This is a genomic window from Micavibrio aeruginosavorus (assembly GCF_051245535.1).
Classification (GTDB): Bacteria; Pseudomonadota; Alphaproteobacteria; order Micavibrionales; family Micavibrionaceae; genus Micavibrio; species Micavibrio aeruginosavorus_D.
On record NZ_CP195303.1, the window covers coordinates 568,587 to 626,257 of the forward strand.

Genomic DNA, 57,671 nt, shown 5'->3' on the forward strand with positions numbered 1-57,671 from the left:
GGACAACCTTTGCTATTAAAGTAAGGGGCTACAGTAGGGAAAAGCTGATGAAAGTACTTGTAACTGGAGCGAATGGCCTTTTAGGGCGTCGTTTGGCGCAAAGATTGAGTGATCGAAACTCTGTTCATGCCGTCGTTCGAGCTATGCCGGAAAACCCTTTGAGTAACGTTGAGTATCATAAAATAGATTTGGGTGGCGAGTGGAGTGATGCTTCTTTGCCTCGTGATATTGATGTGATTTTCCATCTGGCTCAATCGGAGAATTTTAGGAACTTTCCGGACAAGGCCATGGATATTTTCCGTGTTAATGTCGACTCTACTGCGCGCCTTCTTGATTTTGCAAAAAGAGTAAGCGCAAAGCATTTTGTTTATGCGTCGTCTGGCGGTGTGTATGGCACAGGAAACCAAGCGTTTCATGAGAACTCACCGATAACATCTCATGGCAAGCTAGGTTATTATCTGGGTAGTAAGCTATGCAGTGAGATTTTGGTAGAAAATTACGCTCAGTGTATGATCGTAAACATTGTCAGATTTTTCTTTATTTACGGTCCAGAACAAAAACGATCAATGTTGATACCACGTTTGGTTGATAGCGTGCGTGATGGGCGTGCAATTCAGTTGCAAGGTGAACGCGGGATCTCAATAAATCCAATACATGTTTCTGATGCTGTCGTCGCGTTAGAAAAAATAATGGATATAAAAGAAAGCGCCACTTTCAACATGGCTGGAGCAGAATCTTTCTCTTTGCGCGATATCGCAATGATGGCGGGGGCCGTAATTGGAAAAGATCCCGTCTTTGAGAAGGTTGGCGATGAAGGGCAAAATATAATTGCTAATATTGATTTGATGAAAAAAATCCTTGTTGAACCGTCTATCTCATTAAGAGACGGGCTTAAGCAGCTTGTTTAAAGCGCAGGGGCGTAAAGTGAAGGTTGTCCATTGCCCGACAATGGTTGGAGGTAACCCCCAGGGCCTTTCTAGAGCTGAGCGAGAGTTGGGTCTTGATAGTAAGTCAATATGCCTATCTTCAACTTATCTTGATTATCCAGCCGATGAAATTGTTTATAAAGTTAGCGCGCCTCTAATTGAAAACGAAGTGAGGCGGTGGATTTGTATTGTGCGAATCTTAATGAGTTACGATGTTATTCATTATAATTTTGGTGAGACGTTGGCGCCTACAATTTTAATGAACAAAACGGGAAAGTATGCGGGTTGGAAGGTCTGGCTATACAACAATGCATACGCACGTTGGGTTGACATGATCGATCTAAAAATCGCGCGTTTTATTGGGAAGGTTGTCACCGTTACTTATCAAGGCGATGATGCCCGTCAGGGTGATTTTTGCCGACGTGAATATCCAATCCATTTTTGCCATTATGTTGATAAAAATTATTACACAGACGCTAGTGATAGGTATAAGCGCAGAAAAATAGCTACTTTTGATCGGTATGCACATTTTATTTATGCAGTTAATCCTGATCTCCTAAAAGTATTGCCGCCGAGATCAAAGTTTATTCCTTATGCAAGCGTTGATCCGCGAGACTGGATGCTGCCCAATAGAACTTGGATTGACCGGGCGAAACCTCTTCATATTGTGCATGCGCCCAGCAATAGGAAAGTTAAGGGGTCTGATTTTGTTATTGATGCGCTCAATCGTTTGGAGGCGGAAGGAATACCATTTCATTTCACTTTGGTTGAGGGTGTATCAAATAAAGAGGCTCGAGAGATATATGAATCTGCCGATATTCTTGTCGATCAGCTTTTAGCAGGGTTTTATGGTGGGTTAGCTGTCGAATTGATGGCCTTGGGATGTCCGGTTATAAGTTATCTGAGGGAGGATGATTTGCGACTGTTGCCGGATCCTATGCGCCGTGAAATTCCAATAATAAATGCAACGCCAGATACAATTTATGACGTACTTAAATCTTTTCTGACTGTCCGTAGAGGCGATCTTTCTGTGATTGGTGCGCGAGGACGAAACTATGTTGAGAAGTGGCATGATCCGCGCCTAATTGCTCAAGGAATGTACGATGACGCCCTGTCGGTTTTGAGTGCAGAGGGATAATAAAAATGTGTGGGGTTTTTGGTTTTATTGCTGCAGAAAAAATATCAAGCAATGTTGTGTATGGGGCAACAAAGATAATCCAACATCGGGGGCCTGATGACGAAGGATATGTCTTTTTTAATCGAAATGAGCCACCCCATGTCCTGTTTGGTACTGATACGCCGATAGTGCATGGTAATCCTGTTCCTGAATGGTTCCCGTCACGATCCATTAATACGGATATTATAGATTCTGCCGTGGGGTTGGGGCATCGTCGGTTGTCAATTCTTGATTTGTCTCCATTTGGACATCAGCCTATGTGTTATGATGGGGCGAGATATTGGATAACTTATAATGGTGAGATTTATAATTACCTTGAACTTCGGAAAGATCTTGAATCTCTAGGGCATAAATTCATTACTGAAACGGACACAGAAGTCATTCTTGCTGCTTATAGTGAATGGGGTTCGGACTGTCTCAATCGCTTTAATGGAATGTGGGCTTTTGCGATCTATGATCGAATTGAGAATAGAGTTTTCTTGGCCCGAGATCGCTTTGGAGTGAAGCCGCTTTACTATTGGTTTTCTTCGAAGGGGGATTTTTATTTTGCATCTGAAATAAAGCAATTTACGACCATCCCTGGTTGGGAAGCCGTTTTAAATTATCAGAAGGCCTATGACTTTTTAGTATGGGGAGTTACTGATCATACCGACGAGACATTATTTGATCGAGTTTTTCACATCTCTCCTGGGCATTATGCTGAAATTGATGTTTCTTTTGGTGTGAGAAATGACTTTGGCCGTATTGATCTGAGGCGATGGTACAAGATTGAGAAAAAATGTAGTTCAGGTTATTCATTTGATGAATTGTCTTCAAAATTTAGAGATATTTTGAAGGAATCTGTTCGCTTGCGTTTGCGATCGGATGTGCCTGTGGGGTCATGCTTATCAGGGGGGCTTGATTCTTCGTCGATTGTATGTCTCATGAGAGACATTTTGCTTGAGAGTGGTTCCAACAATATACAAAAGACGTTCTCGGCTCTTTCGCAAGTTCAAGAATTTAGTGAAGAAAAGTGGATCAAAAAGGTCGTTGATAAAACAAGTGCTGAGCCGCATGTTGTATGTCCTAATCTTGATGATCTTTTTGATGTTTCAACGACTTTAACTTGGCATCAAGATGAGCCTTTTGGTTCAACTAGTTTATTTGCACAGTGGAGTGTTTTTGAACTGGCCGCCAAAAATAATGTACGCGTTATGCTGGACGGACAGGGTGCTGATGAACAATTATTTGGTTATCACGGTGCGCTTGGTATTCGTTTGGGTAGCTTGTTTAGAGCGGGTCGTTGGAAACAAATGGTTCGCGAAATGATTTTAGTCCATAAAAATCTTGGCTATTCATATGGATTTTTATTGGAGAAATGGGCGTCTGCAATTGTTCCATATTTTCTTCAAAATGTTTTACGCTCATTTTCTAGGCGTACAGTTCCCGCCCCAGGATGGGTTAACTGGAGTTTGTTGCAAGTGAATCAAACTTCTCCGTTTAGAGGAAAAGAAGGGTCAGTTTATGATTATTGCAATGCTCAAATGACCTCCACAAATTTGCAGATGCTTCTTCATTGGGAGGATCGAGATTCAATGGCGCATTCGATTGAGTCCCGTGTTCCATTTTTAGATTATAGGTTGGTAGAATTTTCTATGAGCTTGCCAGATGACTACAAAATTTTTGATGGTGTAACGAAGCTTATTCTGCGTGCTTCTATGAGCGGAACTATTCCTGATGATATTCGTGATCGTGTGGATAAAGTTGGCTTTGCTACGCCTGAAGAGGTGTGGATACGAGAAGCGAATCCAGACCTGTTTAGAAGAAAACTGGAAGAATCAATTAAAAACTCTAAGGGTGTTTTGAATGAGGAATGTCTAGGGATTCTGGAAGATATAATCGCCGGGCGCCGTCCATTTAATTTTTGCATTTGGCGAATGATTTGTTTTGGTGAGTGGATGAAGCTTTTTTCTGTACGCGTATAAACAATCATTATTGTTAAAGAAAAACGCCCGCCTATCTGACGGGCGTTTTTCTTTTTTCTAATGCCATCAGGCGTTTGCCAACGCCTGATTCAAATCCTCAATAATATCCTCAACGCTCTCAATCCCAATCGACAGGCGGACCACTTCCGGTCCAACGCCGGCGCCTTTTTGTTGGTCGGGGGTCATTTGGGCGTGGGTGGTGGAGGCGGGGTGGATGATCAGGCTGCGGGTGTCGCCGATGTTGGCGAGGTGGCTGAACAATTTTGTGGATTGGACGGCTTTGCCAGCATCTACGCCGTCTTTCACAGCGAAGGTGAAAACGGAACCACCCCAACCATTGCGCAGATATTTTTTCGCGAGTGTATTGTATGGGCTGGAGGGCAGGGCGGAGTGGTTGACCTTGGCCACCTTGGCGTGGTTTGCCAAAAATTCGGCGACCTTGATCGCATTCGTGCAATGGCGTTCCATGCGCAAAGCGAGGGTTTCGATGCCGTTCATGGTGATCCATGCGTTCATCGGTTGTTGGTTCATCCCTAAATCACGCAGGCCCACGGCGTGGTTGTGAATGGCCACGGGCATGGTCGGGAATTCTTTGGCGAAGACAATGCCGTTATAGCCTTTGTCCGGTTGGGTGAGGGCCGGGAATTTATCGGCATGTTTCATCCAGTCAAATTTGCCACCATCAACCACGCATCCGCCCATGGCGTTGCCCTGGCCGTTCAGGAATTTGGTGGTGGAATGCACGATGATCGATGCGCCATATTCAAACGGGCGGCACAAATATGGTGTGGCAATGGTGTTATCGACGATCAGGGGAATGCCCGCGTGGTCGGCGATTTTGGCAATGGCTTCCAGATCGACAATGACGCCTTCCGGGTTTGACAATGTTTCAACGAAAATCGCGCGCGTGCGCTCGGTGATGGCGGCGCGGAAATTGTCCGGGTTGGTTGGGTCAACGAAATTGGTTTTCCATCCGAATGATCGGCTGAAGCTCAACCCCAATTGGTTGGCGGTGCCGCCGTATAATTTTTTGGAGGCAACGATTTCATCGCCCGCATTCATCAACGTGAACAGGATGAGCAGGTGACCGGACAGGCCAGAGGCCGTGCAGGTGGCACCCGTGCCACCTTCCAACGCGGCGATTCGTTCTTCCAGTGCCGCAACGGTCGGGTTGGTCAGGCGAGAATAGGAATAGCCCATTTCGCGCAGTTGAAAGATATCGGCGGCCTGTTTCGCGTCTTTAAAGACGAAGGCGGCGGATTGGTGAATCGGCAGAGTCCGGGCGCCCGTGGTCGGATCCGGGGCGGCCCCGGCATGGACGGAGAGGGTCTCAAAGCCCTGTTGGGCGGCGGTTTGGTCTTTCATTGTCGTGCTTCCCATTGTTTTTCCCCTTATTTCAATCGTTTTTGCGAGGGTATTATAATACCCTTTTTGTAAGGGGTTGTTTTTAAACGTGTTTTTCAAAACCTTTGTCACTTATTTGTGTTGACTTGAGTTCTGGAATGTTTCATAACCGCACAGCTTTAAAGGCAACACGGCCAATGGCGGGCATTGTCCCCCGCCATGGACTAGAAAACAAGGTTGAAAGTGATGAAGACATATTCTGCAAAACCCAGTGATATCCAGAAGAAATGGGTCATTGTTGACGCCGAGGGCGTTGTTCTGGGCCGTCTGGCCTGCGTTATTGCCGACCATTTGCGCGGCAAGCACAAAACCACCTTTACCCCGCACATGGACGATGGCGACAACGTGATCGTTATCAACGCGGAAAAAGTGAAAATTACCGGTAAGAAAAAAGAACAAGACATTTTCTACTGGCACACTGGCTATCCGGGCGGGATCAAAGGCCGCACGAAGGGCGAAATCCTGGAAGGCAAATATCCGGGCCGTGTTATCGAGAAGGCTGTTGAGCGCATGATGCCGGAAGGCCCGCTGACCAACCATCTGATGACCAACCTGCGTATTTTCGCCGGGACTGAACACCCGCATGCTGCACAAAATCCGGAAATTCTGGATGTTGCTGCCATGAACCCGAAAAACAAACGCAAATAATCGTCACAGGTAAGGAATTTACAAAATGGCTACGAAAACTGAAACCGTGAACGATCTGAAAGACCTGAAACAAGCTGTTGGCATTGATGTTGCCGCACCGGTTGTGCGTGAACGCAAAGTCGATGCTCAGGGCCGTTCCTATGGCACGGGCCGTCGTAAGGACGCCGTTGCTCGCGTATGGGTAAAGCCGGGCAAAGGCACCGTGACCGTCAATGGTCGTGACCAGTCCGTTTACTTCGCACGTCAAACACAACGCCTGATCCTGAACCAACCGTTCCTGATCTGCGACCGCGTCGGTGAATTCGACGTGATCTGCACGGTCACTGGCGGTGGTTTGTCCGGTCAGGCTGGTGCTGTGCGCCACGGTATCTCCCGTGCTCTGCAATGCTTCGACCCGGCCCTGCGCCCGGTTCTGAAGAAAGCCGGCATGCTGACCCGTGACAGCCGCGTTGTTGAACGTAAAAAGATCGGTCTGCACAAAGCCCGTCGTTCCAAACAGTGGGCAAAGCGTTAATCATTTCGCTTTCCGTACAAAATTTCAAAAACGCCCGGTTCGTCCGGGCGTTTTTTCTATGGCGCTTTTGTGATAGGGTTTCGTCATGTTTACACGCGCATTCAAAGGAAAATTACCGCAGATCGATGCTTCGGCTTTCATCGCCGAAACGGCGGCCATTATTGGTGATGTCGTGGTGGGGGCAGGGGCCAGTATTTGGTATGGCTGCGTTTTGCGGGGTGATGTGAACAATATCATCATCGGCGCGCGCACGAATATTCAGGATGGCACGATCGTGCATGTCTCGTCCTCGACCCAAGGCACCTATGTCGGCGACGATGTGACGGTGGGGCATGGCGCGATCTTGCACGCCTGTACCATTGGTGACCGTGCCTTTATCGGCATGCAGGCCTGCGTCATGGATGATGCAACGGTCGAGTCCGATGCCATGGTTGCGGCCGGGGCGCTGGTCACGCCGGGGAAAATTGTGCCATCGGGGCAATTATGGGGTGGCCGTCCGGCGCGTTATATGCGGGATTTGACGGCGGATGAAAAAAACTTCCTTCTCTTTTCCGCTGAACGTTACGCCACATTGGCGCAGACCTATCGAGCGGAACACGGTGCTGCGGAATGACACATGAAATTCTGCCATCTGGTATTCTGGTCGCAACGGATGGAATGCATGAACCGGTGAAGGCCCTGGGGCAGCAGAATTACATCCATTTGACGGGTGGAATTTATTTGCCCGTTCCCATGCATGAATTGAGCTTGCCCCAGTTGCAGGATGTCAACCGCCTGCGCGACGATGGTTTTAAATCCGGGCTTGAGCAGAAGAATGACACCCTGAAAATCATGGTGGCCAATGCGGTGCAGGATTTTTCCGAAGATCGTGCGTTGACGATCGTTGATGTCGGCAGCGGCCAAACCACCATTGCGCCATATTTTTCGAAAATATCCCGTTATGTGTCGATTGATATCGATCCGCATGTTGTTGCCACATTGAATGCGCAAGGTGTTGAATCTCATGCTGCGGAAAATATCCGGGAAATCGGCCTGAACAATGACGGTATCAACGTCCTGATTGCGCTTTATATGTTGCAGTTCCGAATTGATGAAAATTTATTTGCAGATCTGGCATCCATCATGCGGGGCCATGATGTGATGTTTGCCAATCTTTACCGCATTGATAATGATCGTAAGGAATGGCTGCGGGAGCGTATTGTTGCCGCAGGTTTAACCATCGGGCCGGAAATTGCGGATACGAAAATATCGCCGGGACGGCAAGTGTTTTGGACGGTGGCGAAAGATCAAGGCGCAGCCGATCGGTTGGCGGCGATGTTTGGGGCGAAGCTGAACTAGCGCCCTCTCCCTTCGGGAGAGGGCTGGGGTGAGGGGCTTCCTTTGTGCGTGGGCTTCATCCCCTCACCCTAACCCTCTCCCGGAGGGAGAGGGGACAAGAAGGGAGCGCTGTTTTCAGAAATTACTCCGCTCTCGCCTTCACGTAACTGCCGGGGGCATTTTCAATCGGTTTGAGCGTGCCGCCGCCGGGTTTACGGGCGGGAACTTTGGCACCGGATTTGCCTTCAATCCACTTGATCCAATCATCCCACCACGATCCTTCGTAATGTTTGGCATCGGCCAGCCATTTGTCGGGGGATGATTTCAGGTCGTTGTTCTTCCAATATCCGTATTTCCCCGATGTCGGCGGGTTCACCACGCCTGCAACGTGGCCAGACATGGCCAACGTGAATTGAACATCACCACCCAAAATGCGCGCGCCGGAGAAGGTCGCCATCCATGGCGCAATATGGTCTTCCTTGGCCGACAGGAAATAGGCGGGGGTGTCGATCTTGTGCGCATCAATGGGGATATCGTCAATCTTGATCGCGCCGGGCCGCACCAGCCTGTTTTCAATGTACATGTTGCGCAGGTAATAGCTGTGCATCGCTGCGGGCATATTGGTTGAATCGTCGTTCCAGTACAGCAAATCAAACGGGAACGGTTCGCGGCCCAGCAGGTAGTTATTGACGACGAAACCCCAGATCAAGTCATTGGCGCGGAGCAGGCTGAACGTATCTTTCAATCGTTGCGCGGCCAGGAAACCGCGTTCCGACATTTCATTTTCCATCGCGTGGAGCTGTTCCTCGTCGATGAACACCTTGATATCGCCCGCATCTTCAAAATCGATCAGCGTGGTCAGGAAGGTGGCAGAGGCAATACGGGTTTCTTCACCCTTGCCGCGCCCCTTCATCCACGCCAATGCAGTGGTCAGCAACGTGCCGCCCAGACAGTAACCAATGACGTTGCAATCTTTCTCGCCCGTTGCGGCTTCAACCGCGTCCAACGCGCTTAAAATTCCATCCTTCATATAATCAATGAAGGTTTTCATGGCCAGCCGCTTGTCCGGGTTGGCCCATGAGATGATAAAGACGGTCTGTCCCTTGTCCAGAAGGTAGCGGATAAACGAATTGTCCGGGCGCAGATCAAGGATATAAAATTTATTGATCCATGGCGGAATGATGAGAAGGGGGCGTTTATAAACATCCTTCGTCGTCGGTTCGTACTGGATCAACTGGATCAGGTCGTTTTGATAGACAACTTTGCCCGGTGTTGTGGCAATGTTTTCACCGATTTTAAAGGCGTCGTAATCGGTGGTGCTGATCTGCAACTTCCCGCGACCGCGTTCCAGATCTTCCAGCAGGTTCTGAAACCCTTTGACCAGGTTTTCGCCGTTGCTTTCAATCGTGGCCTGCAAAACATCCGGGTTGGTCAGGACGAAATTGCTGGGCGCCATCGCATCAACGATCTGGCGCGTGTAAAATTCAACCTTGCGGCGCGTATCGGGGTCCAACCCTTCGGTTTTGCGCACGACGTCGTTCATCCATCGGCTGGACATTAAATAAGATTGCTTGATGAAATCGAACAGGGCGCTGTCCTGCCATGCGGCGTTTTTGAAACGGCGGTCGCCCTTGTCCGGGGCGAAGTGGGGGGCGACATCTTCACCGGCCATACGGCGGGCGCTGTCCTGCCACAACGTCATCCAGTTGCGCCAATATTCGGCCTGCATCTCGGTCAGCTTTTGCGGGTCTGAATAAAGATGCTGCATAAAATCGACCCATGCGCGCGTGGCATTCATGGGGTCCAAGGCCATGCCACCGGGATGGTGCATGGTGATGTCCTGTTGCTTCTGCAACCAGCTTTGCATGATCGGTTGAATTTGACCGTAGGCCTGCGTCAGGCTCTTGCTCAACGCCATGGGATCGAACGGCAGGTCTTGCTGAACCTGTTTCGTTTCATCCATCGGTGTTTCGGTGGGCGTTTTCTTTTTGGTCATAAGATGCCTCCGGGCCATGCGGCATCATCGTGCCCGAAAACGGCATAAATTTAAACCGGAAAGGCGATAACAGCGATATTCATCCCAATAGTATCGTCACCCCGGAAAAGGCGTCAGCCTTTGTCCGGGGTTCTGGCCGTGATGTGTCGGCATCTTCACGGCATAAATCCCGGCTCGCCCTGCGGGCGTCCGGGATGACAGGGAATTGGGGGGCTTAATTCAACCGCGGCGGCGGGGCATCGTCGTCGAATGAAATCTGGTTCAGGATGGTTTCGTCAATAACCACCTGATTCCGGCCATTTTGCTTGGCGCGGTATAACGCATGGTCGGCGCGGACCAGCATGGTGTTGATCGATTCATTCGGGTCGTTGGGGTTCAGCGATGCGACCCCGATGCTGACCGTCATTTTGGTGATAATGCCATCACCGGAATCGATGACTTTTTCTTCGATCAGTCGGCGCAGGCGTTCGGCCACCTTGTATGCACCCGTGGTATCCGTTTCGGGCAGCAGAACGGCAAATTCCTCACCACCCAAACGGCCAATCATCGGCGCGGCTTCGTCTTCCATATCCGACTGCAATGTGTTGCGGGCCAGGCGGTTGAGATTCATGTCATCAACCCGGGTCACGATATCGGTATTACGCAAAAATTCCGCACTGCTGGTGGCCAGCAATTTGATGGCGATATCCCCAACATGGTGGCCAAACGTGTCGTTGATCTTCTTGAAATTGTCGATGTCCAGCAACAGGATGGACAGTGGACGTTTATAGCGGATTGCGCGGATAACTTCGACCGATTCACGCATGAAATGGCGGCGGTTGCTGATTCCGGTCAGCTCATCCGTCGTGGCCATGCGTTCAAGGTTGAGTTCGAGGGCATAGGCCTTCCGGCGTGTCAGAATAACGATATAGGTAATGGCGGTGCCCAGTGATGCATACATCATCACGAAATAATTGGCGTTGACCATTTGCACCGGGGTGTAACCCTTGAGCGTCATCATACCGTTGATGATGACGAATGAAAAACTGCTCATCAGCAAGGCTGAGCGCACCGAGGGCATCAACGGAACCAGCAGGAAGGGAACCAGCGCACCCGCCAACCCAATGGTGAACCCGTCGGGGATCAGCAACAAAATGTGCGACACGTTAAACACCATGGCGACCAACGCCGCCACGGCCACGGATTCACAAATCTGTCCGGCAATGGGCAAGAACATCAGGAACAGCAGGAAGAGATAGAGCGGAACCAGATACAAACGCACAGGAATAAGGTGCGGCAGTAATTCGCCCCCGGCCAGAATGAAGTCCCAGTAAATGAAAAGAGGGTAGAGCAGTGTCGCGACGATCAAGCATGTCCGCACGAACGGAACAAACCGTTCGCGCTGCGCATCCAGATATTTCTCCTCAACTTCGTCAGAGAAGGAGACGGGCTTTGGGAGGCTGAACAATTGCGTCCAACGCGGGAACGTCGACACGGCGGGCCAATCCTTTTCTATGTCCCTGAAAAATCAGGGGAATTTTTACACAAGATAGACGGGGGTGAACCCCAAGCTCATCCTAGGGGAAGAGGGTTACTTTATTGTTAAATAACGCAGAATTCTGCGGATTTAATCGCTGGTTTGAACGGAATATGCGGGAACATACGGGAAAACTTGGCCCCCATGCCCCGGAACCCCTTGAAAAGCCGGGATTCGCGGGCCACCATAGGGCCCGATTTTGAATCACACTTTACCGCCCCTTCCGCGGAGGATATCCCTTTGAAACCGTTTAAACTTCTGACTTTGTCCTGCGTGTCCGTTCTGGCCTTGTCCATGGCGGCGTGCGGCCAGTTCGCCCGTGATCTTGATACGGCGTTCAATGGCGGTTTCAACGATCCGGCCTATACGGTCAGCCAGCCTGACATCACCATGCCAACGCCCCCGGCGCGCGTGGATTACAACAGCCTGGCCGCCCAATATTCCAACAGCTCGGTTCAACTCTACACGCTGGATGATGCGCCGGTTCCGGTGCGCCAGTCGGTGCAGATGTCAGGGGATATGCGTTACACCGCAAGCGGTTTGCAATCCAGCACGGACCCGTCGGTTACGGTGTTCCCGTTTGCCGATGGTGGCTACGTTCCGGGTGCGCGCCCGACGCAGGCCCAGCATCGCGGTGGCCCGTTATTGCCGATGCCAACGGACATTGGTGGCATTCCAACCTATGCCGGAAATCCGGCCCGCATTTACTTTGAACACGGCTCCGCCGCGCTCAGCGTAACAACGCGTCAGGTTCTGGGCAGCGTGGCCCAGCGTTATCTGGAACAAACACCTGGTTACATGGTTGAAGTGGGCGGTCACGCCAGCACGCGCACCGATGTCGCCGATCCGGTGAAAAGCCGCATTATCAACTTCGACATGTCGATGAAACGGGCCATGGCGGTCACCAAACAACTGATCCGTGACGGTGTTCCGGTGGACGTGGTCAAGGCCACGGCCTATGGCGACACGCATCCGGCCGTTGTTGAAAACAGCGCCGCAGACGAAGCCCACAACCGCCGCGTTGAAATCATCACCCGCCCGCGCTAACCACTTTTGACGTCATTCCCGCGAAAGCGGGGATCCAGAGAGACAGGATAAAGCTGTCCAAATGGCTCTGGATCCCGGGTCAAGCCCGGGATGACAAAATTCAGAGATCCCGATAAAGGAGATAGCTATGTCCGCTGAAACGTTCCGGATTGGTCTGGCTGGTCTGGGGACCGTCGGCGTGGGTGTTGTTAAAATCCTGCAAACCCATGCGGACATGATCGCCGCGCGGGCCGGGCGCAAGATCGAAGTTCTGGCGGTCAGTGCGCGTGATCCAAACCGCGATCGCGGTGTTGATCTTTCCGCTTATGAATGGACCGATGACCCCGCGCGCATGGCGGGCGACCCGCGTCTGGATGCGGTGGTTGAAGTCATGGGCGGGTCCGATGGCCCGGCGCTGAACCTGGTCGAAACCGCATTGAAGGCCCGCAAGCCGGTTGTCACGGCGAACAAGGCTCTGATCGCGACGCATGGCGTGCGTTTGGCGGGCCTGTCCGACCAAACCGGAACCCCGTTGAAGTTTGAAGCGGCTGTCGCTGGCGGTATTCCTGTGATCAAGGCCCTGCGTGAAAGCTTCGCGGGCAACCGCCTGAACGCCGTCTATGGCATTTTGAATGGCACCTGCAACTACATCCTGACCGAAATGCGCCGTACGGGCCGCAATTTCCTCGATGTGTTGGAGGAGGCGCAGGCCAAAGGCTATGCCGAATCTGACCCGACCTTTGACATTGATGGTATTGATGCCGCGCATAAACTCTCGATCCTGACGGCTTTGGGTTTCGGGGTGAAACCCGATTTTCCGGCTATGAAGATCGCCGGTATTCGCCATGTAACGGCGGGTGATATCGATCATGCGGCGGAACTGGGCTATCGCATCAAATTGCTGGGTGTGGCCCGGCGGTTGGATGATGGCAAGATCGTGCAATCGGTCGAGCCCTGTCTGGTTCCCGAGGGGCACCCGCTGGCTGCTGTGGACGATGTGTTTAACGCTGTGTTCGTTGATGGCGATTTCATGGGCAAGGAAATGTTGGTCGGGCGCGGTGCGGGCGAGGGGCCGACGGCGTCCGCCGTTGTGGCCGACCTGATCGATCTGGTGCGCGGTGATCGTGGCCCGTCTTTTGGTGTTCCGGTGGATGATCTGGTCACGGCCACATGGGCGGGACCGGCGGATATTATCAGCGGGTTCTACCTGCATTTGACCGTATTGGACAAACCCGGCGTTCTGGCCGCCGTGTCGGCGATCCTGCGTGATTATAATGTTTCGGTGGAAACCATGATCCAACGGGGCCGCAACCCGGACCAGCCGGTGTCCATCGTTCTGACCACCCATGAATCACGCCAATCCGACATTGATGGCGCGTGTGCGGACATCGCCAAATTACCGCTGGTCACCGGGGCACCCTGTGTGATGAAGCTGGTTGAGGTCTAAATAAAAAACAGGCCGCAAAATCTGCGGCCTGTTTTCTTTACGCGATAAACGCAGAACTGATTATCGTGCCAGTTTCGGCAGGAATTTGTAACGGGACGAGCCATCGCTGTTGATGGCGGTCATTGCAAAGCGGTTCTGGTCAACGGTTTCGAACATCGCTGTCCAGTGACCGGTGGCGCGCAGGCCTTTCAAAACGGCCATGCTTTGGTCTTCGTTGCTGAAGGCAATGTAGCCCGGCTTTTCCGCGGTCGGTGCCTTGGTGACGTAGTGCAGTTTCGCATCAACACCGGCCAGAATGGCTTCAACCGGGCCCAGAGCTTTTTGCGTCGCTGCGGACAGGCCGTTGAACATGTCTTTGCTGGTCAGCGGAATGGCAAAGCGCATGCCGTCTTTTGCCAGTTTAACGAAATCGTCGTTCATGGTGTTGAACAAGGCGGTGAATTTTTGTGCTTCTTTTTGCATTGTCTTGGTCCTCTGTTACCGTGGTTGTCAATGTTGGGTGTGTTCAGGTTTTTCAGGCTTTTCCCTGTTATTGTTGCAGGCGCGGGCGTTTTGCCCGCATGTTCAGTGTGGCCCCGCTTTCGTGAACCATGCGCAGGGACGTCATCGCCCCGTTCGCATCAATTTCGTACAACGAACTCGTGGTCATTTTATGGCGCATTGCGGATTGGAAGGCTTGCGCCAGATCGAGATGCTGAAAACGAACATACCCGGCACGGTCATCTTGACCGGGGGTCAGCATGCTGTATTTCACGGGACCTTGACCGGCGCGATTGATCATCGTGCAGGCGGCCTTGATGGTTGGGTCTTCGGTGTGACGCAGAACATCATTTGCGGCGTCATAATCGGCATCGGTGGGGAGGGCGACGATATACGGCTCTTTGCGTCCGAATGTATCGGCCAGAAACGGAGCCAATGTGTTGAACAGGGCCAGAGCCTTATCCACGTTAAACGGGTTTTTGGACATCTATTGTGTCACCTCAAACGGCGTTAAATCTGTGCGCTTTGTAATCCTTTCGCTGTGGTTATGTCAAGAAAATGTGATAAGGCCAAGAGGAGAGGTGGATAGCGCGGAAATCCGCCATTTTTGCGCATTGATCCGGGGGCGTTCGGGCCCTAAACTGGGCCAATAATCCTAAAAACAGGGGACCAAAGGAATGAGCGCCACCGCCATGAAACCATCGACACCGCTTGCCAACGACGCTTTCGCAATGGACCGCAATCTGGCGCTGGAGGCGATCCGCGTGACCGAGGCCGCCGCGCTGGCCGCCTCCCGCCTTGTCGGGCGCGGGGATGAGAAGGCGGCGGATGCCGCCGCCGTGGATGCCATGCGCGAGGCATTGAACAGCTTGTCCATGCGCGGCACCGTGGTGATTGGCGAGGGCGAGCGGGACGAAGCCCCCATGCTCTATATCGGCGAACAGGTGGGCGCGGGCATCGGCCCGGAAATCGATATCGCCCTCGACCCGTTGGAGGGCACGACGATTACCGCCAAGGGCGGATCGAACGCACTGGCCGTCATGGCACTGGCGGACAAGGGTGGGTTCCTGAACGCGCCGGATACCTACATGGAAAAAATGGCCATCGGTCCCGGCCTGCCGACCGACATCCTTGATCTGGATGCCCCGCCGCAGGAAATCCTGCGCAAACTGGCCGAAGCCAAGGGCGCGCAGATTTCGGATTTGCAGGTCTGTATCCTCGATCGTGCCCGCCATGCCGATATGATCGCCGCCGTGCGCTCCACCGGCGCGCGGATCAGCTTTATTCAAGATGGTGACGTCAGCGGCGTCATCGCCACCACCGATGCCGATACCGGCATTGATATTTATATGGGCACCGGGGGCGCCCCGGAAGGGGTTCTGGCCGCCGCCGCCCTGCAATGCACGGGCGGGCAAATGCTGGGCCGTCTGGTGTTCCGCAATGACGGCGAAATTTCCCGCGCGGAAAAATGCGGCATTCGCGATTTGAAAAAAATCTATACATTGAACGAACTGGCCAAACCGCAAAACGTCATGTTCGCCGCAACGGGTGTGACCAACGGCGCGATGCTGAAGGGCGTGCGCCGTTTCGCGGGCGGCGCGGTGACGCATTCCATCATCATGCGCTCCAAATCCGGCACGATCCGCAAGATTGAATCGACGCATAATTTTAATCGGAAAGAAGATGCGTATTAACCCTTTTTTATCGTCATACCGGCGAAGGCCGGTATCCATAGGATAGATTGTATGGACCCCGGCCTGCGCCGGGGTGACGATAGATAGAGAAAGAACAAAAACAAATGCCTCAAACCATCCTCAACGTCGACCGGTCCATCATGCAATCGCGGTGGGTGTATTCCCCCGCCAATGGCGATGATGTCGCGCGCATGGTGCAGGGGCATGGCTTGCCCGAAATCGTCGCGCGCCTTCTGGCCGCGCGGTCGGTGGTGCCGGATGATGTTGAAAAATTCCTGACCCCCAAACTCGCCCGCGATTTTCCGGACCCATTCCGGCTCAAGGGTATGGATGCGCTGGCCAACGATCTGGCCGATGCGGTTATCAACGGGCGAAAAATCGCCGTATTCGGCGATTTCGACGTGGACGGGGCGACCTCCACCGCCATTCTGGTGCGGTTTTTCCGCCATTGCGGGCTGGATACGCCACTCTACATCCCCGACCGGATGAAGGAAGGCTACGGCCCCAATATCAACGCGCTGAACACCCTGAAACAAAACGGCGCCGATCTGGTCATCATGGCCGACTGTGGCACCACCGCGTTTGACGTGGTGGAGCAGGGGCGCAATCTCGGCCTCGACATCGTGATCCTCGACCACCACGAAGCGGAAGACAAACTGCCCGTCGCCAACCACATCATCAACCCGAAACGCCGTGATGATGACAGCGGTTACGACATGCTGGCCGCCTGCGGCGTGGCGTTCATGACCTGCGTTGCGATGAACAAGGTTTTGCGCGAACGTGGATTCTTCGGTGCGCGCGGCGATGCGCCGTTGAAAGACTGGATCGACATTCTCGCCCTCGGCACCGTCTGCGATATGGTGCCGTTGAATGGCCCGAACCGCTTGTTCGTCAAATACGGCCTTGAAAAAATGGCCACCACCAACAATCCCGGCCTGGCCGCGTTGTTACAGGTAGCGGGGGTGAAGAACGCACCCGATGCCTATACCTGCGGCTTTATGCTCGGCCCCCGTATCAATGCGGGCGGACGGATTCACAAGGCCGATCTGGGCGCAAAACTGCTCTCCACCGATGATGCGGAAGAGGCCAAAAACATTGCGTGGACGTTGAATGATTGCAACGACAAGCGCAAAGACATGCAGGCCGAAATGATGGATCAGGCCTTGAAAATGGTCGCCGATCTGGGTCTCGACCAACACCCCGCCATTCTGGTCGGTGACGAAAGCTGGCACCCCGGCCTGAACGGTCTGGTCGCCGGACGGTTGGTTGAAAAATACAAAAAACCCGCCGCCGTGATCGCCTACGCCCCCGGCCATGATGTTGCGCTCGAGGGGCGCGGCTCTGGCCGCTCCGTCCCCGGCATCAACATCGCCGCCGCATTCATCGACGCACGCCACGAAAACCTGATTGTAAAGGGCGGCGGCCACGCCATGGCCGCGGGCTTTACCATTCTGCCCGACCAAATTCCGGCATTTCGTGATTTCTTCTACAAACACATCGCCGCCCAAGCCGCAGGCCGCGTGGTGGTGAATGAAACAATGGTCGATGGCGTTCTCAGTGTACGTGGTGCCAACCTGCCACTGATGAAAACCATGGCCCAAGTCGGCCCCTTCGGCCAAGCCAACCCCGAACCCGTGTTCGTGTTGCCCGATGTGAAAATTTTCAGCGCCGATCTGGTCGGCGCCGACCACGTCCGCACCCTGATCGTCGATTCCGACGGCGGCGGCACCCGCATGAAGGCCATGGCCTTCCGCGCCGCCAACACGCCGGTTGGGCAAACACTTCTCTCCGGTGCTGGCCGCACTGTCCACCTTCTTGGTCGTTTAAAGATCAACGAATGGCAGGGCAAGGAGAGCGTGGAGTTTCATATTGAGGATGTGGCTGGGGCTTAATTATAACCTAAAGTTGACATTCTGGAAAATGTGTGATAGGCCTGCAGAGTTAAAAAATTCAGGAGGATTACATGGGGTCAAACTTTGACAAGGAGCAGCGCATAGAGCAGGCGCGCGCATCTCAGCGTTCCTTTGAATCAAATATGCATTCTATCAACAAGTCTTCGCTTGAAGTAGATCGCCGCCTCAAGGAGGAGGAGCGTTTCCGTCGTGAAATGAATAAAAATACGCCCCCCGTGCCTCCGCCAGAAAAGGAAGGACTGGGTTTTTTTCAAGCGCTGGCTTTGGGTACCATTTTAACAATTGTTTTTGCTGGTGTCATAAAGGATGAGTCAAGCGCCCCTAATAAGGCTTCGCCGCGGACGCAGGGAAGCGCGGGGCCAACATCGGTAATCGTGGGGCCTTTTAATTGTAATGCGACGGCGAATGGATTGACGCTGACATACATCAAGCCCGGCAAGGGGGCGTATGGTGGTTTGAAGCGGGACTATGTCGTGCACAAACAAACGGGTGTGCGATACGATCTCAACGAAATTGCGCAGCAGTCCAAAACATGTGATCAGGCATTCTCTAAGATGGGTCGGCTTGGAATCTTATCGCCTAGATAATCAGTCCTTTGCAAAAACATGTATAATAAAAAGCCCCTGAAACAGGGGCTTTTTATTATGATTCCATCGTGTGATGACTTATTTCACACTTGTTTTCTTCGGGGCGTTGTCTTGCTTTGGATAAGGCAGCTTTGATGGATTTTGTTTAATTTCATCAATCGCCTTTTGCCATGCGACAACACGTTCCGTTCCTGCTGGGTGTGTATCAAGAAAAGCAGCCTGGCTCGGGGATTTTTCTCCTGCGAATTGTGCCAGAACAACCATGACGTTTTGTGCGCTCTTCAAATTATATCCAGCTCTGGATAGCAAGTAGGTGGCCAGAAGATCTGCCTCACGCTCTTGTTCTTTGGAATAACTTATTACTCCTAAATAGGAGCCAACATTCATCATATCTTCGATTGTTTGTTGATCCTGCTGTTGTTGGTACGCGTTGTAATTTGGATTATTTGCGTTTGCGGCACCCAATAAAACAGCGGTTAATATGCCAGATACCGCGGCACCCGCGGCAGCATTTTGCATTGTTTCTTCGTTGTGTTGCGCTAAATGATGCCCCATCTCATGCGCGACAACGGCGGCCATTTCATCATTGTTTTTCAGGTATTGTAACAATCCTTTATGGATTGTGATTTTGTAACCCTCGCTCGCATATGCGTTGACTGTATCGTCAGGGCTGTACGTAACCTTAAAACGGCACTCCTTGTAGCCGGAGTCCTCGCACAATGGCTTGGCGCTTTTGGACAGCTTGCTTGAGATTGTGGCGAGGGTGTTTTTGTATTGTTTATCGCTGCGCTTGTAGGTTTTTAGCGGTTTGTTTTCCTGTGCGAGCTTTTCTTCCATCGCACGGACTTCAGCATTTGAAACTTGAGGAAGCTGATAGGCTGAACCAGCGCACCCCGTTACAAGAAAACCGCAAATTATCAGCAAGGAATAAAATCGAAACATCATGCCCCCGTTCAGTTTTTTATAAATTGATTTGCAACTGGTGGTATTAGGTACAGGAACATGAATATTGTGCGCAATAAAAAAGCCCCCGAACCGGGGGCTTTTTTTATGAATTGGCCCCTACGGGATCAGAATTGATTTTGTAGTCATTTGATTCGTAAAGTATAAATTCTATCAAGTATTATACAGTGCCCCCAATCATGCCCCCAGTCTCGGTTATAGGAAAACGGGATTCTAAGCGCTGTCGCTTTTTTTAAAAACGCGAGGGCTGTAATCAGGATATCGGAAGCATGGGTGTGCGCAAGGGGTTCCAATCTTGCTGTGTGTTTATGGCAATATGCTCGCAGCCCTTGGTTTTACTCACATTTCCGGCAAAACATTGACTCATCACCATGTTGTTTATACTGTCCTCTGGTCTGTAACAGGACTGGGCTTAAGAACCCATTTATAGGAGCGGCTGGCATCAGCCGTTACTGGTGCTTTTCCTTTAAAGAAAGCATCGGATTTGCCACTCGGTCTCATGACTGGGTGGCGATGGCGTATGTCCAAGGCTTCGGCCTAAAGGCTATCGCGCCGTTACTTCTATAGCGGTTCTTAACACCCAGTCGCCAGAGGTCATCTCTGGCGACTTTGTTTTTACCGCTGGAGAGGCCGTTATCCATGAAAAAGAATTTTAGATTTACGTATGCATTTGTCGTTGTCCTGCTCACCTGTTCCATCATCCCCCAAAGTACTTTTGCTGCCACAGCCGAACTCGGCATAACCGCCCGAGTCATAAGCTGTGCGACGCCCGAGGAGAGCAGGGCAATGTGCTAATCTGAAGCTCTGTGCTGTGACCGTGTTGGTGAAATTATTCAAATGAACGCGGCTGAGATTCAGGAAAAGATTTTGGCTGAATATGCCGAAAGTAAAAAATGGTGCGGGGAAAAGCCTGCTTTGCCGAAAAAGGGGCGGATCGTGATCTTTTGGGGGCGTGACAAGAATGGGCGTTGCGTTGTTCCTCACTACGTTGAGGGGCGTTAGGGTGGTGGGTTGATTTGAACCCAGGTTCAAACTTTGGCGGCTATGTCTCTTGCCTCTCTTATCGGGTGTACGTCGGATAAGGTCTAAGATTACGACGTTACTACGAAAGATTTCATGGCTGCAATTGGGGTCATCAGTGCTGATGAATGGGCGTCAATTCAAGGTTATGAGAAAGATGGTGAGGCTACGATAAACAATCCTCTGTGGATTAATTTAGCTCTCCGTATTGAACAATCGATGGTTGAGGTGGCAATGTAGGCACGGCTTGGCGACGTGTGCGCCGAGTGCCACATTTTCGGTTTGTAAAAATTATAACCATCATAGCAGGGTCTGTTTAATGAAGCGTTTTTTGGCTGCTTTTGTAGTTTCTTTGTTCTTCTTTATTGCAGCTCCTGCTTATGCGCTTACAAGTGGCACAACTACATCGGGGTCCATATCGACTCCGGGGGGAGATTCAAATCAAAGTTTCTCCGGGACTGCCGGGCAAGGCGTATTGCTTTTCGCCGAGGCTGCTTATGGTGTCCACATAGCTGTTAATAAACCTGATGGAAGTTATCTTACAGGCGGAAATGGCCGCGTATTCATAAATTCGCTGCCAAACACAGGGACATATAGTGTCGTTATTACTTCTACTAGCCCTTCTGCCACTGGGGCATATAGCTTAGCCTATGTAAGAGGGTCCGATAGTGTTTCAAACGGAAGCTTATCCAGTGGAGAAAGTTACAGTGGTAGCCTTGCCCAGAATGGGCTTGAGAGTTTTCAGTTTTATGGGGAGTCCGGTCAGGGCGTTATGCTCTATGGGGCTGCTTCGTATAGTCCCATCATCCGCGTCTACAAGCCGGATGGAAGTTATTTAGGTGGGGCAAGTCATAGGGTTGCAGAAAATTCTCTTCCCGTTACAGGAACGTATACAGTTGTTCTTTATGGCAACACGACATCGAACAGCGGGGCATATCGCCTAGATTATATCCGCGGATCGGACGCTGTTTCAAATGGAATCATAGTGAGTGGCCGTAGCTACAATGGAACATTAGATGAAAATGGTCTTGAAAGTTTTCAGATAACAGGAAAATCTGGAGAGGGAATTCAGTTAGCTGCTGCGGCTTCTTATACGCCTGTAATCATGGTTTATAATCCAAATGGCAGTTATTTAGGATATGGTAACAATCGTTATTCAACGGCACTCCCAAGTGACGGAACGTATACGGTTGTTGTAAGGGGAAATACAACAGTAAACGATGGCCCATATCGTTTAGACTATATGCGAGGAAATGACAGCGTTTCTGAGGGAACTCTTATTAGTGCGCAGGGGCGATCTGGAACACTGCAAGTAAATGGCATTGAAAGTTATAAATTCTCTGGCGTGGCCAGTAATAATCTCTCCATTGCTAGCACTGGATCGTATACAAGATCGCTACTTATTTATCAGCCGGATGGAAGCTTCTGGACATCTAGGCTTAATACTGCGTCTGTTACACTTCCCGCGACAGGGCAGTATACGCTTGCTGTTGCCGGATCGTCAGCTTCGAATAGTGGCGGGTACACAGTAACATTAACAACGCCTCCGGCTCCAACGGTCGCATCCGACCCAACAAAATCCGGCGTTGATGCTTTGGACAATTGCTCGGCAGGAAATTCGCCGTCAACATCTGTTGGGAACCCTATCAACTTCGACCTGGGTTATAAAAAACAGACCGAAATCGATTACGATGGCGGCAGTTTGAAACTAACTCGCCTGTATCGCAGCGACAGCACCTGGACGGACAATACGTTTGGAGAGCGGTGGCGGCATAATTATGCGCGGACGCTGAATGTCAGTGGTTCGGCTGCGGATATTACGGATGGAACAGGTGCGACAACGCATTATACCTTGAGCGGGAGCGATTGGATCGCGGATGATTCCGATATTACGGCAAGATTTGAAACCATTACGGGGGGTTATGCCTACACACTGCCAGATAATACGCGGGAAATTTACAACAGCAGTAAGAGGCTTGTTCGTATTGAATATGTCGGTTCCGACGCGCTGGATCTGGAATATGATGGGGGTGGATTACTGGAAACGGTTTCGGACCAGAATGGCCGGTCGCTGGAGTTCGATTATACCAGCAGTAAAGTCACAACGGTTATAACGCCGGAGGGGAATTTTACGTACACCTATGATGGCTCTGGCAATCTGATCGAGGTTGAAAATCCGGACAGCAAAACACGGGAATATCATTACGAAGATACAAATTTCCCACATGCCATGACAGGCATTACCGATGAAAATGCGGTGCGTTATGCAACCTATGCCTATGATGCACAGGGACGGGCCATTCTTTCCAAACATGCTGGCGATGTCGATACGTATGAAATCGCCTATAATGTGGATGGAAGCGTCACCACGACCAATCCGCTAGGGAAAGACACAACTTACTACTTCACCAATATTAACAATCTACGCCGAATCGTTCAGGTGGACGGGCATGCCTCGACCAACTGTGTCGCGTCAAACCGGTACTATAACTATTACGCCAACGGCTGGCTGATGAGCAAAACGGATTGGGAAGGAAATACGACGGCCTATGTTCGCGATGATCGGGGGCTCGTAACTCAGATTATTGAAGATCAAGAAGGGGCAGATCAGCGAATCACGAACATCTCTTACGACTCTGTTTTCAATTTACCGGAATCCGTAACGCTGGATAACCGTCAAACGATATATGACTACGACGTATATGGACGCATAACATCTTATTCTGTGACCGACCTGAACAACTCGGAAACGCGCCCCACCACATACACCTATTATTCAAACACCACGGATGGCGGTGGAAACACGGTACTTGGGCGTGTTGACACCATCACGCACCCGAACGGAGCCATTACGAAATATACGTATAATGGCAATCTGTTGGTTCAAACTGTTACGGAGGCGTATGGCGAAACCTATGCGCAAACAACATCATATACCTATGATGCCGCCAAACGTATTGCGACCATAACCGAACCGAATGGCGCTGTGACATCGCTGACCTATGATGCGGTCGGGCGTATATTAACCTCGACAGAAGCAGATGGCACAGCGTTAGAGGCCGTAACAACCTACACCTATGACAATAACGGCAATGTGACAGAAATCGAAATGCCGAACGGCGTCACACTGTCCTATACGTATGATACAGCCCAACGTTTAACGGGGGTTGAGGATACACTCGGCAACACCATCACCTACACACTGGACGATGCGGGCAATATCACGAAAGAAGAGTACAAGGACCCAACACCAACCCTAAAATACGTTCATAACAAAGCGTATGATGAGCTCTCCCGCCTGATCCAGAGCATCGGCGCGGCCAGCCAGACCAGTATCTATGCCTATGACAAGAACAGCAACCTGACCAGCTATACCGACGCAAACACCAATGCGACGACATACAGCTATGATGGCTTGCAACGTCTGGTACGGCTAACGGATGCCTTAACCGGTGAAACGGACACGGCCTATAATCCTCTGGATGATGTGCAAAGCGTGACGGACGCACGGGATAACGAAACAGAGTATGTCTATAACGCCTTTGGCGAAGTGACGGAAGAGGTCAACCCTGATTATGGTTCGATTGCTTATGAATATGACCTGTCCGGCAATTTAACCAAACGCACCGATGCGCGAAGCAAGGTGACAGACTACACCTACGACAAACTAAACCGCGTGCTAACGGTCACATACCCAACCGACAGCGCCAACGATGCAACCTTCACCTATGATTCCTGCACATTGGGGGCAGGGCGCCTGTGTTCCGTAACGGACGCCAGCGGCACAACGGCCTATGAATACGACCTTCTGGGCCGCGTTATTGAATCGTCCGAAACCCGCGGCGCATTAAACTTTACCACGGAATATGCCTACGACCTTGCCGATGTGGTAACGGGCATCACCCTGCCATCCGGTCGGGTGATTACCTATGGCCTGAATGCAAACGCGCAGGTGAATGCGGTAACAACCCCCGTCGCGGGCAGCCCCGTAACGCTGGCCACCGCCATCACCTATCTGCCGTTCGGCCCGCTGAACGCCATGACCTATGGCAACAGCCTGACGTTCAGCGCGATTTACGATCAGGATTACAACCCAACCAACCGCACTGTATCGACCATCTATAACCACACCTACGATACGGATGATAACGGCAACATCATCCAGATCGGTGCGACGGATTACGGTTATGACGCGCTGAACCGTCTGGATGAAGAAGATCCCGGAAGCGCGGTCACCTACACCTATGACGGCGTCAGCAACCGCCTGACCAAAGTTGCGGGCGGTACGACCACCACAACCGTTCCAACGACCAGCAACAAAATCTCCGCTGTTGGTGCGAATGCCTACACCTATGATGCCTCTGGTAACATCACGAATGACGGCACCCGTGAATATACGTGGGATGATGCTGGACGATTGGCTGAAGTTGAGATCAGCAGCAGTCCGGTGGGAACCTATACCTACAACGCCTCAAACCAGCGGACGAAGAAGGTCGCGGGTGGCAACACCACGCACTATGTTTATGGCGCGGGGGGGCTATTGTATGGTGAATACGACAACGCCGGAGCGTTAATCCGTGAATACGTGTACCTAAATGATGCGCCGTTGGCCCAAATCAACACCGGGTCGCCGGAAACCTTAACCTATCTGCACCCGGATCATCTGGGCACACCAAAGTACGGCACAAACACAGGCGGATCACAGGTCTGGGCATGGGCACCGGATGCGTTTGGCAACGGCGCACCAAGCGGTGCAGCCACGGTCAATCTGCGCATGCCGGGGCAGTATTATGATGCGGAATCCGGAGTGTTCTATAACTGGAACCGTTACTATAGCCCGGAGATCGGGCGGTATATCAGCAGCGATCCGATTGGGTTAGAGGGGGGTATGAATACATTCCTCTATGTGGGGGCTAATCCGTTGCTTTATACTGATCCGGAGGGATTGGTTGCTCCTCTTCTTGCTCCCCTTGCTCCTGTTGCGGTGGAAGGATTGGCCGCCGCCGGTGCCGCCGCTGCTGCTTGCGCACGGAACCCACGATGTGCGGGGCTGGTGATCAAGGGTGCGGAGAAGGCGGCTAAGGAACTTGCTAAGAAAATTCCAAGGTCGGTAGCGACGCCTAAGGTTGGGCAGAGTTGTCCATATACAGGATATCTCTTGTTAAATGAAACGGGTGATGCGTCCGATGATGGGCCAAAGGCACAGGACTTAGGGAAGATTGGGTCTAATGAGGAAGCAAATAAGGTGGCCAAGGATCACGGATATAAAGATGCACATGAGGCAAAGAAGGATCGTGGTGGCAGCAGTGTGAATATTTATAAAGATAAAAAAACTGGAGAGTATTATGTTTGGGATGGTAAGGCGGGCTCAGAGCCTGAGCCTTTATAAAGCGGGGGAGATCTAAGGATGGCGAGGAATGTATACTTGGCTTTTACGGACTTCCAAAACGAGGTTGATCTGTCTTTCCTTGATAAAGAAAAGGTTTCTATCGATCTTTTGAAGAAAGGACAGCTCCGTTCGAACGGTAAGACTGTTCAAAGGGTAAATAGTGTCAGCATTCACTTAATACAAGCCTTGCCTGATGAGTATGATTTACGAATCGATGCGATGATTGAGGGGATTGGAGGCATCGATGCTGTTAGAAAGCTGGTAGAATCTTATAAGGCGAAAGATAATTTTATTGTTTTGGGTATTCCCACCAGAACAGGCGATACGATTGAGGATAGTTATATTTCGCGTGAAATGATGCAAAGACTCTGCAGTTTGAATTTGGATATACATTTTTACTACACATGATGCCTCTGGCAACATTACGGATGATGGTGCACGTGACTATACGTGGGATGATGCTGGGCGATTGGCTGAAGTTGAGATCAGCAGCAGCCCAGTGGGAACCTATACCTACAACGCCTCGAACCAGCGGACGAAGAAGGTCGCGGGCGGCAACACCACGCACTACGTCTACGGCGCGGGCGGTTTGCTCTACGGTGAATACGACAACGCCGGAGCGTTAATCCGTGAATACGTGTACCTGAATGATGCACCGCTGGCCCAAATCAACGCCGGAACTCCTGAAACCTTAACCTACCTGCATCCCGACCATCTGGGCACGCCGAAATACGGCACCAACACAGGTGGATCACAGGTCTGGGCCTGGGCACCGGATGCGTTTGGCAACGGTGCGCCAAGCGGAGCAGCCACGGTGAACCTGCGGATGCCGGGGCAGTATTATGATGCGGAATCTGGGGTGTTCTATAACTGGAACCGTTATTATAACCCGGAGATCGGGCGGTATATCAGCAGTGACCCGATTGGGTTAGAGGGGGGTATGAATACATTCCTCTATGTTGCGGCTAATCCGTTGCTTTACGGCGATGAAGAAGGGCTGGCCGTTACAATCGATACTGATTGTGTCAGTGGAGGAGGGGATGTTCTCATTCCATGTACTCCAATACTTGGGGGTGGCTTGGGTGGCCCACGAGGTGGTGGAAAACCGACACCTAAATCGGAATCTGTCGCTGCACCAGGGGTGGTCGGGGGAGCTGTTGCAGTGGGTGCTTTCTGTAGTCAGGATGATGTTGATGGAAATGAATCTATTGCTGAATCTGGAGAAGAAAGTAGGACAATTACTCTGCCTCAACAGCCTAACAAAGGTTGCACATGTACTTGTCGTGCTGATGCAAACGATAATATAGTGGGAAATATTCAGCCGGGGGATAAAAAGTTTGCCTTTGGTACGGCTACGGCATCTAGTTGCTCTGCAGCTAGTAAAGAAGCAAAGCGAATTGCAGCAAAGGCGCTTGGTAAACAGCCAAAACATTCGGATTGTCGGTGTCAGGGAAAGTGAGGAATAGCAGTGATATATGATAAGAACGGCTTAATTTTAGAGCTAAACGATACCGTATATTTTGAAAAGGCACCTTGTGAGTTGATACATGATTTACCGAAGGAAGATCGGGTAGCTATAGAGAGTTTTGCGAACAAGCACTTAACTGTTGGTGGGTTTGATGAGTATGGTTACGTGGAAATAAATTTTCCGGGTACGTATAGAACCATTTGGCTAAAATCTAATAGCCTCGTTAAAGTAGTCTAATGCTCATTATTATTTAATGTATTGGCCACACCACGCACTATGTCTACGGTGCGAGGGGCTGTTGTATATTGCAAACTTCAGAGAACTGCTAAAGGAATGTGAGATGGCTAATGGAAAATAAAAGTGCTTTGCGAATTCCGCTGAAAGACCTGCAAAAAATTATCGCTTTAATTTTTGATGGCATGGAGAAAGAAAACGGAAAGAGCGGGATAGAAATAGATAAGGATTACTACTTTGAGATTCCTTTGTCTGAGGCGTTTTTAGAGCCATCGTCAGGCTTTCCTGATGCTACACTTGGCCAGTTGTATGATGATTGGGAATTCTTAGAAAGAGTTTTATCTAATCCTGAAGAGGCCAGCCCTTTGGTGTTGGATCACCTCGCGTCTTTATTAAGGTACATTGCATATAAGTCAGTGGGGTGATGTTTCGTGGGGCGGAAAAGCTCTATAACCCAACCAACCGCACCGTATCGACCATCTATAATCACACTTATGATACCGACCCGAACGGTAAGATCACCTATGACGGTGTCCGCAACCGCCATAGCTTGCTGCTCCTAGATAAAGCCTCCAGAATCGCCCATTTTGTATGGTTTTTCCCGGTATTTTGCTTATCTACACGCAACCTCACTCAGAGGCATTGGGGCATCTTCTTTGAGATTCAGTTAAATCCCCCCATAGCCTCAGGATGTAGAGAAATCTCCCGGGACTTCGGCAAACAAAAAACCCGCGAAAACACGAGGTTTTCTGCGGGCTTTTGGATGATCTCGGATTGCGCCGGATCAGAAATTGGCGTCCCCTACGGGATTCGAACCCGTGTCGCCTCCGTGAAAGGGAGGTGTCCTAGGCCTCTAGACGAAGGGGACAGCCGAAGGATGGGGTTTTCTAATCAATGATGGGGAGGAAATCAAGCACTTTCTGATATAAATAATATTTACATAATGTTTAAATTGTTATCGCCTCCATCATAAGGTTTTGGTTGGTGGGCGTGTGGGTAGGGGCGGGGTATTTTTTCATGGGGGGATTTTTGCCGTGTTCGGCATCTGCTACGCTTCGCGCATGGAAATGCATCTCCCCTTTCAAGCCGAATTGCTGGTCTTTCTGGCGATCACGGCCATTCTGGTTCCGGTGTTCACACGTTTGCGGTTGAACCCCGTTCTTGGTTTCTTGCTGGCCGGTGTGGTCATCGGGCCGTATGGGCTTGGGCGACTGGTGGGGGATTACCCGTTTCTGTCCGCCATCGTGTTTGAAGATGTGAAGGGTGTGTCCATTCTGGCCGAGCTGGGGGTTATTTTCCTGCTCTTCACCATCGGGTTGGAATTGTCGCCGCAACGTCTGTGGGCCATGCGGCGGATGGTGTTTGGCCTTGGCACCGCGCAAATCGTCGTGACGGCGGCGGTGATTGGGGCGGTGGCCTATATGTGGGGCAATTCTGGCCCGGCATCGGCGGTGATTGGCACGGCGCTGGCGCTGTCATCCACGGCGATGATCATGAAAATCCTGTTTGATCGGCAACAATTCGCATCCCCCGTGGGGCAGACGAGTTTTTCCATCCTGTTGATGCAGGATCTGGCCGTGGTGCCATTGATCTTCATGGTGGCGATGTTGCAGGACAAGGGCGCGGGTGTGGAACAAAACGTACCGCTTTCGCTTTTGCTGGCGCTGGCCAAGGCGGGCGGTGTTGTCGCCGTTCTGGTGGCGTTTGGTCATTTTGTGGTGCGCCCGGCGTTGCGCTATGTCACGGCGGGGACGCAGGGGCCGGAATTTTTCATGGCGCAAATTCTGCTCATCGTCATCTGCGCCGCATGGGCGACGGGTGAGGCGGGACTGTCCATGGCATTGGGGGCGTTTCTGGCGGGGCTGGTTCTGGCCGAAACTGAATTCCGCAACCAGATTGAGGTGGATATTGAGCCGTTCAAGGGCATGTTCCTCGGCCTATTCTTTCTGTCCGTCGGGATGGGCGTCGATCTGCTGGCGGTGATGGACAATCTGCTCTGGCTGGCGGCGTCGGTGTTTGGCATTTTCGCCATCAAGGCGGCAATTACTGCGGGCCTGTGCCGGATCTGGGGCGTGTCTTTGCCCACATCCATTCAAACCGGTCTGGCCTTGGGGCAGGGGGGTGAATTTGCGTTCGTCCTGTTCGGTCTGGCCATGGCATCGGGCGTGGTGGACAAGAATGTCGGCCATTTTATGATGATGCTGGCCAGCCTGACCATGATCCTGACGCCGCTTTATTACCGATTGGGTGAAATACTGGCCGCGCGTCTGGTCAAGCACAAGGCGAGTGGCATGACCGATGTGATGGAACAGTATGTGAAGGGCGTCGAAGGCCATGTGGTCATCGCCGGTTTTGGCCGCACGGGCCAAGCCGTGGCCGAAGTGATGGAAAATAACCAGATCCCCTATGTTGGGCTGGATCATCAATCCGGGCATCTGGAAGCCTTGCGCAAAAAGGGCAAACCCGTCTTTTATGGCGACGCATCGCAAACCCATGTTCTGGACAAGGTTAAGGCGACATCCGCCCGCGCCATCATTCTGGCCATGGATGATAAGAAGGCGTCGCGCGTCGCCATTGAAAATATTCGCCGTCATTGCAAAAATGTTCCCATCTATGCGCGCGCGCGAGATGAAATCCATGCCGCAGATTTACAAAAACTGGGCGTGAATGATGTGGTTCTTGAAACCCGGGAAATCAGTTTGCAATTGGCGGGCCGTGTGTTGCAATGTTTCGAATATTCCGCATCCGCCGCCAACCGCGCGTTGGAAAACGAACGCGAAGACAGCGAAAACCGTGCGGAAGATGTCGCCGCCTGATTACAGGTGCAAATGTGGGTGATGGATCAGGCTAATCCCGCCTTGTCCAACCCCAACATGGCATCCATGCCCCCGGCCTCGGGCCGGAAGGCGACGCCCAGACGGTTCCACATATTGATGCACCCGATGGCGAAGGTCAGGTCGGATATATCTTTCTCCGAAAAATGCACGCTCATTTCTTTAAAATCTTCGTCACTGACACCGTGCGGCCCGATACGGGTCAGAAGCTCCGCCCATTCCAGCGCGGCTTTTTCCCGGTCCGTGAACAAGGTCGATTCTCGCCACAGGGGAAGGTGGTGAAGGCGCAACTCCCGTTCCTGATGCAGTCGTGCTTCCTTGGTGTGCATGTCCAGACAGAACAAACATCCATTCAACTGGGATGCCCGAATTTTGACCAATTCCATGATCGTAGGTTCCAGTGCGGAATCGCCCAATATTTTTTCCATGGCATACAGTGTGTTGTAAAGCTGGGGCGATAATTTGGTGTAATCGATGCGCGCGCTCATAATTGTCCCCTTTGAAAGATCGTCTGGAATGATATGGCGTGGCCCGGCTCTTTATCCAGCGCGCGGTTTTTCGAGATAGATCAAATTGTATATATTGAAAACCGAATATTAAGACCTTCTGTGTAGTCTGGTTTCAACGAATTGAAAACCAAAGCACTAGCGTGAGAGAAGGACTGTAAGATGGTTGATATTGTTGAAAGCGGCGGTGTTGAAACGGACGTCAATCTGAAAGCTTCCTTTGATCAGGCTTTGGATGCGAAAGAGCCGCTAGGCTTGCAAAAAGGCATGGATTTGGCCGTGTCCCCATCGCAACTGCTGAATGGCGGGAAGGCCCCGGTCAGCGTCGAAAACTGGAAAAAGCTCGGTTTTTCCTAACCCTTGTGGAATTTCAAAAAAACCCGCCAGCTGGCGGGTTTTTTTACGGTTTTCGATGCTTGGTTAAAATTATGCGGTTTTCACGGCGTGCAGGAAGGAGTCGACCGTTTCCTTCAGCTTCAGTGTTTCCTGCGCCATGTCCAATGATACGCGGGACACGGTGTTGGCGGCATCGCCCGTGCGGGATGCGGCATCGCTGACGCCGTTGATGTTTTTATTCACTTCGTTGGTCGCGGTGGAAACTTCCTGCACGTTGCGGGAAATCTGCTGCGTGGCGGCGCTTTGTTCTTCCACGGCGGCGGCTACGGTCGTGCTGATTTCATCAATATTGCGGATGGTGGAACTGATCCCCACGATGGAGTTCACGGCGTCCACCGTTGCGGATTGAACGCGCATGATCTGGGTAGAAATATCTTCCGTGGCTTTGGATGTCTGGCTGGCCAAGGATTTCACCTCGCTGGCCACAACGCTGAACCCTTTACCGGCTTCACCGGCACGGGCGGCTTCGATCGTTGCGTTCAGGGCGAGCAGGTTGGTTTGCGCCGCGATCTGGTTGATCAGCTCGATCACCGCGCCAATCTCCTCGGACGCCGTTTTCAGGCCGTTAATCAGAATATTGGCCTTGTCCGACTGGTCCACGGCATCGCCCGCAATACGCGATGCGCTGCTGACCTGTTGGGAAATGTCGGCGATGGTGGCGCTCAATTCCTCGGTTGCGGCGGCCACGTTCTGAACGTTGGCGGAGGCTTCTTCCGACGCGTGGGCCACGTTCAACGACCGGTGCGATGTTTCTTCCGCCGTCACGTTCAGGCTTTGCGATACGTTCTGCATCTCTGATGTCGCGCCGTTCAGGCTGTTCATCAGGGCATCAATATCTGTTTCAAATCCACGGGCCAGATCGCTGATACGTTTGGCGCGTTCTTCGCGTTGCGCGGCGGCGGCGCGTTGTTCGGCCTCCATCTGACGGTTCTTGATCAGGTTTTCCTTAAAGATATTCATGGCATCAGCCATCGGGCGCAGGCTGCCCGTCGTGTCCAGGAACGGGATGGATTCATCCGTTTCCCCTTTGGACAAAGATGTCATGCGCGTGCCCAGCGTGGACAGGCCGCCCGTGATCATCCGGCTCAGGAACAAGGCCGCTAGAACGACGATGATGGCAATTCCGACCATCAGCCCGGTGGTCATGGCCGTAATACGGGCCGCACTGGCGTCATAGGCTTTCAGGGCATCGTCCTTGCGCTTGGTGGCCAGTTCGTCGATTTTATCGATAAACGGCTCCGCGGCGGCGTATTTGTCGCTTAACAAGCCAATGGCGGTTTCCAGTTCACCGTATTTGGTGGCCATGTTGTAAAACGAATCCTGGTACGTTTTCATCAATCCGCTGATTTTTTGCTGGACGGTGTAATCCAACCCGGATGTGCTCAGGGCCAGTTTAAATTCTTCGCCGCGTTTTTTACGTCACCAATATATTTGGGATCTTTGCGGGCCAGAAAATCTTTTTCATGGCGACGCATCATCAACATCAAAACTTTCAAACGATCCTGATTTTGGGCGTTGATAATTTCTTCAACACCATGCACAGCGGCGCGCAAATCACCCAGAAGGCCACTTTTTTCGTTTAATCCGACATCCTTTTGCAGGGTGACAACGGTGTCAAACTGCGCGGAATAATCATCGAATCCGGCCTGGAATTTCTTGGCTTGATCGGTAATTTCGGCATCCTTGATAATCAGGGCCTGAAGCTCTTTGCTGCCATTGGCGACGGATTGCTGAATTTCCTCGTGACGCGCGACGTATTTTTCATCCATGCGCAGCAAGAAATCTTTTTCCGCACGGCGGGCCCCAAGGAACGCATTTTCCAACGTTCCTGCGCTGTCCTTGACTTCTGTGGCGGCAAAGGCTGAATCCTGAATTTGATCCAGATTGTTTTTGCCGAGGCCAACAATCAACCCAACCGCGGCAAATCCCGCAATCATCAGAGCGGAGAGGATAATGAACTGGGTTTTCAGTGTCAGGTTATGAATTTGAACATGCATTGAATAAACTCTCCATAAAATACGGGGCCGTGGTCGGGCCATAATCTCTGATCATTCTATGGGGGTATTGTTGCAGTTTTATTACAAGTACCACCCCCTATCCCTATGGATAGGGGGTGGCCGTAAAAATGACAGTGTTATCAAGGAGGTGCAAAACGCGAGGGCGCCAAAAAACGCCCCGTAACTTTCGTTGCGGAGCGTTTTTTTTATTCCATGAATGTCTGTTTATGGTGTCACGATATTGAACCAGAATTCGAAATCATCCAGATAGGATGTCAATTCATCCAGCTTTTTCTGATCGCCTTCAATCTTGATGTCACCAGATTTGATGGCATCTTCAAGTTTCACCTGTTTGAGGAAGATCTTGTCCAAAGTGTCCTTGGACAGGGTAAAGCTCGCATCGGCTTGGGCGGCCTTTTTTCCGGCTGTATGGTTCAAAACACCATTCTCAAGTTCAACCAGATATGTTCCGTCCTTACTTCCGAAGTCGAAGTTGAGAACAATCTTCGCATCGCCAGTCTTTTCTCGGTTCAGGCGAACGGACAGGAAGTCAAAGAACATTTCCAGCGTCATTGAACGGACAGTGTCTGGGCTAGCCGTGTTTGGGGTCGGAAGTTGTTTGACCCCTTCACGCAATTCCTTGGCACCGGTCAGGTAGAAGTTACGCCATGGCCCGGATTCGGCTTGATACCCCAATTGTTCCAGCGTGTCGGCCAGTAAGTTTTTAGCCTTCTGGTTGGATGGGTCGGCGAATACGACATGGTTTAAAACTTCGGCAACCCAGCGATATTCACCTTTTTGGAAGGATGCGGTCGCTTTCTCAATAATGGCATCCGCGCCGCCCATATACTCAACGTATTTTTTGCTGGATTCTGCTGGCGGTAATTCATGCAAGGTGGATGGATTGCCATCAAACCAGCCGAGATAAAGAACATAAGTTGCTGCAACGTCGTGATAAACAGAACCGTAATATCCACGGTTGGCCCAGAATGTGTCGAGGCCTTTGGGAAGTTTAAAGTCTTCGGCGATTTCTCGCATGGTCATACCCTGGTTGGCCATGCGCAGTGTTTCGTCGTTGATGTAACGGTACATGTCCCGTTGCTTTTTCATTAAGTCGACAACGTTCGCGTTGCCCCATGTCGGCCAATGGTGCTGGGCGAAAATCACATCGGCTTTATCCCCCCACATCACCAGCGCCTGGTTGATGTATTTAGACCATGGCAACGGTTCACGAATTTTCGCGCCGCGCAGGGAATAGGTATTGTGTAAAGTGTGGGTCACATCTTCGGCGGCGGCAATGGCTTTTTTCTCTTCAATAAACCAGAGCATTTCCGACGGTGCCTCCGACCCCGGCGCCATCAGGAATTCATAGGTCAGCCCGTCAATTGTTTCTTTCTGGCCTGTTTTTGTAATGATGTCGGTCGGCGGGATCAGGGTAACCGTCCCGGCGGATGTCGTCGTGCCAAGGCCGGCACCGACTTGCCCCTTCGCATCAGGCGGAAGCAGGTTGCCATACATGTAGCTGGCCCGACGGCTCATCACGTTACCGGCCATAATGTTTTCGGCAACGGCGGCCTCCAGAAATCCTTCCGGCGCGTAAATTTTGATTTTGCCCGATTTGACATCGGCTTCGTCCACCACACCACGGACACCGCCATAATGGTCAACGTGGCTGTGTGTGTAAATAACGGCCTTCACCGGCTTTTTCCCGCGATTGGCGAAGTACAGGTCGAGGCCAACTTTGGACGTTTCTGCGGAGATTAAGGGGTCAACAATCGTAATCCCTTCGGTCCCTTCGATAATCGTCATGTTGGAAAGATCGAGGTTGCGAAGCTGGTAAATACCATCGGTCACTTCAAAAAGACCGCTGATATTGATGATTTGTGATTGACGCCACAGGCTGGGGTTGACCGTGTCCGGAGATGCTACGCCTTCTTTGATGAAGCTGTATTGTTGTGGGTTCCAAATGGGGTTGCCTTCGCTGCCTTTAATCAACTCTGCGGGGAGGGGCGCGATCAGACCTTTTTTTGCATTTTCGAAATCGGTCATGTCGCTGAACGGGAGCTGGCTCAGCAGGGCGTCGTTCGCGGTCTTTGTCGCGGCGGTGGCATCCTTGCGCGCGTCTTGTGTCTGCGCAAATGTCGGGTATGCAGCGCCGAACAGAATGACGGCCATGGCTGTGAAGGCCGGTAAATACGTTCTGAATTTCATGGTCTGGATCCTTTTTATTTTTTTAAGACGAAAACTAAACAGCAAGAGCGCCAGAGCAAACCAAGGGCTCATTGAGTGCAGAGATTCTACAGCAGCAATCAGATCGAACAACCTTTGGTGTATATACAATGGTGGGCGGTGTGAGGTTAAAATGAATTAAATGAAAAAATCATATTGAGATAAATGCGATTGAGTTTGGATAAATTTGCCGGATTTTCGCCATTCTGGTCATTGAGGCGAATATCATCGCATTGATGTATGGCGTGTTGATTTGACGTACTTATCCATTACGTCCCACGTGATGGATTTTCGGCAGGGCAGAAAGTCGCCCAACGGCTCATCCGTTGGTTTTTGCAGGCGGGTGGCAAAGAAAATCGGTGCATCGGCCTCTCCTATTATATATCCGACCCACCATCCGACATGGTTGCCATTTTGACGGGTCCACCCGGTCTTGCCAAAACTTATGCGTCCATCGTGTTCTTCGTGGCGCATAAACGCCTTCACGGTTTGCATGGTTTGGGTGGAGAAGGGAAGCGTGTCGGCATAAAGCTTACGCAGCATCTCAATTTGTTCGCGGGGTGAAACACCGAACGACCCGTAAACCCAAAAATTCCCGTTTTGCCCATGCGTAATATCGCCATTGCCATAGGCGCTTTCGGTTAAGTATTGCGTGTAAATCTCTGGCGACAGGCGGGTTGCAATTTTTTCATAGACCCAGACGGTTGAATTTTTAAAGGCATCGCTGAACGTCGTGTCTTGGTTCCATGCGGGAATATCGCGGACCGTTCCGTCCCATGCAAAAACTTCGTCCGCCGTTGTCACGTTTTGATCCAGCGCGATCAGCGAATTCATGATTTTGAATGTGGATGCGGGCAGGGTACGGATATCGGCATCGGCCTGATCCGTATAAAACCACTCATCTTTAGCCGCATCATAGACCGTAACAGAACCAGTGACCGCACAAGCTAAAAAACCATCATACGTCCCCTGTGCCGCAAAGGCGCTTGGTGTGAAGAACAACAGGGACAAAAACAGAAGGGCGTATTTCATGGTTTTCTCAATCCGTGATGAATCAAAAAGCCCTCGCAAGCGAGGGCTTTGATGTGGTGGCGGAGACGGAGGGATTCGAACCCTCGATACAGTTTAACCCGTATGACGATTTAGCAAACCGTTGCCTTCAGCCACTCGGCCACGTCTCCATAGTATAAGTCAGTCGTCTTTGGTGAAATGGCCTCGCTTTCACGATGTGTGCGCAAGGCGCACGGGCGGCCACGTCTCCAGAGTCTTTATTAAAGCATGTCGGGGTGGCCGGGCTTTTGAAAGCGGGCGGCCACGCCCCACATGGTAGTCCCCATAGTCTTAGTCGTAGTCTTTATACTCGTAGTCAGCTCGGCCAATCAATTATCAGGAAATGGCGGGCGGATCAACCGTTTCCTGAGGGGCACAAGCCCTTTGAATCAATCAATATAATGATTGTCGCGCAATTTCTTGCCCGTGCCGAAATCTTCCGCGACCGCCAGAATGAAGCCGATCAGGCCCACGCCCACGGCCAGCGTGATCAAAACCTTAATAAAAACAGGCCAATCCAGCACTTGGGCCCAGATTTGGGCGACGATCAGGCCACCCGCGCCAAGCGCCAGCCCGCAGAGCAGGAAGAGGAGCCATTTACGGCGGCTGGCCGGAATATCGTAATCAACGGCGATCAGGAAGGAGGCCAACGTGCCCAGCACGATGATCGTGCCCATGGTGCGCACGAAAATCGCCCATTCCATAACGTTGCCCCACATCTGGGCCAAACCCAGCAAGGCGGCAACAACCCCCATACCCATCAGGGAAAAGAGCAGGATGCGTGTGCGGATCATGGGGGCCTCTCTTTATCGGGGTTAAATTTCACGTTCCATGATGGTCAGGAACGCTTCGCGTTTGAAGAACAGCAGTTCGCGGCGCGTTTCCCGTTCCATCGTAATCACCTTCCACCCTTCGGCGGCGTTTTTATTCAGGAAGTCGGTGTAACGCACCGGGTCCACGCGCGATCCACCAAGGAAGATGGAGCCGAGGAGGGGTTCGCGGTAAATGGCGACCTTGTATTCGTATTTTTTGGTCATCAATTAAAATCCGGTTGTACGGTTTTGATATCCGGCATGGATTTCAGCATACGCTGAACATCCGCCGGATTGTTGTTGCACGTCACCAACATGCGGCGCGGGTCATAGGCCGGGGCCGGAATCGCATCGGGAAGCACGGACACGATGTGTTTCATGCTGCGCATCTGTTGCCCAAAGGCGCTGCATTTGGCTTCGTCAAAATCATCGCGCAGCGTAATGCTGAACGTCATTCTTTTCATCATGGTTTTCTCCCTGTATGCGCTCTTCTTATGAGAGCTTTTTCTTCAGCAAATCGTTGGCCATACCGGGGTTGACCTTGCCCTGTGATTTCTTCATCACCTGACCGACCAGGAAGCCGAAGACCTTTTCATTGCCGCCTTTATAATCGGCAACAATTTGCGGATTTTCGTTCAATACTTCTTCCACGATTTTTTCAATGGCGCCGGTGTCGGTAACCTGTTTCAGGCCCTTGGTTTCAATGATCGTATCGGCGTCTTTGCCCGATGCGTACATTTCGGCGAACACGTCCTTGGCGATTTTGCCGCTGATCGTGTTGTCGGTGATGCGTTCGATCATCAGGCCCAGCATGGCGGCGGTGACGGGGCTTTCGCTGATCGTCTTGCCGTCCTTGTTCAAAATGCCCAGCAATTCGTTTAAGACCCAGTTGGCGGCCAGTTTCGCGTCACGGCCCTTCGCTGCGGTTTCGTAATAATCCGCACGGGCGCGTTCGGCGATCAGCACGCTCGCGTCATAGGCGGACAAGCCGTAGGAATCCATGAAGCGGTGTTTCTTCTGGTCCGGCAATTCCGGCAGGGTGGCCTTGATCTTCTCAACCCAGTCGGATTTCAGGTTGAGGGGCAGCAGGTCCGGGTCCGGGAAATAACGGTAATCGTGCGCTTCTTCTTTGGAACGCATGGAGCGTGTTTCGCCCTTGGACGGGTCCCACAGGCGGGTTTCTTGTTTAATCGATCCGCCGCCTTCGATAATTTCGATCTGGCGGGCGGCTTCGTATTCGATGGCCATTTGAACAGCCTTCAACGAGTTCACGTTCTTGATCTCGCACCGCGTGCCCAGTTCCTTCACGCCAAGACGACGCACCGATACGTTCACGTCGGCGCGCATGGAGCCTTCTTCCATGTTGCCATCGCAGGTGCCGAGATAGCGCAGAACCATGCGCAGCTTGGCCAGATAAGCGGTGGCTTCATCCGCGCCGCGAATATCCGGCTCGGACACAATTTCCATCAGGGCACAGCCAGAACGGTTCAAATCGACGAAAGATTTTTGCGGGTGCTGGTCGTGCAGGGATTTACCGGCATCCTGTTCCAAATGCAGGCGGGTGATGCCAATGGTTTTCACCGTGCCGTCCGGCAGGTCGATTTCAATTTCGCCCTTGCCCACGATCGGGTGCAGGAATTGCGAAATCTGATACCCCTGCGGCAGGTCAGGGTAGAAATAGTTTTTGCGTTCAAACACGGATGTCATGTTGATCTGCGCGTTCAGGCCCAGACCCGTGCGCACGGCTTGTTCAACGCAATATTCATTCAAAACCGGCAACATGCCCGGCATGGCGGCATCCACCATGCTGACCTGGCTGTTCGGGGCGGCGCCGAATGTGGCGGATGAACCCGAAAACAATTTGGAATTGGCGGTCACCTGGGCGTGGACTTCCAAGCCGATGACGATTTCCCAAACGCCTGTGTCCGTTTTAATTGTCTGTGCCATTTTACTGCTCTCTACTGATCGTAAATTAAACTGTTACTTGCTGTTGCCTTCGCGCAGGCAGGAGAAAAGATTGTTGCTGGCCTGCTGGCGGAATGACGGGCTGCTCATAATCGCGGGCAGGGGGTCGCGCAGATCCGGGTTGTTGGCCAGAATGCTGCGCATCATCGCTTCGCCATCCGTTTCCAGATAAGCGGCAGAACGTTTTGACATGCAACGGCAAAGTTTCGGCATATCGCGCAAATCAAAATCCATGATTTTTTTGTCGCGCATACATTCATTGAACAACAAATCCTGCGCCGCCGTTTGCATGCACGGGCCATAAACCTGTGTCTGCATCCGGTACATCAGTTCTTTGCCCAGTTTGGTGGGCTTGCCGATAATGTCCAGCTCTTCCATGCTGAACCGCGACATCATCTTGACCGAGGTGCAGGAACACAACTCCGCCTGCGCGTCATCGCTCATCCGCTGGTCGTCGGCGGCCATGCATTGGGCGTAGTAATGATTGGCCCGGTCGGTCGTGATCGGCGTGCGCGTTTGCGGCGGCAGTTCTTCCTGTTCCTTGGCCTGTTCCTTGGCCTGTGTCTGGCTTTGGGTGCGGCTTTGCGCCTGTGCCGGTGTCGCCACCGCCACAAACGCCAAAACCGAAACAATCATGATCAGGAAGCGGATCATTATGCTGCTGCTTTCTTCACAACCATTTGCGGAACGGCGGTGAAGTTCGCGGCTTTCTCAATCACCTGCGACACGTTCAGAACGGTTTCCTCGTCCCACGGCTTGCCAATGATCTGCAAACCGAGGGGCAGGCCATCACCGCTCAAGCCCGCCGGAACGGACATGCCCGGCATGCCGGCCAATGATGCCGGAACCGTGAACACGTCGTTCAGGTACATCTTGATGGGGTCGTCTTCGTTTTCGCCAATGGCGAACGCGGCGGACGGAGCCGTCGGGGTCAGCAGAACGTCGCATTCCTTGTATGCGTTCAGGAAATCTTCCGAAATCAAACGGCGGATTTTCTGTGCCTTGGTGTAATACGCATCGTAATACCCGGCGGACAGAACATAGGTGCCGATCATGATCCGGCGGCGGACTTCTTCGCCAAAACCTTGTGCGCGGGTGTTTTCATACACTTCACGCAAATCATTCCCTTCGGCGCGCAGGCCGTAACGCACGCCGTCATAACGGGCGAGGTTGGACGAGCATTCCGCCGGAGCGATAATGTAATACGTCGCCAGCGAATATTTGGTGTGGGGCAGGGAGACATCAACGATCTCTGCACCCGCGTCTTTCAAATACGCTTTGCCTTCATCCCACAATTTTTGAATTTCGGCGGGCATGCCCTCAACCGCATATTCGCGCGGAATGCCGACTTTCATGCCCTTGACGCTTTTGCCCAGAGCGGCCACGAAGTCCGGTACCGGTTTGTTGGCGGATGTTGCATCCTTCGGGTCGTGCCCGGCGACGGATTTCAACAGCAATGCGCAATCTTCGGTGTTGCGGGCGAACACGCCCGGCTGATCCAGCGAAGATGCAAACGCCACAACGCCCCAGCGGGAGCAACGGCCATAGGTCGGCTTAATCCCGGCAATGCCACAGAAGCTGGCCGGTTGGCGGATGGAACCACCCGTATCCGTCCCCGTCGCACCCATGCAGGAGCGCGCGGCCACAGCAGCGGATGACCCACCGGATGAACCACCCGGAACCAGATCGGCATTATCGCCGTTATTGCGTTTCCACGGGCTGATCACGTTGCCGAATGCGCTGGTCGTGTTGGACGATCCCATCGCAAATTCGTCGAGGTTCAGCTTGCCCATAAACACCGCGCCGTCATTCAACAATTTGGTCGTGACGGTGGATTCGTAATGCGGCACAAAATTGCCCAGAATTTTGCTGGCCGCCGTGGTGCGGATACCGTTGGTGCAGAACAGGTCTTTAATGCCCAGCGGGATACCATCCAGCGCACCGTTCTTGCCTGCTTCGTACCGTGCATCGGATTCTGCGGCCTGTTTCATGGCCACGTCCGGCGTTTCGGTGATATAGGCGTTCAGATGGCGGGTGTTCTCCATCACCTTCACATGCGCGGCGGTCAATTCGGTCGCGGTGAATTCTTTTTTCTTCAGGCCGTCCAAAGCGGAGGCAATGGTCAGATCGGTCAGGGTGCTGCTCATAATCTTCAATCCTTACTCAACGACTTTGGGAACGACGAAGAAGCCTTCCATGGCTTCCGGCGCATTGGCCAGTACATCGGACTGGATATTTCCGTCCGTGACCTTGTCCGCGCGCAGTTCCATTTCCATGTTCACCACGCTGGCCAGCGGGGCGACATTGTCGGTATTAACTTCGCCCAACTGCTCAACCCATTTCAGCAAACCGCCCAATTGGGGGGCCAGCTTGTCGGCCTGTTCTTCGGTAATGGCCAGACGGGCGAGGGTGGCGACTTTCTTAACGGTGGCTTTGTCCATCGACATGCTTGTGAATCCTCTCAGAAATGCTTAGATTTTGTATACTTCCCAGCCACAGGACGCAAGCCCAGATGCCAGCAGAAACCCTCGAAAAAATCGCCGGAACCCGGCCCCGCAACGTCCGTCTGATGGGGCTGGATCTGGGGACAAAAACCATTGGGGTGGCCATTTCGGATTCGGCCCATTCCATTGCAACCCCGGTCCGGGTGGTGCAACGGACCAAATTCACCCGCGATATCGTGGAATTGGGCAAGATTATCCGCGATTATGACATCGGTGGATATGTCTTGGGATATCCCCTGAACATGGATGGAACCATGGGCCCAAGGTGCGACGCCGTGCAATCCTTCGCCGCCGAAATGCTCAACCACCCCGACATTTTCGGCGAAAAACCGTGGATCGCCCTGTGGGATGAACGCCTGTCCACCGCCGCCATGACCGATTTTCTGATCGATACTGTGGATATCTCAAGAACAAAGCGAAAACAGGTGATTGATAAACTGGCCGCCCAATACATCCTGCAGGGTGCGCTGGATTTTATACAGGCTTCGGGGCTGTAGAGGACACCCGGTCATACGCTTCCAACACCAGCTTCACGCGGTCCTGAGCCTTCCAGACTTGGCGAATATCCGCCCCTTGATTGTTGTGTCTGTCCCACGCATCCCGCAAATTGCTTTCCGCACGGTCATAAACGCGGCAAAAAGCCAGCAACAGATCATACGGGCGGTTGGTGTCCTGATCGACTTCCAGAATAGCGCGATAATTCGGGGGGGCGGCGGTGTGCGTCGCTTTAATGTTAATGTGTGAGGTCCGAGATTTAAGGCTCATGTCCGGCTCCGATAGAGTGAATTTCGGAGGGGACGTAGCCGATTACGGGGCAATCGCGCAAGAATAATCGTATGGGGTGGGCGTTAGCTATCCTGCCCAAACCGCATCAAACTATGCCCATTCTTCTGCATCCAGTCATAGCCGAAATCGAAATCATCGCTCAGCTTTTCGCATTGCGTCCAAAATCGTTGGCTGTGGTCCATGACTTTCAGGTGGGCGACTTCGTGGGCGATGACGTAGTCCATGGCCAATGGCGGGGCGAATATCAGGCGCCAGGAAAATGACATTTTGCCATCTTCGGAACAACTGCCCCAGCGGCTGCGCGTGTCGCGGACGGTGATGGATTGAATTTTTTTGTTGCGATCGATCTGCTTGGCTTTTTCATGCGCCATCTCGGTGATCGCGTCGCTGGCCAGTTGGCGCAGGAAACGCTTGATGCGCGGGGCCACATCTTCTTTGTTCGTTTTGACGATCAAGGTGCGCGGTTTCAATTCAATGTCCGTCATTTTTAATTTCGGATCATAGTGGATGTGCAGCGTGACATCGTGCCCCATGATGGGCAGGATCGCACCATCCACAAACGGAACCGGTTCCGGCAAATCTTCCAGACGTTTTTCAACCCATAATTTATTCTGACGCGCGAAATCCAGCGCGCGTTCCATGCTGGCACGGTGGGGGACGATCAAATGCACCACGCGCGCGGCCGGGTCCAGCCGCAAGGCCATGCGGCGGGCGCGTTTGCTGACGGTCAGGCGCAGGCAGGGGTGAATGGCGTTCACGGCCTGTTGCGCTCTGGCAAGGGTGTCCTTGTCACGGTTTTTTCCGCCTTTGGTTGATGTTGTCCGGACCATCCTAGCCCGACCCTTTCGTCTGTTACAAAGAATAAATATATGGGGTAAGCCCGGTGGGATTCCAGGTGCGGCGCCCATTCAAAATAGGGCCGTTTAAACCGGAGCCAGAGGGGGTACACCACACTCATCAGCCCCGGTCAGAAACCTTTTCGGGGCTGAATTATTCCGCGGCTTCCGTCATCTTCTCGGATTTCTTCGCTTTCGCGGTCCGGCTGCGGACGGCCTCGATCCCGTGCAATTTCACGTCCCAATGGGTTGGGGCGATATCGGGGACCTTTTTCAAATCAGCGGCCGGAATCGGGTCGCGTTTTGAATCATGGGCGCGCATGAAATGGCGAATGCGCGGCATGATCAATGTGCGCCAGCGGCTGCCGTTGAAAATGCCGTAATGGCCGACATTTTCCTGGAAATGGTGGAATTGCTTTTCCGCGGGCAGGTTGGTGGCAATCACATGCGCCGCCGTGGTCTGGCCGTGCGCGGAAATATCGTCCAATTCCCCTTCGATGGTCAGCAGGGCGGTTTTGCGAATGGCGGATGGATCAACGCGGTGGACGCGGCCACTCAACGGGTCTTTCCATGTCATCTCGCCCTTGGGCAAGGCATGTTTCTGGAATACGGTTTCCACGGTCTGCAGATAGAAATCCGCATCCATATCCATCACGGCCAGATATTCGTCGTAAAATTCGCGGTGGCGTTCGGCGGATTCACCGTCGCCTTGAACCAGATGGTTATAAAACTCCACATGCGATCCCACATGGCGGTCCAAATTCATCGACATGAATCCGCTCAGTTGCAGGAAGCCGGGGTAAACGCGGCGATGCGCGGCGGGGTAATAAAACGGAACGGGTGACACAACGGTTTTTTCAAACCAGCTCAACGGGCGTTCTTCGGCCAGTTCGGTCACGGCGGTTTTGGATATGCGCGTATCAATCGGCCCGCCCATCAATGTCATGCTGAGCGGTGTGTTCGGGTCTTCATCCGCTTCCATCAAGGCGATGGCGGCAAAGACGGGGACGGCGGGCTGGCATACCGCCACCACATGCACATCCGGACCCAGCAGGGTCAGGAATTCGCGGACATAAGCGATATAGCTGTCCAGATCAAAGCGGCCTTCGGTCAACGGCACTTGCCGCGCGTCTTTCCAATCGGTGATGTACACATCATGGTGCGGCAGCAATGCCTCGACCGTACCGCGCAGCAAAGTGGCGTAGTGGCCGGACATTGGGGCAACGATCAACACGCGCGGATCGTTGCGGCGTTCCATGCGGCGGAAATGGATCAGGTTACAGAACGGGCGCTCGGATACGATGTGTTCGGTCACATCAACCGTGCGGCCATCGATCTGTGTGGTTTTCAAACCGAATTCCGGTTTTGCAAATTTGCGCGTGGATCGTTCAAACAATTCCGCCCCGGCGGCAATGGTGCGACCCAGCGGCGTGTAGGACAGTGGATTGTTTGGATTGGCCCATGCGTTGCGGGTCATCTCTGCCGTCAGGCGGGCAGGGGTCATAAACGCATGATGAATATCGAACAGGTGATAAAGCACTCTTTACACTCACATAATTTTAAACGCGGTTCACAAACACTAGCACTATTATACGCTTCAAATCGTTAAATTGTGCGATACAACATAAAATACATGATAAATAGCCGAACATATTGACAAAGAAAGATTTTTTCTTTACATAACCGCCTCCTTTTCAGGGAAGGGGCCCCTATGCTGTTTATTGGTGATTTGGTTGTTGATTGCACCGCCCGGGTAACCGATGGCGATCTGGCCCGCTGGGGGCTGGTCAAGGGCCGCCGCAAAACCGTGGACCCGGCCTTTATCAACGACCTCCTGACCCAGATCGAAGACCGTAGCTTCTGCGGCGGCGGCTCCACGGGCAACACGGCATTCGCCTATGCCGGGCTGGGCGGGCAGGGCACATACCTGACCGCGATGGCGTCGGATGATTATGCCGCTCTGTCCTTGCGTGAATTGGAATCCGTTGGACTGGATGTTCTGGTCAACGGCGCACCCGTGCCCGGATCATACAGCAATATCTGCCTGTGCCTCGTCACGCCGGACGGCGAACGCACCATGCTGATGGGCGCGGAAACATGTTTCTGCAGCATCCCGTTCGTGATTGAAACATTGCAGACACAGGATCACCCCTCCATTTTCATGACGGCCTATTCCGCGATTGGTTTCGGCATTGAAGGGTTCCGCCAGATTGCGGAAACGGCTTTAAATGCTGGTAAAAACGTGTATCTGTCGCTGTCTAACCCGGTGCTGGCCGCCAATCACCGCGATGCGTGGATTGATCTGATGCGCGCCGGCGCATCGGTGTTCAGCAATCAGGGTGAATTTTCCCCGCTGCTGGATGGCAGGCCCGCGCACTCTCTGCAAAATTTTCTGTCCGGTGATGCCTTTGCCGCGATGACCGATGGCGAACATGGTGCGCACATCGTGACCACGAATGACGTGCTGCAAACTGCGGCCGTTTCTGTGACGTATGTGAAGAACACAACCGGGGCCGGGGACCATTACGCCGCCGGGTTCCTGTTCGGTTTATCGCGGGGCATGGACCTGGCCGACTGCGCCCGGTTTGCCGCGCAACTGGCTGCCCGCAAGGTTGCCGCCCCCGCCAGCCGTCTGGAAAAAGAGGTTCTGGCCGGGTTCGTTGGGTCGGCTGCGGCCTAAATTCTGCAAATAAAACAATATGTTATTTCGATACTGTTCACCGTGCAGGTGCAGCAGGGCTTTTTCTTTATACCGGCCAAACGCCGGATTAAACTCCCCCTCCGCTGAATGCGGGTACAATAATAAAGGGAGTTTCAAATCATGCTGATGCGCAAGCCAACCGATTATATCGACACCTATTACCGCGACACGATGCAGGGCGCGCGCGCCTATGATCCGCTGGTCGATACGGTGCAGGCCGATGTGTGCGTGATCGGTGGCGGTCTGGCGGGTTTGAACACGGCGCTTGGTTTGGTTGAACGCGGACGTGGCGCCGTGGTGATCGAGGCCGCGCGTATCGGCTGGGGTGCTTCGGGCCGCAATGGCGGGTTCGTGGCCAAGGGCTATGCCTGTGATCTGGCGAAGTTGAAAAAGAAAGTCGGGCTGGATCATGCCCGCGCGCTGGTCAACCTGACCAAAGACGCCCGCGCGATGATTAAAACGCGTATCAATGACCTCAATATTCCCTGCGGCCCGCTGCGCCCCGGTGTTTTGACCGTGTCATGGAAAGACAATCCCGATGCGGTGCGCGCCATTGTCGATGACATGAACAATTCCTACGATCTGGGCTTTGAATTCTGGGGCACGGACAAAGTGCGCAGCCAATGCCACACCGATAAATATTTCGATGGCGTGTATTCCCCCGGCGATTTCCAATTCCACCCGCTGACCTATGTTCAGGGACTGGCCAACAATATCGTCGAACGCGGCGGAAAAATTTACGAAGGGTCCAAAGCCACAAAAATCACCCAGATGCCATCGGGGCGCTGGCGTATCGAGGTGGGCAGCGGCGGCGTGGTCGAAGCCGAACACGTTGTCCTGTGCTGTTCCATCTATGTCAACGGGTTGGATAAACGCTTGCGCAATGCGGCGTTCCCGGTGCGCACCTTTGTCATGGTGACCGAACCGGTGGACCCGGCGGATCTGAAAACTTCCATCGACACCGAACACGCCATCTATGACATGCGCTTCGCCAGCGATTATTACCGCGTGTTGCCCGATAACCGCATTATGTGGGGTGGCCGCGTCAGCGTGGGCCGCGACCCGGCGAAGATTGCCGAACTTCTGCACGGCGACATGTTGAAGGTTTATCCGCAATTGCGCGGGCGTGTGAAAGCCGAATATGGCTGGTCCGGCGATTTGTGCTACGCCCCGCACAAAATGCCGCAAATTGGCCAACTGGCGCCGAATTACTGGTACGCCACCTGCTTCGGCGGCCACGGCCTGGCCCCAACCACAGTCGGCGGCGAAATGATCGCGGGCGCGATTGCGGACAAAGACGACCGCTACAAACTCTTCTCCCCCTTCGGTCTGAACTTCGCTGGTGGGCCGTTGGCGCCGTATATCGCGCAAAGCGTATACTGGTGGTGGCGCGCGCGGGATTATATTGGGGGGTAGGGGCGTCTATCTTGCGCGCTGCGCTGTGTTTATTTTTGCAATAAGCATCAATGACGCAATGTAGGCGGCAACGCCAAAAATAATCAAAGATAAGACATTGCCGATAAAATCCGCAATCGCCACATCCTCGCCGACAGCGTCGGTGAGGATTACGTATATGCTCCCTAAAAATAGAGTTGATGTTATGAGGAGAAGGGTAATAACGGTGCCCATCGAAAAAACTTCTGCGCAGTCTTTTGAAGATTGCGCAAGGGTGAGCGTCTTACTGGTTCGGGGATAATGTCTCACAATCAAAAAATTTTTCGTCATATGAGAGAAGATGTATCCAATAGCTACAATATTAAGCCAAGCTGGAAATAGCAGGCTTATCGAAAGAAGGACAAGAAACAGAAGGTTTATAATATTACTCCACCGCGCACCGTTCTGCAGAAGAAGGATCCCTTGTTCATCAAGAACAACACCTTTCCCCATAATGCCAAATGGGTAGAATATTTTCTTCCCATTTCCTGTATTTTTAAATTGTAAGGACTGCATTTTCTGGAGAAAGGTGTGTGATGTCATTGCGGCGCTTTCGTGATGCTCTCTGTTTTTCTTCGTTAGGCTTGACTGAGATTACCAAGGTGTTGCGTCAGCAGCTCAATGTTTCTTTTGCCCTTGCCGTAGTCTGTTTTTGTTGTGGCTAAAAGGGGCGCGCTTTCTATCCTCACAATTGTTACTCCCGTTTCTGGGGAAGATAGAGAGATTAGGATTTTTTCTCCAAAACTTTCCCATGTCATCTTCGTGCGTGCAGAGATAACGCCTTGGTCCATATCTGATTTTATTATTTTTGCATTCATGGCATGAAGGGCGTGTACACAGTGTTGGTACATCGTAGGTAACGCCAGGTTATATGTCATCATAGTGTTCTGTATGGGGGAGATTTTTAGGTTCTTGCCATCTTTACCGCTCTTTCTTTCCTTTAAAATTAGGAAATCATCCATAACATGCGCGATGGCGAGGCCTGCAATCGCAGCTCCAACCAGCCCTACCGGAATCCCTAGTGTGGGTTGGTAAAGAATGCTGAGGTATATGCTTAAAAAGGGCCATGTTGCGAATGTCGTGATAGCGAATATTTTTATGAATCTATTCATTTCGTCTGTGTCCCATTTTCCTTTTTACACGCGTAAAATGCTTCTCTCGCTTGCTTCTCATCGATTTCTGCTTGTTCGACGACGGGAAGAAGGTTTTCAGAAATTTGATTTTGTACTTCTAAAATCTTGTCTTTTGTTTCTTTAATTTCAATTCTTATCTCAATATCTGTCTTTTGTCCTGTGGCTAAATCTGTTGCTTCCTCTAATAGGCCCCAATATTCGAACCTGCACTAAAGCCAGGCGCAAAACCTCCTGGGCCTGCAACAGCCCCTCCAATTGCGCCGCCAACCACGCCGCCGGCAGCTTTTGCGTTTCCTTTGTCCCCGCCGACCAGTTTTGTTTCTTTTCGAAGGAGTTCTTCTAGTTGTTGAAGTTGCTCCCCGAGTGCGTTTTTTTCATTTTCCGCTCTTGTTAGATCTTGCTTAGCAATAAACAATTTGGCGTTGGTGTTTGTCCATATTTTTTCCAGTTCATCGCAGTTGTCTTCAGGCTTGTTACCCTCTTGATCGCCTGTCGGTTCTGGAGGTGTAGGCTGTTCTGGGGTGGTACTTCCTGTATCTTCCGGATTGTTTGAGTTTTGAAAACCTGACGGCTTGTTATGGCTGTTGAAGGCCTGCTCGGTTTCGCCATTCGGTTCTAGCCAGCCATCAACGGTTAGGCCGTTATTACGTTGAAATGATCTAATCCCCTTAACGGTATCGTTGTCCAAAATTCCCGTGGGTTCAAAGCGTTTTAATGGGGACGCATAGCCAAGCGTACTGAGTTTTTGTTGTACGGCAATTACATCCGACGCTTCATTTTTGCGATTGTTCCCCACACTGTTCGTTAATATGGTTTTCTGAGGGGTTGGTTCGCTCTGATCTTGTTTCAGAAAGGCGCGTTGAACTGCGCGCTCCGTTTCTCCATTAGGGTACATCAATCCATCAATGACAAGCCCATTATCTTGTTGGAATGAGCGGATGGCACGGTCGAGTTTACGATCAAGTATCCCATTGTCTTGGTCTCCATCATAGAAGCCCAATTGTGAAAATAGGCGCTTCGTGTTGGTCACATCGTCGCTGTCGTTTTTCAGATTGTTACCAACGGGGGTTTTCAAAGTCAGGGTTGGCTGCCTGTTCCAATTTTTAAACATATTGTTTTCCTTGATCGCTGTTAAAAACAAAAAACCCCACAGCGCGGACGCATGTGGGGTGGTGACGGTTTGATTATACCCAAAATAGGAATAAATTCCAGTTCTTTTTTGCTGGGTTTTGCCGCTTTCTTTGCCCGGACTTGATGCTAAACTCCACCCCATGACCGATCTTCTCACCTATATCCATTCCCTGTTATTCGATCCCACCCGCATCCCTCTGGCGATGGGGGCGATTATGACGGTTGCCATTTTTGGGGTGGCCACGGGGCCCATGCGGGGGAATGCCAATCCGTTGTTCTGGGCCGTTGTGAACGGGTTGTTCGGTGGGTTCGGGGCGCGGTTGGACCGGGTGCAGCGCACCCCGGCGGATCTGATGATGCGCGGGTTTTTTGTCACCGTTCTGGGGTTGGGGTTCTTCTATCTGTGCGCGCGGTTGGCGGGCAGTGCGGCGTTTTTCTATCCGGCGGCGGGGCTGACGGAGGTGGTGCTGCTGTCGCTGTGCCTGAGCGCGGGCACGATCTGGTATGCGCTGCTGAAACTGTTTTTCGCGTTGAAGGACAAGAAGGTGGGCAAGGGGGCGTATTATACGATCGCGTCCTCCAGCCGGTGCGATTTGTCGGCCAGCGATGATTTTACGATTACCCGTGTGGGCATGGCCTTGGCCGCCCGGAATTTTGACAAGGGGCTGGTGGCTCCGGTCGTGTGGTATTTGATCGCCGGGTTGCCGGGGGCGTTTATCTATACCGGGTTGGCGGCGATGGCGTGGCGGTTTGGCAAGGATGGGTTCACCAAGGGCTTCGGGCGTTTGCCGTTGGTTTTGGAACGGCTGATGGGCTTTGTTCCGACCCTGCTGGCCGGGTTTTTGCTGGCTGCGGCCGGGTTGTTGACCCCGACCGGGGGCATGACCCGGGCCTTTATCGGGATTTTTGGGGCCGGGAAGGGCCGCGCACCCTATGACCAGGGGGGGCAGCCGGTGACGGCCATGGCCTGGTCCCTGGGCGTCAGTCTGGGCGGCCCGAATCAAGATCTGGACGGCTCCGCCCTGCAACGGGACTGGGTCGGGCCAGAGGTGGCCACGGCCCGGCTGGAGGCCAGCCATTTGCGCCGGGCTATCTATCTGCATTTAATGGCGGTTTTACTGCTGTTGGCGGCCTTGGGCGGGGGACTGTTCTGGGGCAGTATCGGGCTGTAAAACCCGGCCTTTTAAAAGTCATAGGAAACGCTTGACTTCCCCCGGATTCATCGACTATTGTCCGCACCTGTTTTGGAAAACCAGTAAAACTACAGGATTTATGCCATGAGCCGCCGCTGCACCGTTACCGGAAAAGGCGTTATGACCGGGAACAACGTTTCCCACGCTAAAAACCGCACCCGTCGCCGTTTCTTGCCGAGCGTTAAGCGCACCGGCCTGTTCAGCGATATTCTGGGTCGCTTTGTTGACGTGAAATTGTCCGTAAACGGCATTCGCACGGTTGAACACAATGGCGGTCTGGACGCGTTCTTGCTGGACACCCCGAAGACGAAATTGGACCCGAAGCTGCGCGCTTATCGCCGCACGCTGTCCAAGAAAGTCGCGAACGGCGCCGTGAACCCGGTTGTTTTCGAAAAGAAAGCAATCCCGAAGGGTAAAAAAGGCAACATTTCGGCGCGTCTGCTGAAGAAAAAAGCTGCGAAAGCTGCTGCCGCGAAATAATTATTGGGCCGTCTGGTCCCATTGAATAAAAAGCCCCCGTTATGGGGGCTTTTGTTTTTCGTAAAGTTTGCAAGGCAGAGCGGATAGCCCTATAAAACAAGCTGATTTTCAACAAGGGATATAGGGATAAAAAATCATGGCTAAAGCAACGTTGTACAAATCTTTGGTCGCGGCGTTTGCCGTTGTAAATGCGATTACCTTTGCAGACAGCACAATCATTGCGCACACCGTGCACAGTGGCCCGCACGCACCGAAGGTCAGCCTGGATCAAGTCGGCATGCACGCCGGAATGACTCCGTTGATGAATATGTATCAGTGGACGGCCAAAGATCTTGATTCCCGTTCTTTGACGGCCCGCGCACCGCTCAGCTATATCGCAGCGGCTTCTGGCGCTGTGTTGCCACCGGTGGCTGATGGTGCCGTCGGTCTGGTTGTATCAGTGCTGGGCGCACCGGGCTCTGTCGTCGGGCACTGGACGGGTGTTGCGACGGGCAAAACCTTTGCATCTGCAACCGATGTAAAAACACAGGCTGACAAAGCGCTGGCCGAGCGGTTCAAGCCTCAGATGAACCGTTTTCCAAACCTCTAACCTGAAAGAAACGCGTACCCTATGCTGACCTATCCGAATTTCGCCTTTGATGTTTTGCATCGTGATCAAAACGGTACGCGCGCGCGTATCGGGCGTCTGGTCACGCCGCATGGCACGATTGAAACGCCGAACTACATTTTCTGCGGTACCAAGGGTGCGATTAAAAACCTGTCGCCGATGCAAATGCGCGAGGCGGGTGCGGATATTATTCTGGGCAATACCTACCATTTGATGATCCAGCCGGGTGCGGATTTGATTGAACGGATGGGCGGTTTGCATGAATTTAACCGTTGGGACGGTCCGATGATGACCGATTCCGGCGGGTTCCAGATTTTCTCTATGGGGCATGGCGGCGTTGCCGATGAAATCAAGGGGCGCAGCAATAACAAAGCCCGCGGAAAATCCCTGCTGGAAATATCGGAGGAGGGCGCGCGTTTCAAATCATACTGGGATGGCAGCATCCTGAACCTGACGCCGGAAGAATCCATTTCCATCCAGCGTAAAGTCGGCGCGGATTTGATTTACCAATTCGATGAATGCACGGCGTACCACGTTGAACGATCCTACACCGAAGAATCCATGCATCGCTCCCACCGTTGGGGTGATCGTTCCATCGCCGAATTTGAACGCGGCCATGATGGGCGGCAAGCGTTGTACGGCATTGTCCAAGGCGGCGTGTACAAAGATTTGCGTGATATCAGTTGCGCATGGACGGCGGAAAAACCGTTCTTTGGTACGGCGATTGGCGGGTGCCTTGGTGGTTCGACGGAAGAGTTTTACGAGATCACCGGATGGTGCATGGAAAAAATCCATCCCGATCGCCCGGTCCACTTGCTGGGCATAGGCGCGATCCGTGATATTTTCGCCTGTGTCCGTTTGGGTATTGATACGTTCGATTGCGTGTCCCCGACTCGCATTGCTCGCCATGGCTGGGCGTTGACCAAGGGTGGTTCGGGCCGCATGAATTTGCGCAACGCGCAGTACCGCGAAGATAAAGAACCGCTGGACGCGTCCCTCGGTATTCCGGCCAGCGCCCATTTCTCCCGCTCGTATATCCACCATTTGCTGAAGGTGGGCGAGTTGCTGGCGACGCAGTTGATCGCCCAGCACAACGTGGCGGTGATGACCCGCCTGATGCGCGAAATCCGCGCGGCCATTAAAAATGGCACGCTGGATTCACTGGAACGTGAATGGATTGAGGATTAAGGGAGCGGTGGCCCTTATACGGGGCCGCCCGCCTTTAAGGTTGGATGCGCCTGAACCGTTGCCCGCGGTTGCGCGATAAACAGTTTATCAAGGCTATCCAGAATATCGCGGGTCAGGCCGATTTCAGAATTGCCGTACCCCGAACTCACGGTGCCCGTGCTTTTCATTGAACGGTCTTTGTTTCTGAAATTCTCACCATTGGCCAGCCGGGTGAACTGTTCAACATTGCTGAACGCGTTCGCCTGTTTTTGTTCCAACGTGTCCTGAATGGTCGAGATGATGTGTTTCAAATCGTTCAGCGGCAGGTGTTTTTGCGAATCCAATGTGTAATCGCCCAACCGTTCCATCATCTTTTCGTCCAGATGCGCGGTTTCGTCTTTGCTGAGATCGTCATACAGGCTTTGGATATTCGAGAACAAAGACGGTGGCAGAATGGCATATCCAAACGGGTTTTCCAGTTTTGGTACCAGTGTGGGGATCGTGTCCAGAATGCGTTCAATCCGATGCGTCACAGTTTTGTAGGTCGCCAGTTTTTCCTTCGCTGCGGTCAGGGGGGATTGGCCGTTGCATTGCCATTCCATCATGTCGCGCACGTTGGTGCGGTGCATTTTTTCACGGACGTCCGCCAATTCTGCGGCGGCAATATCATATTCCTTGCGGTAATCATTGCGCACGGATTCAACAACGGCCTGCATCCGAACCAATGACTGTGGTGTGCAGGGGTTGTGCAGGTCGCGCCAGAAGCTGTCTGCGACCTTGCCCTTTTTGTCGAATGACATGGCGTTACCGGGAATGAATCGTTTATGGCTCAACGTATCCCAGTAAAATTCGTTCAAATCTTCTTTCAATGATGCAGGAATGGCGACGCTATAAGCCTGCGGTGCTTTACGTTCGCGGGCGGCCAGATCAAAAACATTGCGCGGTGTCTCGGTCATCGTGGGTCTACTCCTGTTTCAGCTTTTTTATTGGGACGTGCGAATGGGCGCACATCCCCTTTTGGGTTTTGTTGAATCATACGGGACAGATCATCCAGAACGCTGTCGATCAAACCGACCTGCTGCGTATCCTGATGGTCTTGAAAATAGGGGCGGATGTTTTGCATGATCGATTGCAGGTCGCTTAAAACAACAGGGGCCTGCATGTCGAACGCATAGCCGGACAAGCGCACGCGGTGTTCCAGTTTGAAACCGCGCGCTTCAAACGCTGCGTAATCCATCACATGGCGGCCCAGAACTTTTTCGTAAATCTGTTTTACCCCTTGGCGCACTTCATCGGGCAGGGATACGGCGGCGCGGGGCGGCTTTTTCCCGGCGGCGGTGGCAATATCAAAGACGTTACGCGGCTTTTGATCCATGGCGTTATAAAACCATAGATCTTGCCTGTTTCGCAATAACCTTTTTCATAATATTTGCGCATCATGCACAGGAACCGCAAAAATCCGCCATTTTCAAGAATTATCCTGATTTTGCCGGGCGTTAACCAATCGGGGGTAAAATCCCGGTATAGTAGAAAAACGGGGTTTAGCCCGTTCTTTTTAAACGCACTTTTCGGATTTACCCACGGTCATGACGGAACCGATCGACGCATCGCAGGACATTGTTTCTGAATCGCACATGCTGGCACCCATTCTGGACCAGTATGCGGAGTGGTTTGGCCGCGTTTTGCGTCACGCGTTTTACGTGCAGGTTGTTGGCCCGCTCAATGGCCCGCCGCCGGCCAGCTTCGGTGAATGGGTGGCGCAGGCCGATCCCGATATGGCCGATGCCATGAACCGCTTGCACACCGATATGGAGACGGCGGCCCAAGCCGTGTTGATGAGCGCACCCGCACCGGACATGGCGGCCTTTGATGCGTTTGTGCAGTTGTATGAAGAATTTGTCCTGCGTATCCACCGTCTGGAACGCGACAGTTTGTCGCAGGATAGCGGTGTCGATCTGCTGACGGGCTTGCGCTCGCGCAAGATGATGATGCCCGATCTGGACCGTGAAATGGAACGCCGCGCGCGGCGGGGGCAGCCCTTTTGTCTGGCGCTGGTCCGTATCGACCATTTCGATGCCATGCAGAAATCATTGGACAAGGCCGCGCTGGACCATGTCCTGCAACGTGTATCCGCCATGATCAAAAAAACCATCCGGTCCTTTGATGATGCGTATCGGCTGGATGGCGGTGAATTTATGATGAGCCTGAAACAGGCCGATAGCGCCGGTGGGGCCGCGGGCATTAACCGCCTGCGCCGTTTCATGGAAGAAGAAGATTTACGCGTGCCGATGAAGGGCCGGAATGTCAGCGTCACCTTGTCCTGCTGCGTTGGTGAACCGCAACCGGGCGATGATATGGATGCGTTGATGGCCCACATGCGGGATGATCTGGAACGGTTTGGGTCGGAACGCAACACGGCCGTTGAATATGTCGATATCAGCCCGTTGGAACGCTTCGTCCATGCCATGGATGAATCCAAGGGCGATGGCGAGGCGCATTGATGAGCCATACCCCCGTCGATCACGCCGCCCTGTTTCAGGCGATGCCCGTGCCGCGTTTCGTGGTCGATGTGGCATCGGCGCCGTTGTACGTGATCGTGGATGCCAACGGCAAGGCTCTGGAATATTTCAACCGTCTGGAACGTGAAGTGGTCAACGTCGCGCTTCAGGACGTGATGGAGGCGGCCCCATACCGCTATTTCGAACAATCTTTCGAAGTGGCGTTGAAACAGAAAAAGGCCGTATCCATTCAAACCGTGCCCGATTTTCCGGGCGGTTTGCGCGTGCATGGGTTTTGGATCAACCCGATTTTAAACGAGAAACGCGAAGTCACCTTTCTGGACGTGATCGCCCAGCCCGTGGCCGTCACGCCGTCCAGCCTGCAACGCGAACGCGATGACGCCATTTCATTGCTGACCTCCGTGTTTGATGTCAGCGAAGTGGGCATTATCGTCACCGATCAAAACCAGCGCATTGTCCGCGTGAATGACAGTTTCGTGCGTATTTACGGCTGGAACCGGAATGAATTGGTGGGGCATCCTTTTGTTGAGCTGGTGTCGCCGGACGAACGGGAACAGGCGAAAAAATCCCACGATGAATTTACCAAAAGCGGCATCCGCAGCAGCGGTGAAATGAAAATGATGCGCAAGGACGGCGGCATCGCCAACGTCCTGTTCACCACCGCCGCGCTGGAACTGTCCAACGGTCGGCGGTTTCAGGTGACGACCATCATGGACATCACCCTGCGCAAACAGATGGAAATGACCCTGCGCGTGGCAAAGGAACAGGCCGACGCCGCCAACCACGCGAAATCCAGCTTCCTCGCGAATATGAGCCACGAGCTGCGCACGCCGCTGAACGCCATTATCGGCTTCTCGGAATTGATGCAGAACGAAACATTCGGTCCGCTGGGGCAACCAAAATACATCGAATATCTGGGTGATATTCACTTAAGCGCCCGCCACTTGCTGGAAATCATCAACGAAGTTCTGGATATGTCCAAGATCGAAGCCGGGCGCGTCGAACTGGACGAAGACATCTTCGATGTGGGCCAGTTGATGCAGGCGGTCGCGCGTATGATGGATTCCCGTGCCTTCAGCGGCGGGATCAAAATTGTACAGGACATCCAATCCGACCTGCCGCCGCTTTTCGCCGATCCGCGTTTGATGCGACAGGTGTTGATCAATCTGGCGGGCAATGCCGTGAAATTTTCCAACACGGGCGGCACCATCCATATGCGCGCCCATATGCAACCCGATGGGTGCATGCGCATCGTTGTTGCGGACGAAGGGGTCGGCATTCCCAAGGACCGCATCCACGAAGCCCTCGAACCCTTTGGTCAAGTGCATCAGCCCGTTGAAACCAAGGGGCTGCAGGGCACGGGGCTGGGCCTGCCGCTGGCCAAGGCCATGGTGGAAATGCATGGCGGGGATTTAAGCCTTGAATCCGATCTGGGGCAGGGCACAGTGGTCACCATCGATATGCCCGCCGTGCGGGTCGTCGGCAGTGCGGATTGGCTGAAATATCAGGCCATGACCGCCGAAAAACCCCTCTAAACCTGTTGCGCCGCAGCGCCCAGAGGCCTAAACTGCCCCTCAACCACAGGATTTATGCAGGAGGGATTGAGGTATGAGCCATCACGAACATCATAAAGGCTCCCGCTCTCTGGAAGAGCGCTGCGCCGCCGCCGGGTTGAAAATGACCGGGCAACGCAAGGTTATTCTGAAAG

The 57,671-nt window shown here is 52.5% G+C and carries 55 protein-coding genes, 2 tRNA genes and 1 pseudogene (2 of these 58 cut by a window edge); 29 read left to right on the top strand and 29 right to left on the bottom strand.

Annotated elements, in window-relative coordinates; genetic code table 11:
• The 4 genes in view from ACSC94_RS02805 to asnB are tightly spaced (at most 23 nt apart) and all read left to right on the top strand, a layout consistent with a single transcriptional unit that may run on beyond the window.
• Positions 1-24, top strand: the 3' end of a protein-coding gene (locus tag ACSC94_RS02805; RefSeq protein ID WP_435641552.1) for a hypothetical protein. Its footprint begins 1,188 nt before the window's first position; 24 of the gene's 1,212 nt are visible here — the last part of the coding sequence; its start codon lies off the left edge, out of view; it ends in the stop codon at positions 22-24.
• A 23-nt stretch (positions 25-47) separates the two neighbouring features.
• Entirely contained in the window at positions 48-908 is an 861-nt protein-coding gene (locus ACSC94_RS02810; RefSeq protein ID WP_435641553.1) for an NAD-dependent epimerase/dehydratase family protein, read from the top strand.
• Positions 901-2,064: a glycosyltransferase family 1 protein gene (locus ACSC94_RS02815; protein WP_435641554.1), complete on the top strand. Its 1,164-nt coding sequence runs from the start codon at positions 901-903 to the stop codon at positions 2,062-2,064. Before ACSC94_RS02810 ends, ACSC94_RS02815 begins: the two co-directional genes overlap by 8 nt.
• Positions 2,065-2,069: 5 nt before the next feature.
• On the top strand, positions 2,070-4,067 hold the full coding sequence (gene asnB / locus ACSC94_RS02820) for an asparagine synthase (glutamine-hydrolyzing) (protein WP_435641555.1): 1,998 nt from the start codon (positions 2,070-2,072) through the stop codon (positions 4,065-4,067).
• 66 nt (positions 4,068-4,133) lie between these two features.
• Here the strand turns inward: asnB and ACSC94_RS02825 are convergent, their stop codons facing one another.
• Positions 4,134-5,447, bottom strand: a complete 1,314-nt coding sequence (locus tag ACSC94_RS02825; protein ID WP_435641556.1) for an O-acetylhomoserine aminocarboxypropyltransferase/cysteine synthase family protein — start codon at positions 5,445-5,447, stop codon at positions 4,134-4,136.
• Between the two features lie 210 nt (positions 5,448-5,657).
• Here ACSC94_RS02825 and rplM point away from each other — a divergent pair, with 210 nt between their 5' ends.
• The 4 genes from rplM to ACSC94_RS02845 all read left to right on the top strand — a co-directional run bounded on the left by rplM (position 5,658) and on the right by ACSC94_RS02845 (position 7,971).
• Positions 5,658-6,119 (top strand): 50S ribosomal protein L13, encoded by a 462-nt coding sequence (gene rplM, locus ACSC94_RS02830; protein ID WP_435641557.1) that lies wholly within the window; start codon positions 5,658-5,660, stop codon positions 6,117-6,119.
• A gap of 25 nt (positions 6,120-6,144) precedes the next feature.
• Positions 6,145-6,633, top strand: a complete 489-nt coding sequence (rpsI, locus tag ACSC94_RS02835) for a 30S ribosomal protein S9 (protein ID WP_435641558.1) — start codon at positions 6,145-6,147, stop codon at positions 6,631-6,633.
• Between the two features lie 85 nt (positions 6,634-6,718).
• Positions 6,719-7,246, top strand: a complete 528-nt coding sequence (locus tag ACSC94_RS02840; RefSeq protein WP_435641559.1) for a gamma carbonic anhydrase family protein — start codon at positions 6,719-6,721, stop codon at positions 7,244-7,246.
• Positions 7,243-7,971: a hypothetical protein gene (locus ACSC94_RS02845; protein WP_435641560.1), complete on the top strand. Its 729-nt coding sequence runs from the start codon at positions 7,243-7,245 to the stop codon at positions 7,969-7,971. The genes ACSC94_RS02840 and ACSC94_RS02845 overlap by 4 nt, the downstream gene beginning before the upstream one ends.
• Positions 7,972-8,092: 121 nt before the next feature.
• Here ACSC94_RS02845 and phaC read toward each other — a convergent pair whose 3' ends face one another.
• Positions 8,093-9,946, bottom strand: a complete 1,854-nt coding sequence (gene phaC, locus ACSC94_RS02850; protein WP_435641561.1) for a class I poly(R)-hydroxyalkanoic acid synthase — start codon at positions 9,944-9,946, stop codon at positions 8,093-8,095.
• 214 nt (positions 9,947-10,160) lie between these two features.
• Positions 10,161-11,420, bottom strand: coding sequence for a GGDEF domain-containing protein (locus tag ACSC94_RS02855; protein ID WP_435641562.1), 1,260 nt, complete (start codon positions 11,418-11,420; stop codon positions 10,161-10,163).
• A gap of 282 nt (positions 11,421-11,702) precedes the next feature.
• Here ACSC94_RS02855 and ACSC94_RS02860 point away from each other — a divergent pair, with 282 nt between their 5' ends.
• Positions 11,703-12,509, top strand: a complete 807-nt coding sequence (locus ACSC94_RS02860) for an OmpA family protein (protein ID WP_435641563.1) — start codon at positions 11,703-11,705, stop codon at positions 12,507-12,509.
• A 127-nt stretch (positions 12,510-12,636) separates the two neighbouring features.
• A complete protein-coding gene (locus ACSC94_RS02865; RefSeq protein WP_435641564.1) occupies positions 12,637-13,935 on the top strand; it encodes a homoserine dehydrogenase in 1,299 nt (432 codons plus the stop codon).
• 60 nt (positions 13,936-13,995) lie between these two features.
• Here ACSC94_RS02865 and ACSC94_RS02870 read toward each other — a convergent pair whose 3' ends face one another.
• Together ACSC94_RS02870 and ACSC94_RS02875 are read right to left on the bottom strand one after the other, a co-directional pair.
• Positions 13,996-14,397 (bottom strand): hypothetical protein, encoded by a 402-nt coding sequence (locus tag ACSC94_RS02870; RefSeq protein ID WP_435641565.1) that lies wholly within the window; start codon positions 14,395-14,397, stop codon positions 13,996-13,998.
• A gap of 67 nt (positions 14,398-14,464) precedes the next feature.
• The gene (locus ACSC94_RS02875) at positions 14,465-14,902 is read right to left on the bottom strand and encodes a hypothetical protein (protein WP_435641566.1); all 438 of its coding nucleotides are present in this window, start codon (positions 14,900-14,902) and stop codon (positions 14,465-14,467) included.
• Between the two features lie 190 nt (positions 14,903-15,092).
• Between ACSC94_RS02875 and glpX the strand changes: the two genes are divergently transcribed.
• The 3 genes from glpX to ACSC94_RS02890 all read left to right on the top strand — a co-directional run bounded on the left by glpX (position 15,093) and on the right by ACSC94_RS02890 (position 18,609).
• Positions 15,093-16,109: a class II fructose-bisphosphatase gene (gene glpX / locus ACSC94_RS02880; RefSeq protein WP_435641567.1), complete on the top strand. Its 1,017-nt coding sequence runs from the start codon at positions 15,093-15,095 to the stop codon at positions 16,107-16,109.
• A gap of 104 nt (positions 16,110-16,213) precedes the next feature.
• On the top strand, positions 16,214-18,001 hold the full coding sequence (gene recJ, locus ACSC94_RS02885; protein ID WP_435641568.1) for a single-stranded-DNA-specific exonuclease RecJ: 1,788 nt from the start codon (positions 16,214-16,216) through the stop codon (positions 17,999-18,001).
• A 71-nt stretch (positions 18,002-18,072) separates the two neighbouring features.
• Complete coding sequence (locus tag ACSC94_RS02890; RefSeq protein ID WP_435641569.1) at positions 18,073-18,609, top strand: hypothetical protein; 537 nt, start codon at positions 18,073-18,075, stop codon at positions 18,607-18,609.
• A gap of 78 nt (positions 18,610-18,687) precedes the next feature.
• Here ACSC94_RS02890 and ACSC94_RS02895 read toward each other — a convergent pair whose 3' ends face one another.
• On the bottom strand, positions 18,688-19,554 hold the full coding sequence (locus ACSC94_RS02895) for a M48 family metallopeptidase (protein WP_435641570.1): 867 nt from the start codon (positions 19,552-19,554) through the stop codon (positions 18,688-18,690).
• Between the two features lie 651 nt (positions 19,555-20,205).
• On the bottom strand, positions 20,206-20,604 hold the full coding sequence (locus ACSC94_RS02900; RefSeq protein WP_435641571.1) for a hypothetical protein: 399 nt from the start codon (positions 20,602-20,604) through the stop codon (positions 20,206-20,208).
• 1,231 nt (positions 20,605-21,835) lie between these two features.
• Between ACSC94_RS02900 and ACSC94_RS02905 the strand changes: the two genes are divergently transcribed.
• From ACSC94_RS02905 to ACSC94_RS02920, 4 genes are all read left to right on the top strand, one after another.
• The gene (locus tag ACSC94_RS02905; RefSeq protein ID WP_435642141.1) at positions 21,836-25,981 is read left to right on the top strand and encodes an RHS repeat-associated core domain-containing protein; all 4,146 of its coding nucleotides are present in this window, start codon (positions 21,836-21,838) and stop codon (positions 25,979-25,981) included.
• A gap of 36 nt (positions 25,982-26,017) precedes the next feature.
• On the top strand, positions 26,018-26,389 hold the full coding sequence (locus ACSC94_RS02910) for a hypothetical protein (RefSeq protein ID WP_435641572.1): 372 nt from the start codon (positions 26,018-26,020) through the stop codon (positions 26,387-26,389).
• Between the two features lie 61 nt (positions 26,390-26,450).
• The gene (locus ACSC94_RS02915) at positions 26,451-27,440 is read left to right on the top strand and encodes an RHS repeat domain-containing protein (RefSeq protein ID WP_435641573.1); all 990 of its coding nucleotides are present in this window, start codon (positions 26,451-26,453) and stop codon (positions 27,438-27,440) included.
• Positions 27,441-27,796: 356 nt separating this feature from the next.
• Complete coding sequence (locus ACSC94_RS02920) at positions 27,797-28,108, top strand: hypothetical protein (protein WP_435641574.1); 312 nt, start codon at positions 27,797-27,799, stop codon at positions 28,106-28,108.
• Between the two features lie 367 nt (positions 28,109-28,475).
• Here ACSC94_RS02920 and ACSC94_RS02925 read toward each other — a convergent pair.
• Positions 28,476-28,551: transfer RNA gene (locus tag ACSC94_RS02925), tRNA-Glu, on the bottom strand.
• A gap of 199 nt (positions 28,552-28,750) precedes the next feature.
• Between ACSC94_RS02925 and ACSC94_RS02930 the strand changes: the two genes are divergently transcribed.
• Positions 28,751-30,499, top strand: coding sequence for a cation:proton antiporter domain-containing protein (locus ACSC94_RS02930; RefSeq protein WP_435641575.1), 1,749 nt, complete (start codon positions 28,751-28,753; stop codon positions 30,497-30,499).
• A gap of 26 nt (positions 30,500-30,525) precedes the next feature.
• Here the strand turns inward: ACSC94_RS02930 and ACSC94_RS02935 are convergent, their stop codons facing one another.
• Positions 30,526-31,005: a carboxymuconolactone decarboxylase family protein gene (locus tag ACSC94_RS02935; RefSeq protein WP_435641576.1), complete on the bottom strand. Its 480-nt coding sequence runs from the start codon at positions 31,003-31,005 to the stop codon at positions 30,526-30,528.
• Between the two features lie 180 nt (positions 31,006-31,185).
• Between ACSC94_RS02935 and ACSC94_RS02940 the strand changes: the two genes are divergently transcribed.
• On the top strand, positions 31,186-31,380 hold the full coding sequence (locus tag ACSC94_RS02940; protein WP_435641577.1) for a hypothetical protein: 195 nt from the start codon (positions 31,186-31,188) through the stop codon (positions 31,378-31,380).
• A 69-nt stretch (positions 31,381-31,449) separates the two neighbouring features.
• On the opposite strand, the gene ACSC94_RS02945 is transcribed toward ACSC94_RS02940, so the two are convergent.
• The 12 genes from ACSC94_RS02945 to gatC all read right to left on the bottom strand — a co-directional run bounded on the left by ACSC94_RS02945 (position 31,450) and on the right by gatC (position 41,919).
• Entirely contained in the window at positions 31,450-32,724 is a 1,275-nt protein-coding gene (locus ACSC94_RS02945) for a methyl-accepting chemotaxis protein (RefSeq protein WP_435641578.1), read from the bottom strand.
• A gap of 77 nt (positions 32,725-32,801) precedes the next feature.
• Positions 32,802-33,416: a CHASE3 domain-containing protein gene (locus tag ACSC94_RS02950; protein WP_435641579.1), complete on the bottom strand. Its 615-nt coding sequence runs from the start codon at positions 33,414-33,416 to the stop codon at positions 32,802-32,804.
• 225 nt (positions 33,417-33,641) lie between these two features.
• Positions 33,642-35,591, bottom strand: a complete 1,950-nt coding sequence (locus ACSC94_RS02955) for an alkyl/aryl-sulfatase (RefSeq protein ID WP_435642142.1) — start codon at positions 35,589-35,591, stop codon at positions 33,642-33,644.
• A 279-nt stretch (positions 35,592-35,870) separates the two neighbouring features.
• Positions 35,871-36,677, bottom strand: coding sequence for a penicillin-binding transpeptidase domain-containing protein (locus ACSC94_RS02960; protein WP_435641580.1), 807 nt, complete (start codon positions 36,675-36,677; stop codon positions 35,871-35,873).
• A 57-nt stretch (positions 36,678-36,734) separates the two neighbouring features.
• Positions 36,735-36,826 (bottom strand) — tRNA-Ser (locus tag ACSC94_RS02965).
• Positions 36,827-37,084: 258 nt separating this feature from the next.
• The gene (locus ACSC94_RS02970; protein WP_435641581.1) at positions 37,085-37,489 is read right to left on the bottom strand and encodes a hypothetical protein; all 405 of its coding nucleotides are present in this window, start codon (positions 37,487-37,489) and stop codon (positions 37,085-37,087) included.
• 21 nt (positions 37,490-37,510) lie between these two features.
• Positions 37,511-37,732, bottom strand: a complete 222-nt coding sequence (locus tag ACSC94_RS02975) for a DUF4177 domain-containing protein (RefSeq protein ID WP_435641582.1) — start codon at positions 37,730-37,732, stop codon at positions 37,511-37,513.
• Positions 37,732-37,974: a hypothetical protein gene (locus ACSC94_RS02980; RefSeq protein ID WP_435641583.1), complete on the bottom strand. Its 243-nt coding sequence runs from the start codon at positions 37,972-37,974 to the stop codon at positions 37,732-37,734. The genes ACSC94_RS02975 and ACSC94_RS02980 overlap by 1 nt, the downstream gene beginning before the upstream one ends.
• 25 nt (positions 37,975-37,999) lie before the next feature.
• Complete coding sequence (gatB, locus tag ACSC94_RS02985; protein ID WP_435641584.1) at positions 38,000-39,454, bottom strand: Asp-tRNA(Asn)/Glu-tRNA(Gln) amidotransferase subunit GatB; 1,455 nt, start codon at positions 39,452-39,454, stop codon at positions 38,000-38,002.
• A gap of 33 nt (positions 39,455-39,487) precedes the next feature.
• Positions 39,488-40,126, bottom strand: a complete 639-nt coding sequence (locus ACSC94_RS02990) for a hypothetical protein (protein WP_435641585.1) — start codon at positions 40,124-40,126, stop codon at positions 39,488-39,490.
• The gene (gene gatA, locus ACSC94_RS02995) at positions 40,126-41,619 is read right to left on the bottom strand and encodes an Asp-tRNA(Asn)/Glu-tRNA(Gln) amidotransferase subunit GatA (protein ID WP_435641586.1); all 1,494 of its coding nucleotides are present in this window, start codon (positions 41,617-41,619) and stop codon (positions 40,126-40,128) included. Before gatA ends, ACSC94_RS02990 begins: the two co-directional genes overlap by 1 nt.
• A 12-nt stretch (positions 41,620-41,631) precedes the next feature.
• Complete coding sequence (gene gatC / locus ACSC94_RS03000; protein WP_435641587.1) at positions 41,632-41,919, bottom strand: Asp-tRNA(Asn)/Glu-tRNA(Gln) amidotransferase subunit GatC; 288 nt, start codon at positions 41,917-41,919, stop codon at positions 41,632-41,634.
• Positions 41,920-41,984: 65 nt separating this feature from the next.
• Between gatC and ruvX the strand changes: the two genes are divergently transcribed.
• Positions 41,985-42,473 carry a Holliday junction resolvase RuvX gene (ruvX, locus tag ACSC94_RS03005; protein ID WP_435641588.1) on the top strand — a complete coding sequence of 163 codons (489 nt, stop codon included), beginning with the start codon at positions 41,985-41,987 and terminating at the stop codon, positions 42,471-42,473.
• Here the strand turns inward: ruvX and ACSC94_RS03010 are convergent.
• The 3 genes from ACSC94_RS03010 to ACSC94_RS03020 form a co-directional block, all read right to left on the bottom strand.
• Positions 42,451-42,741, bottom strand: coding sequence for a hypothetical protein (locus ACSC94_RS03010; RefSeq protein ID WP_435641589.1), 291 nt, complete (start codon positions 42,739-42,741; stop codon positions 42,451-42,453). The two genes, ruvX and ACSC94_RS03010, sit on opposite strands and share 23 nt — an antisense overlap.
• 83 nt (positions 42,742-42,824) lie before the next feature.
• Positions 42,825-43,592 (bottom strand): M48 family metallopeptidase, encoded by a 768-nt coding sequence (locus tag ACSC94_RS03015; protein WP_435641590.1) that lies wholly within the window; start codon positions 43,590-43,592, stop codon positions 42,825-42,827.
• Positions 43,593-43,752: 160 nt separating this feature from the next.
• A complete protein-coding gene (locus ACSC94_RS03020; RefSeq protein WP_435641591.1) occupies positions 43,753-45,138 on the bottom strand; it encodes a polyhydroxyalkanoate depolymerase in 1,386 nt (461 codons plus the stop codon).
• Between the two features lie 171 nt (positions 45,139-45,309).
• On the opposite strand from ACSC94_RS03020, the gene ACSC94_RS03025 reads away from it, so the two are divergent.
• Positions 45,310-46,278 carry a PfkB family carbohydrate kinase gene (locus tag ACSC94_RS03025; protein WP_435641592.1) on the top strand — a complete coding sequence of 323 codons (969 nt, stop codon included), beginning with the start codon at positions 45,310-45,312 and terminating at the stop codon, positions 46,276-46,278.
• Between the two features lie 141 nt (positions 46,279-46,419).
• Complete coding sequence (locus ACSC94_RS03030; protein WP_435641593.1) at positions 46,420-47,715, top strand: NAD(P)/FAD-dependent oxidoreductase; 1,296 nt, start codon at positions 46,420-46,422, stop codon at positions 47,713-47,715.
• 6 nt (positions 47,716-47,721) lie between these two features.
• Here the strand turns inward: ACSC94_RS03030 and ACSC94_RS03035 are convergent, their stop codons facing one another.
• The 3 genes from ACSC94_RS03035 to ACSC94_RS03045 all read right to left on the bottom strand — a co-directional run bounded on the left by ACSC94_RS03035 (position 47,722) and on the right by ACSC94_RS03045 (position 50,139).
• Positions 47,722-48,276, bottom strand: a complete 555-nt coding sequence (locus tag ACSC94_RS03035; RefSeq protein ID WP_435641594.1) for a hypothetical protein — start codon at positions 48,274-48,276, stop codon at positions 47,722-47,724.
• Between the two features lie 35 nt (positions 48,277-48,311).
• Complete coding sequence (locus ACSC94_RS03040) at positions 48,312-48,845, bottom strand: hypothetical protein (protein ID WP_435641595.1); 534 nt, start codon at positions 48,843-48,845, stop codon at positions 48,312-48,314.
• Between the two features lie 202 nt (positions 48,846-49,047).
• Complete coding sequence (locus tag ACSC94_RS03045; RefSeq protein WP_435641596.1) at positions 49,048-50,139, bottom strand: peptidoglycan-binding domain-containing protein; 1,092 nt, start codon at positions 50,137-50,139, stop codon at positions 49,048-49,050.
• Here ACSC94_RS03045 and ACSC94_RS03050 point away from each other — a divergent pair.
• From ACSC94_RS03050 to tgt, 4 genes and pseudogenes are all read left to right on the top strand, one after another.
• Positions 50,138-51,169 carry a cobalamin biosynthesis protein gene (locus ACSC94_RS03050; RefSeq protein WP_435641597.1) on the top strand — a complete coding sequence of 344 codons (1,032 nt, stop codon included), beginning with the start codon at positions 50,138-50,140 and terminating at the stop codon, positions 51,167-51,169. The two genes, ACSC94_RS03045 and ACSC94_RS03050, sit on opposite strands and share 2 nt — an antisense overlap.
• Positions 51,170-51,274: 105 nt before the next feature.
• Positions 51,275-51,538: pseudogene (gene rpmB / locus ACSC94_RS03055) on the top strand (50S ribosomal protein L28); the annotation flags it as partial.
• Between the two features lie 268 nt (positions 51,539-51,806).
• Positions 51,807-52,259 carry a hypothetical protein gene (locus ACSC94_RS03060; protein ID WP_435641598.1) on the top strand — a complete coding sequence of 151 codons (453 nt, stop codon included), beginning with the start codon at positions 51,807-51,809 and terminating at the stop codon, positions 52,257-52,259.
• Between the two features lie 21 nt (positions 52,260-52,280).
• On the top strand, positions 52,281-53,465 hold the full coding sequence (gene tgt, locus ACSC94_RS03065) for a tRNA guanosine(34) transglycosylase Tgt (protein WP_435641599.1): 1,185 nt from the start codon (positions 52,281-52,283) through the stop codon (positions 53,463-53,465).
• Between the two features lie 14 nt (positions 53,466-53,479).
• Here the strand turns inward: tgt and ACSC94_RS03070 are convergent, their stop codons facing one another.
• Complete coding sequence (locus ACSC94_RS03070; RefSeq protein ID WP_435641600.1) at positions 53,480-54,400, bottom strand: hypothetical protein; 921 nt, start codon at positions 54,398-54,400, stop codon at positions 53,480-53,482.
• The gene (locus tag ACSC94_RS03075; RefSeq protein ID WP_435641601.1) at positions 54,397-54,819 is read right to left on the bottom strand and encodes a hypothetical protein; all 423 of its coding nucleotides are present in this window, start codon (positions 54,817-54,819) and stop codon (positions 54,397-54,399) included. The genes ACSC94_RS03070 and ACSC94_RS03075 overlap by 4 nt, the downstream gene beginning before the upstream one ends.
• Positions 54,820-55,030: 211 nt before the next feature.
• Between ACSC94_RS03075 and ACSC94_RS03080 the strand changes: the two genes are divergently transcribed.
• From ACSC94_RS03080 to ACSC94_RS03090, 3 genes are all read left to right on the top strand, one after another.
• The gene (locus ACSC94_RS03080) at positions 55,031-55,945 is read left to right on the top strand and encodes a diguanylate cyclase domain-containing protein (RefSeq protein WP_435641602.1); all 915 of its coding nucleotides are present in this window, start codon (positions 55,031-55,033) and stop codon (positions 55,943-55,945) included.
• Entirely contained in the window at positions 55,945-57,498 is a 1,554-nt protein-coding gene (locus tag ACSC94_RS03085; protein ID WP_435641603.1) for a PAS domain-containing sensor histidine kinase, read from the top strand. The genes ACSC94_RS03080 and ACSC94_RS03085 overlap by 1 nt, the downstream gene beginning before the upstream one ends.
• A 73-nt stretch (positions 57,499-57,571) precedes the next feature.
• Positions 57,572-57,671, top strand: partial view of a Fur family transcriptional regulator gene (locus tag ACSC94_RS03090; protein WP_435641604.1) — the start only. 347 nt of this gene lie beyond the right edge of the window; 100 of the gene's 447 nt are visible here — the first part of the coding sequence; its start codon is at positions 57,572-57,574; its stop codon lies beyond the right edge, outside the window.

Coding starts and splice junctions, on each gene's coding strand:
- ACSC94_RS02810 (WP_435641553.1), top strand. CDS start 48: ATGAAAGTACTTGTAACTGGAGCGAATGGCCTTTTAGGGCGTCGTTTG.
- asnB (WP_435641555.1), top strand. CDS start 2,070: ATGTGTGGGGTTTTTGGTTTTATTGCTGCAGAAAAAATATCAAGCAAT.
- ACSC94_RS02825 (WP_435641556.1), bottom strand. CDS start 5,447: ATGGGAAGCACGACAATGAAAGACCAAACCGCCGCCCAACAGGGCTTT.
- rplM (WP_435641557.1), top strand. CDS start 5,658: ATGAAGACATATTCTGCAAAACCCAGTGATATCCAGAAGAAATGGGTC.
- rpsI (WP_435641558.1), top strand. CDS start 6,145: ATGGCTACGAAAACTGAAACCGTGAACGATCTGAAAGACCTGAAACAA.
- ACSC94_RS02840 (WP_435641559.1), top strand. CDS start 6,719: ATGTTTACACGCGCATTCAAAGGAAAATTACCGCAGATCGATGCTTCG.
- ACSC94_RS02845 (WP_435641560.1), top strand. CDS start 7,243: ATGACACATGAAATTCTGCCATCTGGTATTCTGGTCGCAACGGATGGA.
- phaC (WP_435641561.1), bottom strand. CDS start 9,946: ATGACCAAAAAGAAAACGCCCACCGAAACACCGATGGATGAAACGAAA.
- ACSC94_RS02865 (WP_435641564.1), top strand. CDS start 12,637: ATGTCCGCTGAAACGTTCCGGATTGGTCTGGCTGGTCTGGGGACCGTC.
- ACSC94_RS02870 (WP_435641565.1), bottom strand. CDS start 14,397: ATGCAAAAAGAAGCACAAAAATTCACCGCCTTGTTCAACACCATGAAC.
- ACSC94_RS02875 (WP_435641566.1), bottom strand. CDS start 14,902: ATGTCCAAAAACCCGTTTAACGTGGATAAGGCTCTGGCCCTGTTCAAC.
- glpX (WP_435641567.1), top strand. CDS start 15,093: ATGAGCGCCACCGCCATGAAACCATCGACACCGCTTGCCAACGACGCT.
- recJ (WP_435641568.1), top strand. CDS start 16,214: ATGCCTCAAACCATCCTCAACGTCGACCGGTCCATCATGCAATCGCGG.
- ACSC94_RS02890 (WP_435641569.1), top strand. CDS start 18,073: ATGGGGTCAAACTTTGACAAGGAGCAGCGCATAGAGCAGGCGCGCGCA.
- ACSC94_RS02895 (WP_435641570.1), bottom strand. CDS start 19,554: ATGATGTTTCGATTTTATTCCTTGCTGATAATTTGCGGTTTTCTTGTA.
- ACSC94_RS02905 (WP_435642141.1), top strand. CDS start 21,836: ATGCGAGGAAATGACAGCGTTTCTGAGGGAACTCTTATTAGTGCGCAG.
- ACSC94_RS02920 (WP_435641574.1), top strand. CDS start 27,797: ATGGAAAATAAAAGTGCTTTGCGAATTCCGCTGAAAGACCTGCAAAAA.
- ACSC94_RS02930 (WP_435641575.1), top strand. CDS start 28,751: ATGCATCTCCCCTTTCAAGCCGAATTGCTGGTCTTTCTGGCGATCACG.
- ACSC94_RS02935 (WP_435641576.1), bottom strand. CDS start 31,005: ATGAGCGCGCGCATCGATTACACCAAATTATCGCCCCAGCTTTACAAC.
- ACSC94_RS02940 (WP_435641577.1), top strand. CDS start 31,186: ATGGTTGATATTGTTGAAAGCGGCGGTGTTGAAACGGACGTCAATCTG.
- ACSC94_RS02945 (WP_435641578.1), bottom strand. CDS start 32,724: ATGGCCACCAAATACGGTGAACTGGAAACCGCCATTGGCTTGTTAAGC.
- ACSC94_RS02950 (WP_435641579.1), bottom strand. CDS start 33,416: ATGCATGTTCAAATTCATAACCTGACACTGAAAACCCAGTTCATTATC.
- ACSC94_RS02955 (WP_435642142.1), bottom strand. CDS start 35,591: ATGGCCGTCATTCTGTTCGGCGCTGCATACCCGACATTTGCGCAGACA.
- ACSC94_RS02960 (WP_435641580.1), bottom strand. CDS start 36,677: ATGAAATACGCCCTTCTGTTTTTGTCCCTGTTGTTCTTCACACCAAGC.
- ACSC94_RS02970 (WP_435641581.1), bottom strand. CDS start 37,489: ATGATCCGCACACGCATCCTGCTCTTTTCCCTGATGGGTATGGGGGTT.
- ACSC94_RS02975 (WP_435641582.1), bottom strand. CDS start 37,732: ATGACCAAAAAATACGAATACAAGGTCGCCATTTACCGCGAACCCCTC.
- ACSC94_RS02980 (WP_435641583.1), bottom strand. CDS start 37,974: ATGATGAAAAGAATGACGTTCAGCATTACGCTGCGCGATGATTTTGAC.
- gatB (WP_435641584.1), bottom strand. CDS start 39,454: ATGGCACAGACAATTAAAACGGACACAGGCGTTTGGGAAATCGTCATC.
- ACSC94_RS02990 (WP_435641585.1), bottom strand. CDS start 40,126: ATGATCCGCTTCCTGATCATGATTGTTTCGGTTTTGGCGTTTGTGGCG.
- gatA (WP_435641586.1), bottom strand. CDS start 41,619: ATGAGCAGCACCCTGACCGATCTGACCATTGCCTCCGCTTTGGACGGC.
- gatC (WP_435641587.1), bottom strand. CDS start 41,919: ATGTCGATGGACAAAGCCACCGTTAAGAAAGTCGCCACCCTCGCCCGT.
- ruvX (WP_435641588.1), top strand. CDS start 41,985: ATGCCAGCAGAAACCCTCGAAAAAATCGCCGGAACCCGGCCCCGCAAC.
- ACSC94_RS03010 (WP_435641589.1), bottom strand. CDS start 42,741: ATGAGCCTTAAATCTCGGACCTCACACATTAACATTAAAGCGACGCAC.
- ACSC94_RS03015 (WP_435641590.1), bottom strand. CDS start 43,592: ATGGTCCGGACAACATCAACCAAAGGCGGAAAAAACCGTGACAAGGAC.
- ACSC94_RS03025 (WP_435641592.1), top strand. CDS start 45,310: ATGCTGTTTATTGGTGATTTGGTTGTTGATTGCACCGCCCGGGTAACC.
- ACSC94_RS03030 (WP_435641593.1), top strand. CDS start 46,420: ATGCTGATGCGCAAGCCAACCGATTATATCGACACCTATTACCGCGAC.
- ACSC94_RS03035 (WP_435641594.1), bottom strand. CDS start 48,276: ATGACATCACACACCTTTCTCCAGAAAATGCAGTCCTTACAATTTAAA.
- ACSC94_RS03040 (WP_435641595.1), bottom strand. CDS start 48,845: ATGAATAGATTCATAAAAATATTCGCTATCACGACATTCGCAACATGG.
- ACSC94_RS03050 (WP_435641597.1), top strand. CDS start 50,138: ATGACCGATCTTCTCACCTATATCCATTCCCTGTTATTCGATCCCACC.
- ACSC94_RS03045 (WP_435641596.1), bottom strand. CDS start 50,139: ATGGGGTGGAGTTTAGCATCAAGTCCGGGCAAAGAAAGCGGCAAAACC.
- ACSC94_RS03060 (WP_435641598.1), top strand. CDS start 51,807: ATGGCTAAAGCAACGTTGTACAAATCTTTGGTCGCGGCGTTTGCCGTT.
- tgt (WP_435641599.1), top strand. CDS start 52,281: ATGCTGACCTATCCGAATTTCGCCTTTGATGTTTTGCATCGTGATCAA.
- ACSC94_RS03070 (WP_435641600.1), bottom strand. CDS start 54,400: ATGACCGAGACACCGCGCAATGTTTTTGATCTGGCCGCCCGCGAACGT.
- ACSC94_RS03075 (WP_435641601.1), bottom strand. CDS start 54,819: ATGGATCAAAAGCCGCGTAACGTCTTTGATATTGCCACCGCCGCCGGG.
- ACSC94_RS03080 (WP_435641602.1), top strand. CDS start 55,031: ATGACGGAACCGATCGACGCATCGCAGGACATTGTTTCTGAATCGCAC.
- ACSC94_RS03085 (WP_435641603.1), top strand. CDS start 55,945: ATGAGCCATACCCCCGTCGATCACGCCGCCCTGTTTCAGGCGATGCCC.